Annotated in this window: 55 protein-coding genes and 2 pseudogenes (2 of these 57 cut by a window edge); 25 read left to right on the top strand and 32 right to left on the bottom strand. The window is 66.8% G+C overall.

All coding sequences use genetic code 11. From position 1 onward, the window contains the following. Positions 1–696, bottom strand: partial view of an SDR family NAD(P)-dependent oxidoreductase gene (locus ACVWZN_RS06850; protein WP_456953159.1) — the 5' portion only. It extends 42 nt beyond the left edge of the window; the window shows 696 of its 738 coding nt (coding positions 1–696); the start codon lies at positions 694–696; its stop codon lies off the left edge, out of view. Between the two features lie 8 nt (positions 697–704). After that, the gene (gene grxD / locus ACVWZN_RS06855) at positions 705–1,025 is read right to left on the bottom strand and encodes a Grx4 family monothiol glutaredoxin (protein WP_456953160.1); all 321 of its coding nucleotides are present in this window, start codon (positions 1,023–1,025) and stop codon (positions 705–707) included. Between the two features lie 101 nt (positions 1,026–1,126). On the opposite strand from grxD, the gene ACVWZN_RS06860 reads away from it, so the two are divergent. Together ACVWZN_RS06860 and ACVWZN_RS06865 are read left to right on the top strand one after the other, a co-directional pair. After that, positions 1,127–1,705, top strand: a complete 579-nt coding sequence (locus ACVWZN_RS06860) for a Fe-Mn family superoxide dismutase (protein WP_027083441.1) — start codon at positions 1,127–1,129, stop codon at positions 1,703–1,705. A gap of 95 nt (positions 1,706–1,800) precedes the next feature. After that, a complete protein-coding gene (locus ACVWZN_RS06865) occupies positions 1,801–2,316 on the top strand; it encodes a hypothetical protein (RefSeq protein WP_456953161.1) in 516 nt (171 codons plus the stop codon). Between the two features lie 9 nt (positions 2,317–2,325). On the opposite strand, the gene ACVWZN_RS06870 is transcribed toward ACVWZN_RS06865, so the two are convergent. Beyond that, positions 2,326–3,471 carry a 5-(carboxyamino)imidazole ribonucleotide synthase gene (locus ACVWZN_RS06870; RefSeq protein WP_456953162.1) on the bottom strand — a complete coding sequence of 382 codons (1,146 nt, stop codon included), beginning with the start codon at positions 3,469–3,471 and terminating at the stop codon, positions 2,326–2,328. Then, the gene (gene purE / locus ACVWZN_RS06875; protein WP_456953163.1) at positions 3,468–3,974 is read right to left on the bottom strand and encodes a 5-(carboxyamino)imidazole ribonucleotide mutase; all 507 of its coding nucleotides are present in this window, start codon (positions 3,972–3,974) and stop codon (positions 3,468–3,470) included. The genes ACVWZN_RS06870 and purE overlap by 4 nt, the downstream gene beginning before the upstream one ends. A 55-nt stretch (positions 3,975–4,029) precedes the next feature. On the opposite strand from purE, the gene ACVWZN_RS06880 reads away from it, so the two are divergent. Both ACVWZN_RS06880 and nadC read left to right on the top strand, forming a co-directional pair. Next, positions 4,030–4,296, top strand: a complete 267-nt coding sequence (locus ACVWZN_RS06880; protein WP_456953164.1) for a Trm112 family protein — start codon at positions 4,030–4,032, stop codon at positions 4,294–4,296. Beyond that, positions 4,293–5,159, top strand: coding sequence for a carboxylating nicotinate-nucleotide diphosphorylase (nadC, locus tag ACVWZN_RS06885; RefSeq protein WP_456953165.1), 867 nt, complete (start codon positions 4,293–4,295; stop codon positions 5,157–5,159). The genes ACVWZN_RS06880 and nadC overlap by 4 nt, the downstream gene beginning before the upstream one ends. Here the strand turns inward: nadC and ACVWZN_RS06890 are convergent. Beyond that, positions 5,156–5,920: an FHA domain-containing protein gene (locus ACVWZN_RS06890; RefSeq protein ID WP_456953166.1), complete on the bottom strand. Its 765-nt coding sequence runs from the start codon at positions 5,918–5,920 to the stop codon at positions 5,156–5,158. The genes nadC and ACVWZN_RS06890 overlap by 4 nt on opposite strands. Before the next feature lie 67 nt (positions 5,921–5,987). On the opposite strand from ACVWZN_RS06890, the gene ACVWZN_RS06895 reads away from it, so the two are divergent. Beyond that, complete coding sequence (locus ACVWZN_RS06895) at positions 5,988–6,329, top strand: DUF3301 domain-containing protein (RefSeq protein WP_036142092.1); 342 nt, start codon at positions 5,988–5,990, stop codon at positions 6,327–6,329. A 9-nt stretch (positions 6,330–6,338) separates the two neighbouring features. Here ACVWZN_RS06895 and ACVWZN_RS06900 read toward each other — a convergent pair whose 3' ends face one another. The 6 genes from ACVWZN_RS06900 to ACVWZN_RS06925 all read right to left on the bottom strand — a co-directional run bounded on the left by ACVWZN_RS06900 (position 6,339) and on the right by ACVWZN_RS06925 (position 11,516). Next, positions 6,339–6,833: a ClpXP protease specificity-enhancing factor gene (locus tag ACVWZN_RS06900; RefSeq protein WP_456953167.1), complete on the bottom strand. Its 495-nt coding sequence runs from the start codon at positions 6,831–6,833 to the stop codon at positions 6,339–6,341. 105 nt (positions 6,834–6,938) lie between these two features. After that, positions 6,939–7,574, bottom strand: coding sequence for a glutathione S-transferase N-terminal domain-containing protein (locus tag ACVWZN_RS06905; protein ID WP_027083433.1), 636 nt, complete (start codon positions 7,572–7,574; stop codon positions 6,939–6,941). A gap of 121 nt (positions 7,575–7,695) precedes the next feature. Beyond that, entirely contained in the window at positions 7,696–8,382 is a 687-nt protein-coding gene (locus ACVWZN_RS06910; protein WP_456954730.1) for a cytochrome c1, read from the bottom strand. A gap of 100 nt (positions 8,383–8,482) precedes the next feature. Then, a complete protein-coding gene (locus ACVWZN_RS06915) occupies positions 8,483–9,721 on the bottom strand; it encodes a cytochrome b (RefSeq protein WP_027083431.1) in 1,239 nt (412 codons plus the stop codon). A 52-nt stretch (positions 9,722–9,773) separates the two neighbouring features. Next, positions 9,774–10,406: a ubiquinol-cytochrome c reductase iron-sulfur subunit gene (gene petA / locus ACVWZN_RS06920; RefSeq protein ID WP_456953168.1), complete on the bottom strand. Its 633-nt coding sequence runs from the start codon at positions 10,404–10,406 to the stop codon at positions 9,774–9,776. 210 nt (positions 10,407–10,616) lie between these two features. Then, on the bottom strand, positions 10,617–11,516 hold the full coding sequence (locus ACVWZN_RS06925; protein ID WP_456953169.1) for a lytic transglycosylase domain-containing protein: 900 nt from the start codon (positions 11,514–11,516) through the stop codon (positions 10,617–10,619). A 146-nt stretch (positions 11,517–11,662) separates the two neighbouring features. Here ACVWZN_RS06925 and miaB point away from each other — a divergent pair, with 146 nt between their 5' ends. After that, entirely contained in the window at positions 11,663–13,063 is a 1,401-nt protein-coding gene (miaB, locus tag ACVWZN_RS06930; RefSeq protein ID WP_456953170.1) for a tRNA (N6-isopentenyl adenosine(37)-C2)-methylthiotransferase MiaB, read from the top strand. 9 nt (positions 13,064–13,072) lie between these two features. Here the strand turns inward: miaB and ACVWZN_RS06935 are convergent, their stop codons facing one another. From ACVWZN_RS06935 to ACVWZN_RS06945, 3 genes are read right to left on the bottom strand one after another with little or no spacing between them, the layout of a single operon-like run. Then, a complete protein-coding gene (locus ACVWZN_RS06935) occupies positions 13,073–13,945 on the bottom strand; it encodes an MBL fold metallo-hydrolase (protein WP_456953171.1) in 873 nt (290 codons plus the stop codon). Next, the gene (locus tag ACVWZN_RS06940; RefSeq protein WP_456953172.1) at positions 13,942–14,964 is read right to left on the bottom strand and encodes an NAD-dependent epimerase/dehydratase family protein; all 1,023 of its coding nucleotides are present in this window, start codon (positions 14,962–14,964) and stop codon (positions 13,942–13,944) included. The genes ACVWZN_RS06935 and ACVWZN_RS06940 overlap by 4 nt, the downstream gene beginning before the upstream one ends. After that, positions 14,964–16,007: a 3-oxoacyl-[acyl-carrier-protein] synthase III C-terminal domain-containing protein gene (locus ACVWZN_RS06945; RefSeq protein ID WP_456953173.1), complete on the bottom strand. Its 1,044-nt coding sequence runs from the start codon at positions 16,005–16,007 to the stop codon at positions 14,964–14,966. Before ACVWZN_RS06945 ends, ACVWZN_RS06940 begins: the two co-directional genes overlap by 1 nt. A 60-nt stretch (positions 16,008–16,067) precedes the next feature. On the opposite strand from ACVWZN_RS06945, the gene ACVWZN_RS06950 reads away from it, so the two are divergent. From ACVWZN_RS06950 to ACVWZN_RS06995, 10 genes and pseudogenes are all read left to right on the top strand, one after another. Then, positions 16,068–16,754 carry a phosphatase PAP2 family protein gene (locus ACVWZN_RS06950; protein WP_456953174.1) on the top strand — a complete coding sequence of 229 codons (687 nt, stop codon included), beginning with the start codon at positions 16,068–16,070 and terminating at the stop codon, positions 16,752–16,754. 132 nt (positions 16,755–16,886) lie between these two features. Then, positions 16,887–17,873, top strand: a complete 987-nt coding sequence (locus ACVWZN_RS06955; RefSeq protein ID WP_456953175.1) for a PhoH family protein — start codon at positions 16,887–16,889, stop codon at positions 17,871–17,873. A gap of 15 nt (positions 17,874–17,888) precedes the next feature. Beyond that, complete coding sequence (gene ybeY, locus ACVWZN_RS06960) at positions 17,889–18,353, top strand: rRNA maturation RNase YbeY (RefSeq protein WP_456953176.1); 465 nt, start codon at positions 17,889–17,891, stop codon at positions 18,351–18,353. A gap of 111 nt (positions 18,354–18,464) precedes the next feature. After that, complete coding sequence (locus ACVWZN_RS06965) at positions 18,465–19,331, top strand: transporter associated domain-containing protein (RefSeq protein WP_027083421.1); 867 nt, start codon at positions 18,465–18,467, stop codon at positions 19,329–19,331. Positions 19,332–19,428: 97 nt separating this feature from the next. Continuing rightward, positions 19,429–19,713 (top strand): annotated as a pseudogene (locus ACVWZN_RS06970) (lipoprotein N-acyltransferase Lnb domain-containing protein); the annotation flags it as partial. Positions 19,714–19,774: 61 nt separating this feature from the next. Further along, positions 19,775–20,530 carry a hypothetical protein gene (locus ACVWZN_RS06975; RefSeq protein ID WP_456953177.1) on the top strand — a complete coding sequence of 252 codons (756 nt, stop codon included), beginning with the start codon at positions 19,775–19,777 and terminating at the stop codon, positions 20,528–20,530. After that, on the top strand, positions 20,527–21,519 hold the full coding sequence (gene corA, locus ACVWZN_RS06980; protein ID WP_027083420.1) for a magnesium/cobalt transporter CorA: 993 nt from the start codon (positions 20,527–20,529) through the stop codon (positions 21,517–21,519). Before ACVWZN_RS06975 ends, corA begins: the two co-directional genes overlap by 4 nt. 100 nt (positions 21,520–21,619) lie before the next feature. Then, positions 21,620–23,665: a carbon starvation CstA family protein gene (locus tag ACVWZN_RS06985; protein WP_456953178.1), complete on the top strand. Its 2,046-nt coding sequence runs from the start codon at positions 21,620–21,622 to the stop codon at positions 23,663–23,665. Further along, the gene (locus tag ACVWZN_RS06990; protein ID WP_456953179.1) at positions 23,649–23,864 is read left to right on the top strand and encodes a YbdD/YjiX family protein; all 216 of its coding nucleotides are present in this window, start codon (positions 23,649–23,651) and stop codon (positions 23,862–23,864) included. The genes ACVWZN_RS06985 and ACVWZN_RS06990 overlap by 17 nt, the downstream gene beginning before the upstream one ends. After that, positions 23,855–24,295 carry a DUF4431 domain-containing protein gene (locus tag ACVWZN_RS06995; protein ID WP_456953180.1) on the top strand — a complete coding sequence of 147 codons (441 nt, stop codon included), beginning with the start codon at positions 23,855–23,857 and terminating at the stop codon, positions 24,293–24,295. The genes ACVWZN_RS06990 and ACVWZN_RS06995 overlap by 10 nt, the downstream gene beginning before the upstream one ends. A gap of 4 nt (positions 24,296–24,299) precedes the next feature. Here the strand turns inward: ACVWZN_RS06995 and ACVWZN_RS07000 are convergent, their stop codons facing one another. The 3 genes from ACVWZN_RS07000 to ACVWZN_RS07010 all read right to left on the bottom strand — a co-directional run bounded on the left by ACVWZN_RS07000 (position 24,300) and on the right by ACVWZN_RS07010 (position 28,180). After that, positions 24,300–25,244 carry an NAD(P)H-hydrate dehydratase gene (locus tag ACVWZN_RS07000; RefSeq protein ID WP_456953181.1) on the bottom strand — a complete coding sequence of 315 codons (945 nt, stop codon included), beginning with the start codon at positions 25,242–25,244 and terminating at the stop codon, positions 24,300–24,302. Then, positions 25,241–26,005 (bottom strand): histidine phosphatase family protein, encoded by a 765-nt coding sequence (locus ACVWZN_RS07005; protein WP_456953182.1) that lies wholly within the window; start codon positions 26,003–26,005, stop codon positions 25,241–25,243. Before ACVWZN_RS07005 ends, ACVWZN_RS07000 begins: the two co-directional genes overlap by 4 nt. Positions 26,006–26,113: 108 nt before the next feature. Next, positions 26,114–28,180 carry a prolyl oligopeptidase family serine peptidase gene (locus ACVWZN_RS07010; RefSeq protein WP_456953183.1) on the bottom strand — a complete coding sequence of 689 codons (2,067 nt, stop codon included), beginning with the start codon at positions 28,178–28,180 and terminating at the stop codon, positions 26,114–26,116. Positions 28,181–28,448: 268 nt separating this feature from the next. On the opposite strand from ACVWZN_RS07010, the gene ACVWZN_RS07015 reads away from it, so the two are divergent. Then, entirely contained in the window at positions 28,449–30,272 is a 1,824-nt protein-coding gene (locus ACVWZN_RS07015) for a peptide MFS transporter (protein ID WP_456953184.1), read from the top strand. A 77-nt stretch (positions 30,273–30,349) separates the two neighbouring features. Here the strand turns inward: ACVWZN_RS07015 and ACVWZN_RS07020 are convergent, their stop codons facing one another. From ACVWZN_RS07020 to ssb, 6 genes are read right to left on the bottom strand one after another with little or no spacing between them, the layout of a single operon-like run. Continuing rightward, complete coding sequence (locus tag ACVWZN_RS07020; RefSeq protein ID WP_456953185.1) at positions 30,350–32,338, bottom strand: alpha/beta hydrolase family protein; 1,989 nt, start codon at positions 32,336–32,338, stop codon at positions 30,350–30,352. 57 nt (positions 32,339–32,395) lie between these two features. Next, positions 32,396–33,307 (bottom strand): dTDP-4-dehydrorhamnose reductase, encoded by a 912-nt coding sequence (gene rfbD / locus ACVWZN_RS07025; protein ID WP_456953186.1) that lies wholly within the window; start codon positions 33,305–33,307, stop codon positions 32,396–32,398. Then, positions 33,304–33,861 carry a dTDP-4-dehydrorhamnose 3,5-epimerase gene (gene rfbC, locus ACVWZN_RS07030; RefSeq protein WP_456953187.1) on the bottom strand — a complete coding sequence of 186 codons (558 nt, stop codon included), beginning with the start codon at positions 33,859–33,861 and terminating at the stop codon, positions 33,304–33,306. Before rfbC ends, rfbD begins: the two co-directional genes overlap by 4 nt. Beyond that, complete coding sequence (gene rfbA, locus ACVWZN_RS07035) at positions 33,858–34,751, bottom strand: glucose-1-phosphate thymidylyltransferase RfbA (protein WP_456953188.1); 894 nt, start codon at positions 34,749–34,751, stop codon at positions 33,858–33,860. The genes rfbC and rfbA overlap by 4 nt, the downstream gene beginning before the upstream one ends. Beyond that, the gene (gene rfbB / locus ACVWZN_RS07040; RefSeq protein WP_456953189.1) at positions 34,748–35,800 is read right to left on the bottom strand and encodes a dTDP-glucose 4,6-dehydratase; all 1,053 of its coding nucleotides are present in this window, start codon (positions 35,798–35,800) and stop codon (positions 34,748–34,750) included. The genes rfbA and rfbB overlap by 4 nt, the downstream gene beginning before the upstream one ends. A gap of 40 nt (positions 35,801–35,840) precedes the next feature. Beyond that, positions 35,841–36,338 carry a single-stranded DNA-binding protein gene (ssb, locus tag ACVWZN_RS07045; RefSeq protein ID WP_456953190.1) on the bottom strand — a complete coding sequence of 166 codons (498 nt, stop codon included), beginning with the start codon at positions 36,336–36,338 and terminating at the stop codon, positions 35,841–35,843. A gap of 161 nt (positions 36,339–36,499) precedes the next feature. On the opposite strand from ssb, the pseudogene ACVWZN_RS07050 reads away from it, so the two are divergent. Then, a pseudogene (locus ACVWZN_RS07050) lies at positions 36,500–37,487 on the top strand (polyprenyl synthetase family protein). Here ACVWZN_RS07050 and ACVWZN_RS07055 read toward each other — a convergent pair. From ACVWZN_RS07055 to ACVWZN_RS07070, 4 genes are read right to left on the bottom strand one after another with little or no spacing between them, the layout of a single operon-like run. Then, a complete protein-coding gene (locus ACVWZN_RS07055) occupies positions 37,471–38,298 on the bottom strand; it encodes a dienelactone hydrolase family protein (RefSeq protein ID WP_456953191.1) in 828 nt (275 codons plus the stop codon). The pseudogene ACVWZN_RS07050 and the gene ACVWZN_RS07055 overlap by 17 nt on opposite strands. A 54-nt stretch (positions 38,299–38,352) precedes the next feature. Beyond that, positions 38,353–39,771 (bottom strand): UDP-N-acetylmuramoyl-L-alanine--D-glutamate ligase, encoded by a 1,419-nt coding sequence (gene murD / locus ACVWZN_RS07060; protein ID WP_456953192.1) that lies wholly within the window; start codon positions 39,769–39,771, stop codon positions 38,353–38,355. Further along, positions 39,752–41,110 carry a UDP-N-acetyl-alpha-D-muramoyl-L-alanyl-L-glutamate epimerase gene (gene murL / locus ACVWZN_RS07065; protein WP_456953193.1) on the bottom strand — a complete coding sequence of 453 codons (1,359 nt, stop codon included), beginning with the start codon at positions 41,108–41,110 and terminating at the stop codon, positions 39,752–39,754. Before murL ends, murD begins: the two co-directional genes overlap by 20 nt. Further along, positions 41,103–43,697 (bottom strand): bifunctional aspartate kinase/diaminopimelate decarboxylase, encoded by a 2,595-nt coding sequence (locus tag ACVWZN_RS07070; protein WP_456953194.1) that lies wholly within the window; start codon positions 43,695–43,697, stop codon positions 41,103–41,105. The genes murL and ACVWZN_RS07070 overlap by 8 nt, the downstream gene beginning before the upstream one ends. Before the next feature lie 166 nt (positions 43,698–43,863). Here ACVWZN_RS07070 and ACVWZN_RS07075 point away from each other — a divergent pair, with 166 nt between their 5' ends. Together ACVWZN_RS07075 and ACVWZN_RS07080 are read left to right on the top strand one after the other, a co-directional pair. Then, positions 43,864–44,724 carry a PhzF family phenazine biosynthesis protein gene (locus ACVWZN_RS07075; protein WP_456953195.1) on the top strand — a complete coding sequence of 287 codons (861 nt, stop codon included), beginning with the start codon at positions 43,864–43,866 and terminating at the stop codon, positions 44,722–44,724. Positions 44,725–44,741: 17 nt separating this feature from the next. Next, complete coding sequence (locus tag ACVWZN_RS07080; protein WP_456953196.1) at positions 44,742–45,617, top strand: PhzF family phenazine biosynthesis protein; 876 nt, start codon at positions 44,742–44,744, stop codon at positions 45,615–45,617. Positions 45,618–45,620: 3 nt separating this feature from the next. Here the strand turns inward: ACVWZN_RS07080 and ACVWZN_RS07085 are convergent, their stop codons facing one another. After that, positions 45,621–45,917, bottom strand: a complete 297-nt coding sequence (locus ACVWZN_RS07085) for a hypothetical protein (protein ID WP_456953197.1) — start codon at positions 45,915–45,917, stop codon at positions 45,621–45,623. Positions 45,918–45,920: 3 nt separating this feature from the next. Next, a complete protein-coding gene (locus tag ACVWZN_RS07090; protein WP_456953198.1) occupies positions 45,921–46,349 on the bottom strand; it encodes an OsmC family protein in 429 nt (142 codons plus the stop codon). A 292-nt stretch (positions 46,350–46,641) separates the two neighbouring features. On the opposite strand from ACVWZN_RS07090, the gene fusA reads away from it, so the two are divergent. After that, a complete protein-coding gene (gene fusA, locus ACVWZN_RS07095) occupies positions 46,642–48,684 on the top strand; it encodes an elongation factor G (protein ID WP_456953199.1) in 2,043 nt (680 codons plus the stop codon). Positions 48,685–48,747: 63 nt separating this feature from the next. On the opposite strand, the gene ACVWZN_RS07100 is transcribed toward fusA, so the two are convergent. Further along, positions 48,748–49,458 (bottom strand): glycine zipper 2TM domain-containing protein, encoded by a 711-nt coding sequence (locus ACVWZN_RS07100; protein ID WP_456953200.1) that lies wholly within the window; start codon positions 49,456–49,458, stop codon positions 48,748–48,750. A gap of 117 nt (positions 49,459–49,575) precedes the next feature. Beyond that, on the bottom strand, positions 49,576–50,043 hold the full coding sequence (locus tag ACVWZN_RS07105; RefSeq protein ID WP_456953201.1) for a CHRD domain-containing protein: 468 nt from the start codon (positions 50,041–50,043) through the stop codon (positions 49,576–49,578). Positions 50,044–50,140: 97 nt separating this feature from the next. Here ACVWZN_RS07105 and ACVWZN_RS07110 point away from each other — a divergent pair, with 97 nt between their 5' ends. The 4 genes from ACVWZN_RS07110 to ACVWZN_RS07125 all read left to right on the top strand — a co-directional run bounded on the left by ACVWZN_RS07110 (position 50,141) and on the right by ACVWZN_RS07125 (position 52,478). Next, positions 50,141–50,674 (top strand): hypothetical protein, encoded by a 534-nt coding sequence (locus tag ACVWZN_RS07110; protein ID WP_456953202.1) that lies wholly within the window; start codon positions 50,141–50,143, stop codon positions 50,672–50,674. Between the two features lie 61 nt (positions 50,675–50,735). Beyond that, complete coding sequence (locus ACVWZN_RS07115; protein ID WP_456953203.1) at positions 50,736–51,299, top strand: DUF1439 domain-containing protein; 564 nt, start codon at positions 50,736–50,738, stop codon at positions 51,297–51,299. 265 nt (positions 51,300–51,564) lie between these two features. Beyond that, positions 51,565–52,026, top strand: a complete 462-nt coding sequence (locus ACVWZN_RS07120) for a hypothetical protein (protein WP_456953204.1) — start codon at positions 51,565–51,567, stop codon at positions 52,024–52,026. Positions 52,027–52,034: 8 nt separating this feature from the next. Next, positions 52,035–52,478: a putative toxin-antitoxin system toxin component, PIN family gene (locus ACVWZN_RS07125; RefSeq protein ID WP_456953205.1), complete on the top strand. Its 444-nt coding sequence runs from the start codon at positions 52,035–52,037 to the stop codon at positions 52,476–52,478. Here the strand turns inward: ACVWZN_RS07125 and ACVWZN_RS07130 are convergent. Continuing rightward, on the bottom strand, positions 52,460–54,725 hold the 3' portion of the coding sequence (locus tag ACVWZN_RS07130) for a DUF5916 domain-containing protein (protein ID WP_456953206.1). The gene runs 8 nt beyond the window's last position; 2,266 of the gene's 2,274 nt are visible here — the last part of the coding sequence; its start codon lies off the right edge, out of view; the stop codon is at positions 52,460–52,462. The two genes, ACVWZN_RS07125 and ACVWZN_RS07130, sit on opposite strands and share 19 nt — an antisense overlap.

Here is a 54,725-nt window from a genome sequence, read left to right on the forward strand (position 1 = left end):
TCCGCGATGGCTGCGCCCGGTAGCCGACAGCAGTTCGACCGCCGCCGGCGCATACGCCGACGGGTCGACCGCCTGGCGATCGGTTTCTTCCACCCATGCCCGCGCGCGTAACGTCGTGCGCATCGGGCCGGGCATGAGTCCCGAGACCCGCACGGTGCTGTTCGCCAGCTCCGCATCGAGGATCTGCACGACGCCCTGCAGTCCGAACTGCGACACGCCGTAGCCGCCCCAGTACGCCGCGCCGACACGCTCCGGCGAGTCGAGCGTAAACACGACCGATGCGTCGTCCGCCTTCGCCAGCAGCGGAAGCAGCGCCTGCGTCAGCCACCACGGCGCGGTCAGCCCGACATGCAGCGAGCGCGCGAAATCAGCGGGATCGGCGTGGACGACCGGCGTCAGGCCACGGAACTCGGCGGCGCAGTGGACGATGCCATCGAGGCGACCGACGCCCAACTCGAGCGACTCCGCCAGCTGCGCGTAGTCGTCGGGCGATGCACCCTCGAGATCCAGCGGATAGATCGCCGGCTCGATGCCCATTGCAGCAATCCGGTCATAAAGCCGGTTGAGACGCGGCACCTTGTGACCGAGCAGCACCACCGTCGCACCCGCCTGCGCGCATGCGACCGCGACGGCGCTGCCGAAGCCGCCGTGCGCACCGGTGACGAGGACGACGCGCCCGTCGAGCGCGCGGGACACCGACTCGCTCACGAAGCCTGAGTCTCGCTGACGATGCGCGCGAGCTCGCCGGATTCCAGAAGCTCCAGCGTGATGTCACAGCCGCCGATCAGCTCGCCATTGATGAAGAGCTGCGGGAACGTCGGCCAGTTCGAAAGGCGCGGCAGGTTCGCGCGCACTTCCGGGTCTTCGAGCACGTTGATCGTGTGCAGTTCCGTCGCGCCGGCGTTGCGCAGCGCCTGCACCGTCTGGCTCGAAAAGCCGCACATGGGAAATTGCGGCGTGCCCTTCATGAAAAGGACGACGGGGTGGCGGTCGATCTCGGCCTGGATGCGCTCCATGATGTTCATGGGCTTTCTCCTGTGCATTGCACCGCCGCGACGGATCGCGACGGCATCGTGGGGATAGAATGGGAAATTGTACGCCTCCCGTCCCCACAAGGAGTTGCCGAATGGCCATTGAACTGCCTCCCCTGCCCTACGACCGCGCCGCGCTCGAGCCGCACATGTCGGCCGAAACGCTCGACTTCCATTACGGCAAGCACCACAAGGCGTACGTCGACAACGCCAACAAGATGATCGAGGGCACCGAGTTCGCGGACATGCCGCTGGTCGACATCATCCGCCGTGCGCAGGGCGCGTTGTTCAACAACGTCGCGCAGGTGTGGAACCACACGTTCTTCTGGAACTGCATGAAGCCCAACGGCGGCGGCGAGCCGACCGGCAAGCTGGCCGATGCCATCAACCTTGCGTTCGGCGACTTCGCGACGTTCAAGGAAGAATTCGCCAAGACCTGCGTCGGCACGTTCGGTTCGGGCTGGGGCTGGCTCGTGCAGCGTCCGGATGGTTCGCTCGCGCTGGTGAGCACGTCGAACGCGAACACGCCGATCACCGGCGAAGACACGCCGCTGCTGACGTGCGACGTGTGGGAACACGCGTACTACATCGACTACCGCAACGCGCGTCCGAAGTTCGTCGAGGCGTTCTGGAACCTCGTCAACTGGGACTTCGTGGCGTCGAACATGAAGTGATTCGCGCATAGCGGATCAACGAACGGCCGGGGCGACCCGGCCGTTCGCATTTCTGCGGTCTGCGCTAGGCTTGGCGTCTCCAGGGGGAGATACCAATGACCGCGACACCCGCTATGCCGGGGTACGTGCCGTACCTCATCGCCGCCACCGTCGGCTTCAGCATCTATCGCCGCATCCGCAGCCATTTCGGACGCCAGCCATGGCGACCGAAGCGCACGATTGCACGCGTCGTCCTGCTTTCGATATTCCTCGCAGCGCTCGCCCTGCTCGCCGCGTTTCGGCCGGCGGAAGACTGGGGCATCGCGGTAGGCGCGGCCGTCGGTGGCGTGCTTGGCGTCGTTGCGCTGCGTCTGATGCGAATCGACATGCAGGGCGGACAACCCGGCTACACGCCGAATCCGTGGATCGGCGCCGCGCTGTCCGGTCTGTTGGTCGGACGCATGGCCTGGCGTTTCGCGTCGGGTGGTTTCACGACGCCGCAAACGTCCAGCCCGTTGACGCTCGCGATCGCCGCGACCGTGCTGACGTTCTACGTGGTGCAGGGCATCGGGCTAATGCAGCGCATGAAGCGCGTCGTCGCGATGCCGGAAACGGTCGCGAGCGCCGGCTGAGCGATCGGCTCAGCCGTTCGAAAGCCGCTCGATCACGGGCGCGACCTGCGCGTTGCGTCCCGACCTCTCGCCGACGCGTGCAAGCGCCTCGGCGAGTTCGCTCGGAGCATCCGCACGCAGCGTTGCATGCCCGACCTTGCGACCTTCGCGTGGCTCCTTGCCGTAGTCGTGCCAGTGACCGCCGGCTTCTTCGAGAACCGGCGCCGCGTCCGGCATCTCGCCGACCCAGTTGAGCATGCAGGCGACGCCGACCATGCGCGTGTCGCCGAGCGGCAGACCCAGCACCGCACGCAGATGATTTTGGAACTGCGACGTCTCGCTGCCCTCGATCGTCCAGTGCCCCGAGTTGTGCACGCGCGGCGCGAGTTCGTTGGCGAGCAGCACGCCACCCTGAGCGAACAGTTCGAGCGCGAACACGCCAACGTAATCGAGCGCTTCGGCGAGGCGACGCGCGTGATCGCAGGCGAGTGCCTGTGTTGCGTCATCCGCGGTTGCAGGCGCAAGGCTTGCCGACAGCACGCCGTCGACGTGCCAGTTCTCCGTGAGTGGCCACGCGCGAAACTCGCCATCGCGACCGCGCACGGCGACCACAGACAGCTCGCGCTCGAAATGCACGAAGCCTTCGAGGATCAGTCCGACCTTCGACGCCTGCGCGCCAAGCGCTGCCCATGCCGCATCGACATCATCCGCGCTGCGAATGCGGAACTGTCCCTTCCCGTCGTAACCAAGACGACGCGTCTTGAGGATGCACGGCGTGCCGATGTCGGCGATCGCAGCGCGAAGTTCGTCCAGCGTATCGACCGGTGCGAACGGTGGCACCGGAATGCCGAGTTCGCTGAACAAGGTCTTTTCGGCGAGCCGGTCCTGCGCGATAGACAGCGCGCGCGGGTTCGGGAATACGTCGACGCGACCGGTCAGCCAACGCGCGGACTCAGCCGGCACGTTCTCGAAGTCGAACGTCGCGACATCCACGCGCGACGCGAACTCGGCGAGCGCCGCCTCGTCGCGATAGTCACCGACCACCATCGGCGCGAACTGCCCGGCGCAGGCGTCGGCGACGTTGTCCATCACCAGGAAACGCAGGCCGAGCGGCGCGCCCGCGAGCGCGAGCATGCGCGCCAGCTGGCCACCGCCGAGAATGCCGACGGTCGTCATTTGCGCGGGTCGTCGTGCTGCATGACGTCGGCCGTCTGCTTCGCACGGAATGCATTGAGCTTCGCCGCGATGTCCGGCATGTCGGAGGCGAGCATCGCCGCAGCGAACAACGCTGCATTCGACGCGCCCGCATTGCCGATCGCAAACGTCGCAACGGGAATACCCGCCGGCATCTGCACGATCGACAGCAGCGAATCCATGCCGTTCAGCGCCTTCGACTGCACCGGCACACCGAGCACGGGCACGGCCGTCTTCGACGCGAGCATGCCCGGCAGATGCGCCGCACCGCCGGCGCCCGCGATGATCGCGCGCAGGCCGCGGTCGCGCGCGGTCGCGGCGTAGTCGAAAAGCACGTCCGGCGTGCGGTGGGCGGAGACGACGCGCACTTCGTGCGGCACGCCCAGCTCCTCGAGCTTCGCGGCCGCGTGCTGCATCGTTTCCCAGTCCGAACGCGACCCCATCACGATGCCGACCACGGCGGCGGGCGGTTGCACGGCGGCCATACGTCCCCTTCCAGGCAAAGACGTATTCTAAACGGCCCACCCGCGATTCCCTGCCATGGACCGCAAGCTGCTCGACCTTCTGGCCTGCCCGACCACCCGACAGCCGCTGCGCCCGGCCGATGCCCGCGTGCTGCACGACCTCAACGCCGCGATCGCCGGCGGCGGCGTGAAGCGCGGCGACGGCAACCCGCAGGCCACGTCCGTCGATGCGGCGCTCGTCACCGCGGACGGCCGCCTCGCCTATCGCATCGACGACGGCATCCCGGTGCTGCTTGCCGAAGAATCGCTCGACCTCACGACCTGCGGCATCACCACCGCATGATCGGCGTGGAAGCGCCGCCGGCCGCGGCGATCGAGGCCGACGTCCGCCGCGCGCTCGACGAAGACGTCGGCAGTGGCGACGTCACGTCTGCACTGTTGCCTGACGTCGCTGATACCGCCTACCTGCTGTGCAAGGAAGTGGCGGTCGTGTGCGGGCGTCCGTGGTTCGATGCCTGCCATCGTACGATCGACCCGGACGTCGTCATCGCGTGGCACGTTGCCGAAGGCGACCGCGTGCGCGCGGGCACGCTGCTCGCGACCTTGCAGGGCCGTGCACGCGCACTGGTCACGGCCGAGCGCGCGTCGCTGAACTTCATGCAGACGCTGTCGGCGACCGCGACCGTGACCGCCGCGCATGTTGATGCAGTCGCCGGCACGCGCGCGAAGATTCTCGATACGCGCAAGACGATTCCGGGGCTGCGGCTCGCGCAGAAATACGCCGTACGCGTCGGCGGCGGCACCAATCACCGCCTGGGTCTGTACGACGCGGTGATGCTCAAGGAAAACCACATCCGCGCCGCGGGTTCGATCGCCGACGCGGTGCGCAATGCACGCGAACACTCGCCGTCGCTGCCGGTGATCGTCGAAGTGGAAACGCTCGACCAGCTGCGCGAAGCACTCGAGACAGGTTGCGCCCGCATTCTCATCGACGACTTCGATGCGGACATGCGCCGCGAAGCCGTGCGCATCGCGAACGGTCGGATTCCGCTGGAAGTCTCAGGCGGCGTCGACCTCGCCGGCCTGCGCGCGATCGCCGAGGACGGCGTCGACTGCATTTCCATCGGCGGACTGACCAAGCACGTCCGCGCGATCGATCTGTCGCTCAAGCTCGGCCGCAAGCCGGCCGGAGCGGAACGCGGTTAAAGCGCAACGACGATCGCCGCGGCGAGCAGCGCCATACCGATCGCGAGACCCCACATCAGGCGCGGGTCCATGCGCGCCGACGGCTCTTCCTCGTGCGTTTCGTTCTCCGACGGCACCGTCGACAGCACGCGGAAGCGCAGCGTGTCGAAACCGATCTCGTCACCGACCTTCGCTTCGCCGCTGAGGATGCGCTTGCCGTTGAGGAACGTGCCATTCGTGGACCCGAGGTCCTCTATCTGCACACTGTCATCGGTCGGAACCAGGCGCGCATGGGCGCGCGAGATCCCGTTCTCATCGAACCGCAGGGTCGATTCCGGGGCGCGGCCGACGGTATTCGTCGCTGCCAACGCGAAGCTGCGGCCGAACAAATGGCCGGACATGCCGCGCAGCACGAACTTCGGTAGCGCGGCGCGCACCGTCGTCGCGAACAGATCGTCATTGGCGGAAGGCGCGCTTGCGCCCGGACGCGCAGCGGCGACGTTTTCCATGCCGGTCAGGCGGGCTTCGAAACGGTCAAACGACACGCGATCGCCATCGCGCAGCGCGATCAGCCCGCGCACCGGCGAGCCATTGACGGTAACCGGCGCATCGACCGGAACGTCGAGCATCACGCCGTTGGCGGTGACATGCAGCTGGCAGTGCCGCGGCTGGACGCCGGGGCGGTCGAGCACGATGTTGGCGTCGGGCGCGGAACCCACGCTGTTGACGCCTGGTTGCAGGATGACCTGCGGGTGTTCGCCACCCGGAAATACGAGTTTCATGCCGTGATCGCCCCCTCGATCCTTGGCGGCTCTTGCTCAGATCCGCTGCCGCCGCCACAGTAACAAAATGCCTTCAATGATCGTGATGATGCTCTTCACGGCCGCTGCGTTCGCGTTCTGGAACGCCGGGCGCGCCGCAGCCGAGCGTGCACGCGACCTCGGTCGCGATGCCTGCCGCGCTGCGCGCGTGCAATGGCTCGACGATTCCGTGCATGTCATCGGCATCCGTCCGCGTCGCCTTGAGAGCGGAAAGCTCGGATGGGAACGCACGTTCCGTTTCGACTATTCGCTCGACGGCGCCGACCGCCATCAGGGGCGGCTCGTGCTGCGGGGCGATCGGCTCGTCAGCTTCGCCGGCCCGCCGACGCCGGAACCGCTCGCGTTCCCGCCGCGTACGCCGACGAACTGATCGATCGCCTTACTTGACGATTCGCAGATGCCCGCGACGTGGCGGCGTCGGCGGTTCGTGGTCGCCATCGTCACCCTGATCGCTCGGGCTTTCATCGCCGCTATCGGGCACGAGTTCCAGCGTTGGACCGCTCTCGCCGAGCGTGCCGGCGGGAAGGCCGGTCGCGCCGTTTTCATCCGATTCCGGCGGGAGCGCCATGCCCTGCCCGTTCTCGCGCGCATAGATCGCAAGCACCGCACCGACGGGCACCGACACCGAGTGACTCACGCCGCCGAAGCGCGCACTGAAACGGATGAGGTCGTTGGTCATCTCGAGACCGGCCACGGCACGCTGCGCGACGTTGAGCACGATGCGCCCGTCGTTGATCGCGTGTTTCGGCACGTGGACATCTGGACGAGTCGCGTCGACCAGCAGATGCGGGGTCAGGCCGTTGTCGCCAATCCACTCGTACAGCGCACGCAGCAGGTACGGACGATGGCTCGTCATCTCGAATTCGTCGCTCATCGGGGAAGTGTAAGCGACGGCGTGAGGCGCTTGGCCGTGACGCAGTGCCCGCCACAACGACGAAGCCCGCCGGTTGGCGGGCTTCGTTCGCAGCGATAGGTGGCGTCAGGCCGGCATGTCGCGGAGCTTGCGCTCCTGTTCCGTCAGGCTCCGGGTGAACCCGGGGTTTCGGAAGATGCGGTTGCCGTAATCCTCGATGACCTTGCCGTCCTTCGGCAGCGGCACGCCCAGCGCCGGCAGGCGCCAGATGATCGGCGCCATCGCGCAGTCGGCGAGGCTCATCTCGGGATTGAGGAAGAACTTGCTCGCCTTGAACAGCGGCACTGACGCGGTGAGCAGTTCCTTCAGGCGCTTGCGGCCGGCTTCCTGCTGGGCCTTGTTGCCGAGCTGGATGGCCTGCACCTGCGGCACCCAGTCGTGCTCGAGACGCAGCATCGCGAGGCGCAGCCGTGCACGCGACAACGGATCGACCGGCATCAGCGGCGGGTGCGGATAGCGCTCGTCGAGGTATTCGCTGACAACGCTGGCCGCATAGAGCACGAGATCGCGCTCGACCAGCGTCGGAACGGACTGGTACGGGTTGAGGTCGACCAGATCCTCGGGAGGATTCTGCGGATCGACCGGGATCAGGTCGTACGTCACGCCCTTGGCCGCGAGCACAAGGCGCACGCGATGGCAGAGGACGCAGTCGGTGGAGGAAAACAGGGTCAGGGTATTACGCATACGTGGACTCGCCGCCATCGTCGACCTCGATCGACCGGAAACCGCCGGCCGTACGGCGCCGCCCACCCCGTGCGGGCGGTCGCCAACGGTCCCGAGTCACGGCGATGCAGTGTCCTTGTCCCCGACACCGCGGCCGCGATCAGTGCTCGACGTCGCGCCAGTATTCCTTCTTCAGGAGCCAGGCGAGGAACGTCAGCAATGCCAGGAACAGCACCACCCAGACGCCAAGAGACTGGCGCTTGATGGCCGCGGGTTCGCCGGCGTACTCGAGAAAAGTTGTTATGTCGCGCGCGGCGCGGTCGAAGCCCTGAGCGTCGAGCGTACCCGGCTCGGTCACCTTCAGGCCGAGCACCGGGCGCTCACCCGTCGCGTCAGGCTTGCCGAGGTTCGCGTGCTGCAGGCCCTGCAGCTGCCAAAGCGGGTTCGGCATCGACACGTTCGGGAAGACCGTGTTGTTCCAGCCGACCGGGCGCGACTCGTCCAGATAGAAGGACTTGAGGTACGTGTAGACCCAGTTCGAGCCACGCACGCGCGCGATCAACGAAAGATCCGGCGGCTGCTTGCCGAACCAGTCCTTCGACTCGGGCGGCATCGCGACGTCGATCTGCTCGCCGAACTTCGCGCCGGTGAAGTTGAGGTTCTGCTGCACCTCGGCTTCGGTCAGACCGAGGTCTTCGGCCATGCGCGAGTAGCGCAGGTACTTCAGCGAGTGGCAGCCCGAGCAGTAGTTCATGAACAGCTGGGCGCCACGCTGCAGCGAGGCCTGGTCGGTGATATCGGTGCCGGCCGACTGGAGGTTGCCCTCTTCTTCGGCGAACAGCGGCATCGACACCGCGAGGCCGAGCACGAGCGTCGCAAGCGATCGCAGAACTCGCATCTTCTTGGATCCGGCAGGCTGGTGGGAGGCGGACGGGCGAAGGGACGGATTAGTCATGCGTCGTCACCCGATCCGGCACCGGCTTCGTCTTGTCGATGCGGGTCCAGATCGGCATCGTGATGAAAAACATGAAGTAGAAGAACGTCAGCACGCGGCCCACGTAGGTCTCGTTGATGTCCGTGCCGGGGCCCGAACCGATCTTGCCCAGCCACAGGAAGCTGAAGGCGAACAGGCCGAGCATGACCCGGGCCAACACGCCGCGATAGCGGATCGACTTGACGCGGCTCTTGTCGAGCCACGGCACGAGGAACAGCATCACGATCGCGCCGAACATCACCATCACGCCGGCCAGCTTGTTCGGCACCACGCGGAGCATCGCGTAGTACGGCGTGAAGTACCACGTGGGCTTGATGTGGCTCGGCGTCACGAGGCGATTCGCCTCGGTGAAGTTGTCGTGCTCGAGGAACAGCCCGCCCACGGTCGGCTCGAAGAAGATGATGAACGCAGCGATCATCAGGAAGAACCCGACGCCGACCATGTCCTTGACCGTGTAATACGGGTGGAACGGGATGCCATCGGTGGGCGCGGTCGGCGACCAGCGATTGCCCTTCGGGCCGTACTTGATCTCCACGCCGTCCGGATTGTTCGAGCCGACTTCATGCAGCGCGCCCAGGTGCAGCGCGACGAGCAGGAGCAGCACCAGCGGAAGCGCGATCACGTGCAGCGCGAAGAAGCGGTTGAGCGTGGCGTCGGACGGCAGGTAGTCGCCCATGATCCATTCGGTCAAGCCGTTGCCGATGACCGGAATCGCGCCGAACAGCGAAATGATGACCTTCGCGCCCCAGAACGACATCTGGCCCCACGGCAGCACGTAGCCCATGAAGGCTTCTGCCATGAGCACGAGGTAGATCACCATGCCGAGCACCCAGACCAGCTCGCGCGGCTTCTTGTACGAGCCGTACATGAGGCCGCGGAACATGTGCAGGTAGACGACGATGAAGAACAGCGAGGCGCCGGTGCTGTGCATGTACCGGATCAGCCAGCCCCACTCGACGTCCCGCATGATGTACTCGACCGACGCGAACGCCTGCGCGGCGTCGGTCTTGAAGTGCATCGTCAGGAAGATGCCGGTGACGATCTGGTTGACCAGCACCAGCAGCGCCAGCGAACCGAAGTAGTACCAGACGTTGAAGTTCTTCGGAGCGAAGTACTCCGACATGTGCTTCTTGTACGCCTCGCTCGCGCCCGGGGCGCGATCGTGGAACCAGTTGACGAGGCCGTTGATCATGCCGGTCGCCGGGTCGTTAGGCGCCTGCTTGGTGTCGTTCTTCGTCGCCATGTCAGGCGGCTCCCTTCGGATCGACGCCGATCACGATGCTGTTGTCGTTCGCGAAATAGTGCGGCGGCACGGCGAGGTTCTTCGGCGCCGGAACGCCCTGGAACACGCGGCCCGACATATCGAAACGCGACTTGTGGCACGGGCAGAAGTAGCCGCCCTTCCATTCCGGATCGAACGGCTCGGGGCGGATCTCGGCCTTCATCTCGGGCGAGCAGCCCAGATGCGTGCAGAGGCCGACGAGCACTGAAATCTCCGGCTTGATCGAGCGGTAGTGCACGTCGCCCTTCAGCACGTACTTCGGCTGCTGGTCGACGTCTTCGGACTTCGGATCGCGCAAGCGGTTGTCGAGCGTCGGCAGCGCCTTGAGGATGTCCTGCGAGCGACGGACGATCCAGATCGGCTGGCCGCGCCACTCGACGATCATGCGCTGGCCGAGCGGCAGGCCGCTGATGTCGGCCGTGATCGGCGCACCGGCGAGCTTCGCCCGCGCGCTCGGATTCCACGACTTGATGAACGGCACTGCGGCAAAGCCCGCACCCACCGCGCCGACGACTGCGGTCGTCGCGGTAAGGAACCGGCGACGGCCGAGGTTGACCGGCTCGTGCATGGGCTCGTTGACCCCTTCGTTGGCCATCCGGCACTCCGAAAACTGATTCGACGTGGGTCGTGCGCGAGGGAACGCGCGACGACTGATAAAGACGCGGAAGTGTAACGGAACGGTGAACGGGCCGACAATCGGCTAGACGCGCTCCGACGATGACGGCGGGCGCAAATCGCGCTGCCCAGAACGCGAAAAGGCCAACCGGTCGCCCGGCTGGCCTTTCGATTTAGTCCGACCGGCGACTCAGCGCAGGATCGGCGAGCTGCGGTAGCGATCGGCCAGCAGGGCCACGCGCTGCACGTAGCGCTGGGTCTCGCTGTAGGGCGGCACGCCGCCGTACTTGTCGACCGCGCCCTCGCCCGCGTTGTAGCCGGCGGCGGCAAGGCGGACGTCGCCATTGAAGCGCTTGAGCAGGAACGCGAGGTACTGCACGCCGCCGCGGATGTTCTGGCCCGGATCGAAGGCGTTGCCGACGCCGAAGCGGCGGGCGGTCGCCGGCATCAGCTGCATCAGGCCCTGGGCACCGACGCGGGACAGCGCGTTCGGGTTGAACGCCGACTCCGCATGGATGATCGCGCGGACGACCGACTCCTCGACCCCGTACTGCTGGGCTGCCGAGGCGATCTCGTCGCGGTAGGCGTCGGGCTTCAGGCGCAGCGTGGAGAAGTTGACGCCCGGAGCCGCGGCGCACGCGAAGCACGTCTCCATATAGCTGTAGCTGATCGTGCGCACGGCGCCTGCATTGGCGACACCGACCGGGCGACGGCTGGAGTAATGACGTACGCCGTCCTGCATGTACGAATAGATCTGGCCCTGCACCAGGCGCGACGGCGGAGCGGCTGGCGCCGGAGCGCTCGAGACCGGCACCGTCAGCGTGGCAGGCGTCGACACCGCGGGCAGCGAGCCCGACGCGGGCGAACCGGCGACGAGATTGACCGGCGTCACCGCACCCTGCGCAGGCGCATAGGAACGCGCGGCGCGGCGGTTCGTGTAACGGCTCACGACCTCGCACTGCGCGCCCGAAAGCCGCTTGCTCGAGTAGCTGCGGATGCCGTTGGCGTCGCAGCGATAGACCGTACCGGCGATCGCGGGAGCGACGCCAGCGAGGCCGGCAATGAACAGAAGTGCAGTGAGCTTCTTCATGGGGTCATCATTCCCCGTTCGCAGAACTTTCACAAGCCCTTGATCGGACTCGAATTGTTGATCTGCGGATGCGGTCACCCGGCGTGTTGCGCCGCGGTAAACTGGAGCGGCCGGCCCGGAATAACCGCCGCCCTTCCCGGAATCCCATGACTGACCTGACGCCCCCCGTCGCCGACCCGGCGACGCTTCCTGCGGCTGCACCGCGCGGCAAGCTTTTCATCGAAACCCATGGTTGCCAGATGAACGAGTACGATTCGGCGAAGATGGCCGACGTTCTCGCGGCATCCGAAGGGCTCGAACTCACGATGGACCCGGCCGAGGCCGACGTCATCCTGGTCAACACCTGCTCGATCCGCGAGAAAGCGCAGGAAAAGGTGTTCAGCCAGCTCGGCCGTTGGCGTGCGCTCAAGCAGGGCGGCAAGCCGGTCCTGATCGGCGTCGGCGGCTGCGTGGCCAGCCAGGAGGGCGACGCCATCGTCAAACGCGCGCCGTACGTGGACCTGGTGTTCGGCCCGCAGACCCTGCATCGCCTGCCCCAGCTGATCGAGGCGCGCCGCGAGTCCGGCAAGCCGCAGGTCGACATCAGCTTCCCCGAGATCGAAAAGTTCGACCGCCTGCCCGAGCCGCGCGCGCACGGGCCGAGCGCGTTCGTCTCGATCATGGAGGGCTGCTCGAAATACTGCTCGTTCTGCGTGGTGCCCTACACGCGCGGTGAGGAGGTCAGCCGGCCGTTCGAGGACGTGCTGGTCGAGGTCGCCAAGCTCGCCTCGCAGGGCGTGCGCGAGATCAACCTGCTCGGCCAGAACGTCAACGCGTATCGCGGGCCGTATGGCGACGGGCAGATCGCGGATCTCGGCCTGCTGATCCGCACGATCGCCGAGATCGACGGCGTCGATCGCATCCGCTTCACCACCTCGCATCCCCTCGAGTTTTCCGACTCGCTGGTCGAGGCGTACCGCGACGTACCGCAGCTCGCGAACTACCTGCACCTGCCCGTGCAATCGGGTTCGGACCGCATCCTCGCGGCGATGAAGCGCGGTTACACGTCACTGGAGTTCAAGCAGAAGATCCGCAAGCTGCGCGCGGTGCGGCCGGACATCTCGATCTCGTCGGACTTCATCGTCGGCTTCCCGGGCGAGACCGATGCGGATTTCGAGAAGACGATGAAGCTGATCGAGGACGTCGGCTTCGATCAGTCGTTCTCTTTCATCTATTCGCGTCGCCCGGGCACGCCCGCGGCGAACCTCGAGGACGACGTGTCGAGCGAGGTCAAGCACGCGCGGCTGTCGCGTCTGCAGGCGACGATCAATGCGAATTCGAAGCGTATTTCGGAGTCGATGGTCGGCAGCGTGCAGCGCATCCTCGTCGAAGGCCCGTCGCGTAAGGATCCGAACGAGCTGACCGGCAAGACGGAGAACATGCGCTCGGTGAATTTCGCCGCGCCGCCGCGCCTGGTCGGTCAGTTCGTCGACGTCGTGATCACCGAGGCGTTCAGCAATTCGCTGCGCGGACGCGTGGTGACGCAGGACGAAGCGGTTCCGGCGTAAGCGACGACGTCACTCCGGCGCGCGCATCAGTGCGTCGGGGTGATCGTTGGCCCAACGTTCCAGCGTGCGGGCGCAGTGCGAGGCGATGATCCATGCGTCCGGCTGTTCGTCGCGGAAGCGGCTCAGGCGCGAGATCGTCGCGGCGTAGTGGGCAGAATGGTCCATCGCGAGGCGACGTGCGAGCCACGATAGCGGCGTCGACGTGTCGAGCTGTGCGTATTGCCAGAATGCGTCGGCGACGAGCAGGACGCGAGTCTCGTGGTGATGCGTCGCCAGACCGATCTGGCCGCGTGCGTGGCCGGGCAGATCGACGAGCATGATGGTGCCGTCGTCGAACAGATCGACGCCGGCACCTAGAGCAGCGAGATCGCCGTCGAGCGGGAGGAGCTCGTTAGCGCGGATGAGCTGCAGTCGCGACTCGAAATCGTCCGGCAACAGTTCGCGCCATACCTGCGCGTGTAGCCGTGCGAGCGCACCGCGCTGCATCGTCTGCCACGCATCCGCATGCGCAACGAAGCGCGCGGACGGAAACGCGCGTACGCCGCCGACATGGTCGGGATGAAAATGGCTGATGACGACGTAGCGCACGTCTTCGGGTGCGATGCCTCGCTGACGCAATAACGCCACGGCGTCGCCTTCAGCCGGGCAGCACACACCGAGCACGTTTCGATAGACGCGCCGCAGGCCGCGCTGCATCGCGCTGCGCGCAGGCTCGCCGTAGCCGCAGTCGAACAGCACCGGGCCGTGGACGGGGTGTTCGATCAGCGCCCAGCCTGCGGGGAATGCATGGCGACCATCACTACGCTCAGGCAATGCGGCCAATCGCGGATCGACGTGGCTGTGTCCGGATACGCCGAGCGCGACGCGTGTGGCGATATTCATGCGCGTCGATCCGCAGCAAGTGCATCGAAGGTGCGCGCGAGTGCGTCGTCGATGCCAACGCGCGGGGCGTAGCCGAGTTCGCTGCGGGCGCGGGAGATGTCGAGCGTCATGTCGACACTCAGAAGATCGACGCCGTAGCGCAGCAGGGCCGGCTCGCGTTGCGGCATGGCGATTCGATGCATGGTTTCGAGCACGCCGGCGAGCACGCGCAGCGGCGAGGCAGCAATGCGTCGTGTAGGCACAGGTTCGCCGAGCGCAACAGCCAGCCGATCGATCACATCCCAGATGCGCACGGGTTCGCCATTGCTGATGTTGTAGGCGCGGCCGTGGAGCGCTGCGGGTGCGTAGAGCGCGAGCAACGTGGCGTCGACGGCGTTGTCGATGTAGGTGAGATCGACAGTGCACCCGCCGTCGCCAATTCGTGGCAGACGGCAACGACGCAAAGCTTCTGCAATGCGCGGCAGCAGCGACGTGTCGCCGGGGCCGAAGATCGCGCGCGGTCGGAGGATCAGTGCCGACACACCGCTGCCGTCGGTGAGTTCACGCACGCGCTGCTCGGCGATCCGCTTCGTCGCTGCGTAGTTGTTGACTGCGCGCGTCGGCAGCGGATCGTCCTCGCGAATGCCGAGATGCGGACGTCCGTCGTGATAGATGCCGGGGGTGGAGATTTGGACAAGTCGGCGCACGCCGGCGTCGACACACGCGCGCGCGACGTTCCTGGTCGCATCGACATTCGCCGCGACAAACGTGGCGCGCGGCCCCCAGGGACTCGACAGCGCGGCGGCGTGCACGACGGCGTCGGCGCCTTCCATCGCGCGGCGCACAGCCGTCGCATCGCATAGATCGACGCGCAGGAAATCAATACCGTCTGCAGTGAGCCTCGCGCCGCGCGCAGTGTCGCGTCCAAGCGCGAGTACCTCGACATCCGGTCGCGTCGCGCGCAACCGCCGCGCCACAGCGCCACCGAGAAATCCCGTCGCGCCGGTCACGACAACACGCTGCGCCCGCATCGCGCTCATCAATACGTCAGCACGATTCCGGCGGCGGACAGCCCAGCGCCGGTGCCGATCAGCATGCCGCGTTCGCCGCGCTGGATGCGGCCGTCCCCGATGCCTCGTGCGAGCGCCATCGGAATCGATGCAGCGATGCAGTTGCCTGTCTCTTCGAGGATGTCGATGACCGCCGCGTCGCCGAAACCCATCATTGCGACGTAATCCATGCCCGCGCGGCTGGTCTGGTGCGGCACGACCCATCGCAGTTCGCGTCGTGCATCGCGATCCAGTTCGAGACGCTCCAGCAGCTCCGGCGCGAGGCGCGCGGCACGACGCAGCGTCGCCCTGCCCTGCATCTGGAACAGGGCGTCGAGCGGATCGGCGTCGGCCGCGTTCGGGTGGCGATACGTGCCGCAGCCGCGCACGGTGGTGAGCTCGTGGTCCGCGCCGTGCGTGATCCAGTCGATTCGATGCACGCGGCCGCTGTCGTGCGCGCCACTACGTTCGAGCACGCATGCTGCCGCGCCGTCGCCGAACAGCGTGCAGGCTTCGGGCGCGGAAAAATCCAGCGCGACCGATGCGATTTCGCTGCTCACGATCAGCGCGCGGTCGATGCGTCCGCTGTGGATGCGCTCGGCGGCGACTTCAAACGCCGCGAGGAAACTCAGGCAGGTCGCGTGGACTGAAAAACTCGGAATGCCGGACCGACCGAGGCCCATCGCGTGTTGCAGCAACGGGCCGCCGTCGGGAATCGCGCGCTCGACCGAACCCGACGCGCCCAGGATCAGATCGAGCGACTCCGGCGCGACGCCCGCCGCCGCGCATGCACGCAGCGCAGCCTGTGCCCCCATCCAGCTCGCGCGCTCGTCAGGCGCAGCCCAGTGGCGCGCGGCGACGCCGCTGTTCTCGCGCGCCCATCCCGCGGGCAGGCCGACGCGCGCTTCGATCTCGGCGCTCTCGACGCGTCGCCGCGGCAGGTACGTGCCCATGCCAGCGATGCGCACGCGCCAGTCGAGCTCGGGCGACGCGCGCCGTCCGGCGATGGCGATCTCGGGCAACGGCTGGCTCATGGTCGAGGCCGGTTGAAGTCGCGGCCAGTATGCGCGCGACGCTGCTGGCAGACTGGGCCGGTGCACGCGTTCCCCGAAGCTCCGTCATTCATCCCGTTCAGGCGTCGCGCCGGCATCGTCGCGGTCGCCGTGGCGTTGAACAGCGCGCTTTATCTCGCGATCAACAATCGGCAGCCGGTCGATGCGCATGTCGTCACTGCGTCCGCGCTGGACGCCGCGCTCGGCCTGCACGCCTGGACGATCTGGCCGTACTGGCTGCTCCTGCTGCTCGCGCCAGCGATGGCGCTCGCGATTCGCGGTCGATACCTGTTCGCGGCGACGATGCGTGCCTACGTCGTCGCTCTCGTGCTCAACGTGGTGCTGTGGCTTGCGGTTCCGACGCGATTGCCGCGGATGCCGCTGCCTGACGGGCTCGACGCCGCGACGGCACGCGCATGGCGATTGCTGCTCGCCGTCGACGCGCCGGGCAACTGTTTTCCGTCGGGCCACGTGACCTTGCCGCTGGTGATCGCGGCAGGTTTCTCGCTGCAATACCCGCGCTTTGCGCCAGCGACGTGGCTCGCGATCGTCGCGCTGCTGCCTTCGGTGGTGACCACGGGGCAGCATGTCGCGATGGACATCGCCGGCGGCGCGGCGACGGCATTGATCGGACTCGTGGTGACGCGACATCCGTTCTTGTGGCGTGCGCGTCGCGATGTCGCGGCTACGACAAACGCGGTTCGCGCGTCGCACTTGCCGCGTCGCTGACTGTCGCCCGCGGTGTGCGCGTAACGCCGCGCGACCCGCCGTGGCGACGCGTAGCCGACCGCCTGCCCCAAGATCACGCGCCGCTTTCGCCCGTCCGTGCATCGTTCGCCCGACTCCACGAGCCCTTTCCGCATGGCTGACCTGATCCATCGCGACTTCGTCCTCGACCCGCCCGATCCCGAGCGCCTCGCCAACCTGTCCGGCCCGTTCGACGCGCACATGCGCCTGGTCGAACTGCGGCTGGGCGTACAGGTCGCCAACCGCGGCAACGTGTTCCGCGTGACCGGCACGCCGGCCGCGGCGCAGCAGGCGGACCGCCTCATCCACGAGTTGTGGGACGACACGCAGAGCGAAACGCTGAGCGAGCACGCCATTCACCTGCGTCTGTCGGATGCCGGCATGCAGCAGCGCATGGCGGACGATGTGGAGCCGCAGGAAGTCGTCATTCGAGTGAAGCGCGGCAACCTGCGTGCGCGCGGCGAGAACCAGGCGCGCTACCTGCACGCCATCGCGATGAACGACATCAACTTCGGCATCGGCCCGGCCGGTACCGGCAAGACGTTCCTCGCCGTTGCGAGCGCCGTTGAAGCGCTCAACTCGACGCGCGTGCAGCGCATCATCCTCGTGCGGCCTGCCGTGGAAGCAGGCGAGAAACTCGGCTTCCTGCCGGGCGATCTGACGCAGAAGGTCGACCCGTACCTACGCCCGCTGTACGACGCGCTGTACGAGATGCTCGGCGTCGAGAAGGTGGCCAAGCTGCTCGAGCGCAACGTCATCGAGATCGCGCCGCTGGCCTACATGCGCGGCCGAACGCTCAACGATGCGTACGTGATCCTCGACGAAGCGCAGAACACCACCGTCGAGCAGATGAAGATGTTCCTGACGCGCATCGGCTTCGGCAGCACCGCGGTGGTGACAGGCGACATGACGCAGATCGATCTGCCCAAGCACCAGAAGTCCGGGCTCAAAGACGCGATCGAAGTGCTGCGTGGCGTCGAAGGCATCAGCTTCACCTTCTTCGAGGCGCGCGACGTGGTGCGTCATCCGCTGGTGGCCCGCATCGTGACCGCCTACGATGCGCGCGACGCGGCAGCCGACGCGGCCGCCGGCCGGAGCTGACGCGCGGAGAACGCGATGTCGGTGCAACCGGAAGTCAGCGTCAGCTACGCGACGGCGCGCAAGGGCGTGCCGTCGTCGGCGAGCTTCGCGAAGTGGGTGGCGGCGGCACTGCACGATCGCGACGCGCCCGCATCGGTCGACATCCGCATCGTCGCGCCCGACGAGGGCCGCGAGCTCAACCGCACCTACCGCGGCAAGGACTACGCGACCAACGTGCTGAGCTTCCCGGCCGAGCGCCCGGAAGGCCTGCCGGACGATATCGAGCTGCCCGACCTCGGCGACCTCGTGATCTGCGCCGACGTGGTCGCCCGTGAGGCCGCCGAACAGGGCAAGAAGCCCGCCGACCACTACGCCCACCTCACCGTCCACGGCGTGCTGCACCTGCTCGGCTGGGATCACGTCGAAGACGACCAGGCCGAGGCCATGGAGTCCCGCGAGAGCACGATCCTCGCCGGGCTGGGCATCGCCGACCCGTACTGACGGCCGCGCAGCCGGTTGAAACCGCCGCGTCTCCACCCCATCTCCACGGACCGGCTGCAGCAAGCCGCTAGACTGGCGCCGCCGCCCCGAGCGGCGCACTGATGCGAAGACATGTCCGAGGACGACAGTAGTACCCACCACCACGAACGCGGCGGCGACCGCCGCTCCTGGTTCGAACGGATCAGTTCCGTTCTGTCCGGCGAGCCCTCCAACCGCGAGGATCTCGTCGAACTGCTGCGCGATGCGCAGAACGATGGCCTGATCGAGGCCGACACGCTGCGCATGATGGAAGGCGCGATCGCGGTGTCCGACATGACCGTCGGCGACGTGATGATCCCGCGCTCGCAGATGGTCTCGCTGCCCGCCGACACGCGCTTCCTCGACCTCATGCACATGGTGGTCGAGTCCGGCCATTCGCGTTTCCCGGTGCATGGCGAGGATCGCGACGAGGTGCTCGGCGTGCTGCTGGCCAAGGACCTGCTGCGCGGCGTGGTGGCCGACCATGGCCCGGCGACGATCCACGAACTTCTGCGCCCCGCGCTGCTGATTCCCGAATCCAAGCCGCTGGACGTGCTGCTGCGCGAGTTCCGCCAGTCACGCAACCACATGGCCATCGTCATCGACGAGCACGGCGGCGTCGCCGGCCTGATCACCATCGAGGACGTGCTGGAGCAGATCGTCGGCGAGATCGACGACGAGCACGACGAAGCCGCCGATCCGAACGCGCTGATCGCCGCGCAGACCGACGGCCAGTTCGTGGTCGATGCCCTCACGCCGATCGCCGATTTCAACGAGCGGTTCGGTGCGGATTTCGACGACGACGAATACGACACCATCGGCGGCCTGGTGACCGCCGCGATCGGCCACCTGCCGGAAGCCGGCGAGGAACTCACGCTCGACCGCTTCGTGTTTCGCGTGGCCGGCGCCGACGCCCGCCGCGTGCACGCCTTCCACGTGGGCGTGCATGGCGAGGCCTGATCGCAGCGCCAGCGGAATCGTCCGCGCGCTGCTCATGTTGTTGATGCTGCTGGCGCCGTTCGTGGCGTCCGCCGCGCCGCGCATCGGCGTGGCGACCATGCAGCCGGGCGAAGTGTTCTGGGAGCGTTTCGGCCACGACGCGATCGTCGTGGTCGATTCCGCCACCGGCGCCGCAACCTCGTACAACTTCGGCTTCTTCGACCCGTCCGAGCCCGGCTTCGTCGGCAACTTCGTGCACGGGAAGATGCGTTACCAGCTCGCCGCCCTGCCCTTCGAGCGGGACATGGTCATGTATCGCGACGAAGGCCGCGGCGTCTCGATCCAGTGGCTGCGACTGACCGATGCGCAGGCAACCCAACTTGCCGACGCGCTCGCGACCAACGCGTTGCCCGAGAACGCGACGTACGACTACGACTACTTCCGCGACAACTGCGCCACGGCGGGTGCGCGACGCGATCGACCGCGTGCTCGGCGGCGAGCTGCATCGCCAGCTGTCGGGGCGCTCGCACGGCACCACGTATCGCAGCGAGGCCACGCGCCTGGCGTCGCCTGCCACGTGGATGTGGACCGGTTTCGACGTCGGCCTCGGGCCGCGATCGGACCGCCCACTATCGCTGTGGGAAGAAGCTTTCGTCCCGATGCGCCTCGCCGCGTCGCTGCGCGAGGTCGAGATCGATGGCCATCCACTGGTCGACGGCGAAACGCGCGTGCTGCCGCATCGCATCGCCCCGGAACCCGCCGACGTGGCGCGCTCGCCGTGGCCGTGGCTGGCGGTCGGATTGATCCTCGGCGCACTGCTGGGCACCGCCGGCCCGCATCGTCCGCGCCCGGTCGCCGCGTTTGCACTGGTGTTCTGGACGCTCGCCGGCGTGGTCGGCGCGCTGATGCTGTTCCTGTGGCTCGGAACCGTGCACGAGTTCGCTTGGGCTAACCGCAACCTGCTGCTGCTGAATCCGCTCGCATGGCTCGGCCTGCCGGGTGCGTGGCGCGTGCTGCGCGGCCGCGCGTCGGGCGCGCTGCTGCAGCGCGTGCTGCCGGTGCTCGCGGGCCTTGCGGTGCTGGCGATGTTCTCGCTGTGGCTGGAGTCGGGCGCGCAGGACAACGCACGCTGGATCGCCCTGCTGATGCCGATCCACGTCGGTCTCTGGGCCGGCCTTCGCAACACGCGCCACCCGCCGGCCGCTAGCATCGGCGCATGATCGAAGCCGCCTACGCCCAGTGCGTCATCAACTGCGCCGCCTACACGCGCGAGGGCGAGCGTCGCGACATCGGCATCGAGCAGATCAGCGACGTGCTGGCCGTCGACGACGGCAGCTGGGTCTGGGTCGGCCTGTACGAGCCGGCCGCCAGTGTTCTGGAGAAACTGCAGGAGGAGTTCGGCCTGCATCCGCTGGCGGTGGAGGATGCGCAGAACGCGCACCAGCGCCCGAAATTCGAGACCTACGGCGATTCGATGTTCATCGCCGTGCACACGGCGCAGACCACCGACGGCGCGATCCGCTTCGGCGAGACGCACATCTTCGTCGGCCCGCGCTACATCGTGACGGTGCGCCACGGCGCGTCGTCCAGCTACGCCACGGCGCGTGCACGCATGGAGCGGGAACGCGCGCTGCTGGTGCATGGGCCCGGCGCAGCGCTGTACGCCGTGCTCGACCTGATCGTCGACAACTTCATGCCGATCGTCGATGAATACGGCCGGCTGCTGGGCGAGCTCGAGAAAGACATCTTCGCCGAGGATTTCCGCAAGGAAACCGTGCAGCGCCTGTACTGGCTCAAGCGCGACCTCACCGAGCTGCGCATGGCGGCCGAACCGCTGCAGGACATCGTCAGCCATCTGACGCGCGAGCCCGGCGGCCTGGTCGACGAGACGATCCAGCCCTACCTGCGCGACGTGCTGGACCACGCGATCCGCATCCAGTCGTCCACCGAAACGCTGCGCGAGATGTTGACGGCCGCGGTTGGCGTGAACCTGTCGCTGGTGACGGTGCAGCAGGGCGAAATCGTGAAGCGGCTCGGTGCCTGGGCGTCGCTGCTGGCGGCGCCGACGCTGGTCGCGAGCTGGTACGGCATGAACTTCGAGCACATGCCGGAGCTGCACGGGCGCTGGAGTTACTACGTGCTGATCGGGTTCATGGCGCTGGTGGTGCTCGCGCTGTACGGCAAGTTCAAGAAGGCGCGCTGGCTGTAGCCGACCGCCGCGTCGCGCGTTTCGCGCACTCGATTACCGCATCGCACATTGACCCGCGCGCCGCCGCGCGAGACGCTCGCCGCCTCTCTGGAGGTGCGCGATGCGGGGACTGGCGGGACTTTTCTGGGCGGCACTCGGCCTGCTCGCGGTGGCGGCACTTTCGGTGCTCGCGCTGCATCGCGGCGAGACGGTGAGCGCGATCTGGCTGGTCGCGGCATCGGCCAGCATCTTTTTCATCGCCTACCGGTTCTATGCGCGCTACGTCGCGAAGGCGATCGGCGTCGATCCGTCGCGGCTGACACCGGCGCATCGCCGCAACGACGGCCTCGACTACGTGCCGACCGAGCGCAGCGTGCTGTTCGGCCACCACTTCGCGGCGATCGCGGGTGCGGGCCCCCTCGTCGGCCCGGTGCTCGCAGCGCAGATGGGCTACCTGCCGGGCACGCTGTGGATCCTGTTCGGCGTGGTGTTCGCCGGCGCGGTGCAGGACATGCTGGTGCTGTTCTTTTCGACGCGCCGCGACGGCCGTTCGCTGGGCGAAATGATCCGCAGCGAGATGGGCAACGCCGCTGGCGCGATCTCGATGCTCGGCATCGCCGCGATCATGTTGATCCTGCTCGCCGTGCTGGCCTTGGTCGTCGTCAAGGCGCTCGCGCAGAGCCCGTGGGGCACGTTCACGGTCGCGACGACGATCCCGATCGCGTTGCTGATGGGCGTCTACCTGCGCTGGGTGCGGCCGGGCCGGATCCTCGAGGTGTCGATCATCGGGCTAGTGCTGTTGCTCGCGTCCATCGCGATCGGCGGACGCGTCGCCGCCGATCCGCAGTGGAGCGCGCTGTTCCGCCTGCAGGGCACGACGCTCGCCTGGCTGCTTATCGGCTACGGCTTCATCGCATCGGTGTTGCCGGTGTGGCTGCTGCTCGCGCCGCGCGACTACCTGTCGACCTTCCTCAAGATCGGCACGATCGTCGGCCTCGCGCTCGCGATCCTGTTCGCGATGCCCGACCTGCACATGCCGGCGGTGACGCGTTTCGTCGACGGCACCGGCCCCGTGTTCACCGGCACGCTGTTTCCGTTCCTGTTCATCACGATTGCCTGCGGCTCGGTGTCGGGCTTCCACGCGCTGATCAGCTCGGGCACCACGCCGAAGATGCTCGGCAACGAACGCGACATCCCGCTGATCGGCTACGGCGCGATGCTGATGGAAGCGTTCGTCGCGGTGATGGCGCTGGTCGCCGCCTGCGTGCTGCAGCCGGGCCTGTACTTCGCGATGAATGCGCCCGCCGCTGCACTCGGTACGACGCTGGATTCCGCGTCGACCGCGATCAATGCATGGGGTTTCGCGATCACACCCGATGCGCTCGCCGCCGCGGCGAAATCCATCGGAGAGGAAACCGTGCTGTCGCGTACCGGTGGCGCGCCGACGCTCGCGGTCGGCATGGCGCAGATCCTCGCGCAGCTGGGCGGCGGCGAACGCATGATGGCGTTCTGGTACCACTACGCGATCCTGTTCGAGGCGCTGTTCATCCTGACAACGATCGACGCCGGCACGCGTGTCGCGCGCTTCATGTTCCAGGAGATCGCGGGCCTCGCGTACGCGCCGCTGCGCAACACCGAGAGCTGGGTCGGCAATCTGCTGTGCACCGCGCTCGCGGTCGCGGGCTGGGGCTGGTTCCTCTACCAGGGCGTGGTCGATCCGCTCGGCGGCATCAACACGCTGTGGCCGCTGTTCGGCATCGCCAACCAGATGCTGGCCGGCATCGCACTGGTGTTCTGCTGCGTGGTGATGGTGCGCATGAAGCGCGAAAGATTCCTGTGGATTCCGGGCATCGCGACGCTGTGGCTGCTCGTGTGCACGCTAACTGCGGGTGGCGAAAAGCTGCTGCATCCGGATCCGAAGATCGGCTTTATGGCGGCGGCGCGGAAGTTCTCCGACGCCGCGGCGCGCGGCGAAATCATCGCGCCGGCGAAATCGCTCGCCGACATGCACCGTGTCGCGTTCAACAACATGCTCGACGCCGGCCTATGCGTGCTGTTCGTCGGCGTGCTGCTGTCGACCACGTTCTTCGGCGTGCGCGCGATGCTGGCTGCGCGTCGGGACATACGCCCGACCGCGCGGGAGACGGACTATGTCGCGGTCGGTTAACGCTGCGCGCAGTGCATTGTCGCGCGCGTGGCGCCATCTCGCGCAGACGGCGCGTCTGGTGATCGGCATTCCCGACTACGACGTGTACGTGCAGCACATGCGGCGTTCGCACCCCGATATCGCGCCGATGGACGAGGCGACGTTCTTTCGGGAGCGTCTGCAGGCGCGTTATGGGCGAGGGAGATCGAGATGCTGTTGAAGAACGCAGCCGCGCTGATGCTGGCGCTTGCACCGGTTGCGGTGCGGGCGGAATGTCTGCCCTACGGCCCCACGGTGGTCAAACTGTCGGGCACGTTGTCCACGCGCACGTTCTACGGTCCGCCGAACTACGGCGAAGATCCGCTCACCGATTCCAGGGAGCGGCAGGTCCTATTGCGTCTCGACGCGCCGATCTGCACGACGACAAGCCCGGACGGCGACGATGTGGCTGAAAAAGATCAGCGCGAAGTCACCCTCACCTTCGCCGACCTCGACCTGCGCCCGTACATCGGCAAGCACGTGCGGATCGAGGGCACGCTGTTCCATGCGATCACTGCGCATCACCACACGTCTGTGCTGATCGACATCAACGCGCTGCCGACTCCGACGACAAAGCCGCCGGCCAGCACACGGCACAGCACACACAAGTAGCGAGTCAGCGCGTCGGTTTGCGTCGCGACGGCTGCACCGACCTCGCCTGCATCACTTGCGGAATCGCATCGAGCAGTTCGCGCGCAAGGAAACCCATCGGCCCGCCCTGCTCTCGCGCGAGCACGTCACCCGCGGCCGCATGCAGATACACGCCCCACGCCGTCGCATGGAACGGATCGACGCCACGTGCCGCCAACCCGCCGATGATCCCCGACAGCGTGTCGCCCGATCCGGACGTCGCAAGCCCGACGTTTCCGTAGCGGTTCGACACGATCGCATCGCCGCGGCCGTCATCCAGCGCGACACCATCGATCACGTAACTGGTAGCGCCCTTCATCACGCAGACGGCGCGGAAGCGTTTCGCCATCTCGACGCCAAGCTTCAGCGGATCCGCTTCCACGACCTCGCGCTCGCAGCCCAGCAGACGCGCCGCTTCGCCCGCATGCGGTGTGAGGATGCGCAACGCGCGACTGTCCGTAATCGCATCGGCACCACGATCGAACGCGCACAGCGCCGCGGCGTCGATCACCACAGGCACTTCGGGAAGCGCAGCAAGCCATGCAGCGAGCATGCGCGACGTCGCATCGGCTTCCAGCAATCCCGGCCCGACGACGATCGCATCCGCATGCTGCGACATCTCCTCGATGCGGCCACGTGCCGCAGTCGCCAATGCGCCGGACTTCGTCTCCGGTAGCGCCACGACGCGCGCCTCGGGCACCGCTGCAGCGACAAGCGGGGCCGCACTCGCACACGTCGCGACCTGCAACTTCCCCGCACCCGCGCGCAACGCCGCAACCGCCGACAACAGCGCCGCGCCGGGCATCTCGCCCGCGCCTGCAATGACGAGGATGCGGCCGCGCGCATCCTTGTCCCCCTCATGCGACGGCTGTGGCAGCGGATGCCGTTTCAACCACGCCGGCGCGATCGCGGTGACGCGCGGCGACGTCACTTCGGCCCCGCCGGAACGTCGGGCTCGGTGGTCACGTGCTCGCCCGCCTCGACGATCGGCGCGACGAAGTTGTAACGCTCCAGCACGAGCTTGCCGGACTTGCTGCGCACGGGATCGAACTCGTAACCGGTGATCGAGCAGTTCGCGACATCCTTCTGCCGATCGATCTCCAGCACCTGCGCTTCAGTCATTCGTTCGAGCAGGTAGCGGAAGCACAACACGGTGACCTGATGCGCGACGATCAGCACGCGGTCGCAGCGGTACTCCCTCGTGATCGTGTCCACGACGCTGCGTAGCCGCAGGATCACGTCGCACCAGCTCTCGCCGCCCGGTGGGCGGTGATAGAACTTGCCGATCATTTCGAGCGCGTGTGCTTGGTCGGGATAGCGATCGCGAACACCGAGTCGCGTGAGTCCGTCGAAGATGCCGAACTCGCGCTCGCGCAGTCGTTCGTCCAAACGGATGCGATCGCAGTCGATGTCGCACTGCTCCAGCACGCGCGCCAGCGTCTGCCGCGTGCGCACATACGGCGAGCACAGGAACACATCGGGACGTTCGTGTTCGGGCAACGCAGCGAACCATCGCCCGAGCGCATCGGCCTGTCGTTCGCCGAGCGGCGACAGCGGAACATCGGCATCGCGCGTGCCGTAGTCGTACGTCAGTGCGTCGGTCGCACGCGCACGATCACGCGCGACGTTTCCCGCCGACTCGCCGTGCCGGACGATCCACAGGCGGTCGGGCCACTTCTGCGTGTCGTTCATGCACGCAGCCTGCGCGACACCGCGGCTACGGGCCGTCAACGCGTCGCCCGCAATAAAAACGCCCGGCACCTTGCGAAGCCGGGCGTCGTGGTCAGCGGTTGGACCCGCTTACTGGCCGATGTGCTGACGCAGCCAGCCGTTCACCGTCTCGTGCCACTTCACGCTGTTCTGCGGCTTGAGCACCCAGTGGTTCTCGTCGGGGAAATACAGGAACTTCGACTCGATGCCCTTCTGCTGCAGCGCGCTGAACGCCGCGATGCCCTGCTCCACCGGGATGCGGAAGTCCTGCTGGCTGTGCACGACGAGCATCGGCACGCGCCAGTTCTTGACGTAGTTCACCGGGTTGTACTTCTCGTACAGATCCGGGTGTTCCCACGGCGTGCCGCCGTTTTCCCAGCGGCTGAACCACAGCTCCTCGGTGCTGTAACCCATCATGCGGTTGTCGAATACGCCGTCGTGGTCGACCAGGCACTTCCACGGCTGGTTCCAGTTGCCGGCGATCCAATAGACCATGTAGCCGCCGTAGCTCGCGCCGAGCGCGCAGGCCTTGTTGCCGTCGAGGAAGCTGTACTGCTTCTGCGCGGCGGCCCAACCCTTCTGCAGGTCTTCGAGCGGGCGATCGCCCCAGTGCTGGCTGATCGCGTCGGTGAATGCCTGGCCGTAACCGGTCGAGCCGTGGAAGTCGATCATGACCACCGCGTAGCCCTGACCCGCATACGTCTGCGGATTCCAGCGATAGCTCCAGCCGTTGCCGAAGCTGCCCTGGGGGCCACCGTGGATCAGGAATGCGACGGGATACGTCTTGCCTTCCTGGTAGTTCCACGGCTTCACGACATAGCCGTGCACCGTGTCGTTGTTCCAGCCCTTGAAACTGAACTGCTCGAAGTCGCCGAAGCGCACGTCGCCGAGCATGTCGCCGGCGGACGGACCAAGCGCGTGCACGCCCGCACCGTTGAGGCCACCCGCGAACAGCTGATCGCCCGACTTCATCGAGTTGCGGGTGAATGCGAGTACGTCGTTCTCGACGTCGAACGAAGACACCGTGCCGTCGCCGACGAGCTTGGTGACGCCGCCCGATGCGATGTCGACCGCCCACAGCGGATGCTCGCCCATGTCCTCGGCGGTGGTGTAGATCGTCTTGCCATCGCTGGACAGCGTGATGCCGTCGGCGGATCGGTCCCACTTCGGGTCGATCTCGCGCGTCGCGCCGGACGCGAGGTCCATCGCCATCAGCGCGAAGCGGTCCGCCTCGAAGCCCGGGCGCTTCATCGCGCGGTAGTACAGCGTCTTGCCGTCGGGGCTGAATACGCCGCCCGTGTCCCAGGCCTTGTTGTCGGCAGTGAGATTGCGCGTCTCGCCCACGCCGTCGGCGGGTGCGAGGTAGAGATCGAAGTTGGTGGACGTCGGTTCGTCGCGGTCGGAATTGCGCGCGCTGAATACGACGGACTTGCCGTCCGGCGACCAGCCGAATTCGGTCGAATCACCGAATGGACGCGACGGCACGTCGGCGACCACGTTTCCGCTGACGAGCTTCGCGGTCGCGGCGGTCTTGCCGGCGCCCGGCAGGTCGACCACGAACAGGCGATTGAGCTTGCCTTCGTTCCACGCGTCCCAGTGGCGGATGAACATGTGGTCGAACTCCACGCCGCTGGTCTTCGGCGTGTCGGTCTTCGGCGCGTGCTTGGCGTTGCAGGCGAGATCGGCCGCGCAGTCGGCGAACGATTCCATCGACACCGCGACCCGATCGCCCTGCGGCGACAGCGCGAACGCGTTGACGTCCATCGGGAGCGCGGTGACCTGCACCGGCGTGCCGCCACCGACGGGCACGTAGTACAGCTGCGACGAGCCGCCCTTCGAGCTCAGGAAGTACACGCGCTTGCCGTCCTTGGAGACGTCCGGCGAGTTCACGTTCCAGCCTTCCGGCGTGATGCGCTTGGACGACTTCGGCGACGAGCCCCCCGTGCCCTGCGTCCACAGTGCGCTCGACGCCTTGTTGGCGTCGAAGTCGACGACGCGTCGCGCGTAGACGAGTGTCTTGCCGTCCGGGGTCAGCGCTGGGGACGAAAAGCGGTCGAGCGTGGCCAGTTCCTTGGGTTGCAGGCCATGTGGCGCGGCGCCCGCGGCGAAGGGCAGCACGGCGGCGACCATCAGGGGCAACAGGGCGGGACGAGGCATCGGAACTCCACGATCGGACAAGGTCGCCGATGGTAGGCGTACGGCCGGTGGTGGCAAAGCGAACGCGTGGTGCGTGCGTACCGTTCGGCTGCGTATCCCTCGCGACGTCAGCGTGGTGGCGCGTACAGGCTTCGCGCGAGGTCGCGGCGTCGTGCACTGCAACACGCCGGCGCGACGCGAGCAGGCCGCTGAACGATGCACGCGCCCTGCCCGGCCACGCGCAGGGCCGTGGCTATACTCGGGCACCTTTTGCACGCCGGAGTGGTGCGTGACGCAAGCCTCGAATGTCGCCGCGCTCGCCGCGGATCCCCGTCGCGACCTGTTCGGCCATCCCAAGGGCGTCTACGTCTGCTTCTTCACCGAGATGTGGGAGCGCTTTTCGTTCTACGGAATGAAGGCGCTGCTCCTGCTGTTCCTGCTCAAGCACCACCTGTTCAAGGACGCCGCCGGCTACGACGTGCTCGGCGCGTACGGCGGCCTCGTCTACTGCATCCCGGTGTTCGGCGGCATGCTCGCCGACCGCTATCTCGGTACGCGCAAGGCCGTGATCTTCGGCGGCATCCTGCTGGTGCTCGGCCATCTCGGCATGACGATCGAAGGCCACGATGCGCACGTCATCGCCGGCAGCGTCGTGCGCGACGAATCCGCACTGCGCGCGTTCTATCTCTCGCTCGCGCTGATCATCATGGGCGTCGGCTTCCTCAAGCCGAACATCTCGACGATCGTGGGACGCCTGTACGCGGAAGACGATCCGCGTCGCGACTCGGGCTTCTCGCTGTTCTATGCGGGCATCAACCTCGGTGCGTTGTTCGCGTCGATCGTCTGCGGTTATCTCGGTCAGACGCTCGGCTGGAAATACGGCTTCGGCGCCGCCGGCATCGGCATGGCGCTCGGCCTCGGACAGTTCCTATGGGGCCAGAAATATCTCGAAGGCCATGCGGAACCTCCGCGGCCGGAGCTACTTCGCGAACGCGTGTTCGGGTTGCCCCGTGAGCTGGCGATTTACGTCGGTGCGATCCTCGGCCTCGTTCCTGTTGCAGGCCTGATGTACGCCGTCGCGAATGGCGTGTTCCGCCTGCCCGGCGGCATCTCGCTCGCGCTCGGCCTGATGATCCTCGTGATGGTCGGCGTGCTGGTGTGGTTCTTCTGGTTCACCGCGACTCGATGCACACCAGTGCAGCGCCAGCAGATGTACGCACTGATCCTGCTGATCGCGATGTGCCTGGTGTTCTTCACCCTGTACGAGCAGACCTATGGCTCGTGGGTGACGTTCACCGACCGAATGCTGACGAAGGACATCGTCCCATCGCTCGTGCAGCAACTGCCAGACGTGCAGGCCGCAGGTGCGCCCGCGGTGACGTTCGCGCAGTTCATGCGCTCGGTGCCGTGGTCGATCATCTCGCTGCTGCTCGCGCCGCTCGCGTTCGTGGTCTCCGCATCGCTGTCGGACCGCAACCCGCAGTCGACGGCGCCGCGTGCGCTGTTCGGCCTGTCGGTGCTCGCGATGCTGGTGTTCCTCGTCCGCGACGCGCTCGTGCTGCCGCAGACCGCCGGCTCACTGACCTACCTCGGCGCGATGTTCATCGTGCTGCTTGCGCCGACATTCGGTGCGCTATGGGCGTACCTCGGGCGTCGCGGGATGGATCCGTCGAAGCCGACCAAGTCCGCACTCGGCCTGCTGTTCGGCGGCCTCAGCTTCATCCCGCTCGCATGGGCCGCGCAGCACGCCGGCGCAACGGGTGCGATGGCGAGTGTGTGGTGGCTGGTGCTCGCCTACTTCGTGCTCGAAGTCGGCGAGATGTGCCTCGCACCGGTCGGCCTGTCCGCGGTGACGCAGCTGTCCGTGCGCAGCGTCGTCAGCCTGATGATGGGCACATGGTTCCTCGCCACCGCGTTCTCCGAAACGCTGGCCGCCCTGTTCGGCAAGCTGGCGTCGCTCGACATCGCGGAAGGCGCGACGATCAACATGGTCGAAGCCGGCGCGAAGTACGCGCACCTGTTCTGGATGATGATGTGGATCGGCCTCGGCTGCGCGATCGCAGCGTTCGCCCTGTCGCCACTGCTGCGCAAGTGGATGCACGGCGTGCATTGACGTTTCGCCGCTTCGTCGACGCAAAAAGAAGGGCGCCCTCGGGCGCCCTTCTCGTTCGCGCAAATCACGTCTCGTTGTTACTTCGCAGTCGCCGCACTACCCGCCGACGTCGTCGCGACCTCACCACCGATGTTCTTCGCGAGGAACGCCAGCAGCCGCGTGTAGAACTCGCGCTGGTGCTCGAGCTTGTAGAAGCCGTGGCCTTCGGTGTCGTAGTAGAGCGTCTCCACCGGAACGCCCGCCTGACGCAACGCCTGCTCCATCATCTTGCTGTGCTGGATCGGGGCGCGCTGATCCTCCCCGCCCGCCGCGAGGAAAACCGGCACCTTGATCTGCCGCGCGACCTTCGTCGGCGACGACGAATCGGGCAACTCGTCCTTCGCGCCGATCCATTGTTCGATGAAGTTGCGGCCACTGCGCGTGTCGTTGCTGTCGCCATTCGTGTACAGGGTCGGCAGGTCATAGACACCGACGTAACCTGCCGCGCAACGATAGAGACCCGGTTCCTTAGCGACGCCCATCAATGAGGCATAGCCGCCGTAGCTCGCGCCGTACAGACAGATCCTCGATGCATCGGCCACGCCCTGTCCGATCGCCCAGCGCGTCGCATCGGTGAGGTCGTCCTGCATTGCCTTGCCCCACTGGCGGCCGCCGGCCTCGCGGAAACCACGTCCGTAACCGCCTGAACCGCGGAAGTTGACCTGCAACACGGCGTATCCCGCGCTCGCCAGCAGGTCGCGCTCCCAGTCGTAATCCCACGTGTCCGAAATCCCGAACGGGCCGCCGTGCGGGAGCACCACCATGGGAACGCGACGTCCGGCGGCGCCGGAGGGACGGGTCAGATAGCCGTGGATTTCCAGCCCGTCACGCGCCTTGAACACAATGGGTTCGGCCGCGTGGACGGTCGCCGGATCCATCCAGTCGCGGCGGCTGAGCAGCAGTTGCGCCTTCTTCGCCACCGTATCGAACAGGTAGTAGTCGCCGGGGTTCTGATCGCTTGACACGCGCACGAGCGCCGTCGCGCCATCGGTTGTTTCAGACGTGATGAAGACACGATTGCCGGGGAACGCCGCCTCCAGACTTTTCTGCAGCCGTGCATCGGCGCTCGACGGATCGAAGAACTGCGTGCGCCCCTTTCCGTCGTTGAAGATAACGCCCACCGGCTGCTCGGTCCCGTGGCGGTAGATGACGCCCGACGGATCCGCCGCTTTGTCCCCGAACAGGTCCTTACGCGACCGCGCTTTCACGTCGAACGCTACGAGGCGCGCGGGATGCGTCTTGTCGTCCACCTCGAGGTAGGCCGTCTGGTTGTCTTCGGAAAACCCGATCGCGTGCTCACGATGCCCGGTTACCGACTCATCATTGATGAGTTCCCACGCAGCACCGTCCCCGGTGCGGTAGTAGAGCTTGCCGACAAGAGTCGTTTCCTCGCCATCGGCGAAGCGAACTACACCCTCATTGTCCGTCGCGAAACTCGCATTTCGAACGGGCGCAGTGGCCAGACGCTGACGCTGTCCGGTGTACACGTCGATGCGCTCGGCCCGACTGTAAGGGTCGGCCGCGAACGGGATCACATGCACGACCGCAAACTTGTCGCTACCGCGCAGCCTATCGATTGGAAACGCGGCCACATCTTCGGCCTGCTTCTTCTTGATGTGCGTACCCATCTCGCCGCGTGCGCGGAAGCCGACGAGCAGCTCCATGTGCGAGCCGTCGGCGTTCATCCCGTAAAGCTCACCAGTTGCCGAAGGGCGATCAAGAGCGCCAAACTTTTCGGCTGCTGAGATGAGCAGACGCTCATCGTTGACCCAGTCGAAGTCCGCAATGGCAGTGTTACGTCCAAGGTCGAAGCTGCCGGTGAGCTTGTTGTCACTACGCCGGAGCACGACAAGCGCCGTTCGATCCTCCATCGGAACCGTCGCTGCGAAGTAGTCACCCTTCGGCGAGATCTTGATGGCTTCGAACTTGTCGCGGCGGATGAATGAGTCGACGTCCACGGCATGCGCTTGGCCGGCCCACGCGAACGCCATCGCAACAGCGACGGTCACGGTTTTCAACGATTTCATGCGGCCCCCTTCGGCTGATGCGGCAGGCCACCCCCGGGCCCGCTCCCAGCGCCATTATCAGGGGTTCGCGCCGCTCCGTCCTGACATCGCATCCAGGGTGCGCGCCAGCTCATCTCGCCAGTCAGGCGGGACGATCTCCATCGCGGCGAGCTTCTGCGTCGACAGCACGGAATACGCCGGGCGCTTCGCCGGAGTTGGAAACTCAGACGTGGAGATACCGATAACAGCCGGACGACGCGCGAGCATCCCGCGTTCCAAGGCACCATCAACGATCGCGGATGCGAACCCATGCCAGCTCGTCGAGCCGGCGCATACCACATTCAACAGCCCCGTCGGACGGCGATCGCGCGCAAGCAGCTCAAGAGTCGTGTGGGCGATGAAATCGGCGGTCGTCGGCGCACCGACCTGATCATTTACCACCCGCAGCTCCGGGCGTTCCGCCGCAAGGCGCAGCATCGTGCGAAGAAAATTGTGGCCGTGCGGCGAATAGACCCAAGCCGTACGGATGACCAGCGAACTCGCCGCGTTGCCCAATACCGCGCGCTCGCCCTCAAGCTTGCTCTGTCCATATACGCCGAGAGGCGCTACGACGTCGATCTCGCGATACGGTTCGCTGCCGCTGCCATCGAAAACGTAATCAGTCGAATAGTGCACGAGGAACGCGCCGACCTCGTGACAGGCGTTCGCCATCGCGAGCGGTGCCTGTGCGTTCACTGCAAACGCGGCATCGCGCTCTGTTTCGGCGCGGTCAACTGCCGTGAACGCCGACGCATTGATCACGACCTCAGGTCGCAGTTCGCAAATCAGCGAAGCCACCGCCACGGAGTCAGTGACATCGAGCGCGTGCGTTCGCACATCCCCGACGGTGTCGCCACTTCGCGAAGACGCGACCCAAGACCCATCGCGCGGCGCATAACTCAGCAGCGCCTGGCCGACTTGGCCATTCGCGCCAATGACGAGCGTCGTCATGCGTCGAATGCCGGCAGCCGGCTAGGGGAAATAGCGCCCAGCAGCGGCGCGTCTGCGTCTTTCATTGACAGCGACGGACTCGACACCGGCCAGTCGATGGAAAGCATCGGGTCATCCCAGCGGATCGACGCGTCGGCGGCCGGATCGTAAGTCGCTGTACATAGATACGAGAACAACGCGGTTTCGCTCGTAACGACGAACCCGTGCGCGAAACCTTCCGGTATCCAGAAATGGCGCTTGTTTTCTGCATTGAGGACGACCGCCGCCCACTTTCCGAACGTGGGCGATCCACGCCGGATATCCACCGCGACGTCCCATACCTCGCCCTGAAGAACGGTTACGTACTTGCCCTGCGGATTCGGCCACTGGTAGTGCAGGCCGCGCAGCACGCCGCGGCTGGACGACGACACGTTGCCCTGCACGAACGTCGGGGCGAGCCCGTGGGTTCCAAGACGGTCCAGATTGAACGACTCGTAGAAGAAGCCGCGGTCATCGCCAAAAACTTTTGGCTCAAGGACCACACAGCCCGGCAGATCAGTTTCAATCAGCTTCACGGCACCAGCCCTCGATCGATAAGGCCAAGCAGATAAGCTCCGTAACCGTTTTTGCGGAGTGGCTGTGCAAGGCGAATCAAGTCATCGTTGCTGATCCAGCCGTGACTCCACGCGATCTCCTCGGGGCAACACACGCGTAAGCCCTGTCGCGCCTCGATCGTCTCTATGTAGTTCGATGCCTCGAGAAGCGACTGGTGCGTACCGGTATCCAGCCATGCATACCCGCGACCCAACCGTTGCAAGTGCAATGCACCCCGATCGAGATAAACCCGATTCAGGTCAGTGATTTCGAGCTCGCCGCGCGGCGAAGGTTTCAGCTTGGAGGCCAACTCACTCGCGCGACCGTCGTAGAAATAAAGGCCGGTCACTGCGTAGTTCGAGCGCGGCTGCGACGGCTTTTCTTCGATACCGACGACACGACCGTCCGCGTCGAACTCCGCAACACCGTAGCGCTCCGGATCATTGACCCAATATCCGAAGACGGTGGCGCCGTCGGTTCGCGTGTCGGCTTCATGCAGCATGGCGGTCAAGCCAGGGCCATGGAAGATGTTGTCGCCGAGCACGAGGCAGCTCGGTGCGCCGGCCAGGAATTCCTCACCGATCAGAAACGCCTGTGCGAGGCCATCCGGGTTCGGCTGCACCGCGTACTCGATCCGCATGCCCCACTGCGAGCCGTCACCCAGCAGCGTCTTGAACAACGCCTGCTCGTGCGGAGTGTTGATCACCAGCACATCGCGAATTCCCGCGAGCATCAGCACGCTCAGCGGGTAATAGATCATCGGCTTGTCGTAGACGGGCAGCAGCTGCTTGCTGATCGCCTGCGTGATCGGATACAGGCGCGTGCCCGAACCGCCCGCGAGGATGATGCCCTTGCGACCGGTCGTGCTCATGCTTGCCCGATCCGTTCGAGTCGGTAGCTGCCGTCCAGCACGCGATCGACCCACGGCTGGTGTTCGAGATACCAGTCGACAGTTCGTTCGATGCCCTCTTCGAAGGTAACGGTCGGCGACCAGCCGAGTTCGCTCTCGATCTTCGATGCATCGATCGCGTACCGGCGATCGTGGCCGGGACGGTCGGTGACGAACGTGATCAGGGATTCCCGCGCACGGCCGTCGGCCAGCGGGCGCTTCGCGTCCAGCAGCCGGCAGATGGTGCGCACGACCTCGATGTTCTCGCGCTCGGCATTACCGCCGACGTTGTACGTCTCGCCGACGCGACCCGCCTCCAGCACGCGACTGATCGCCGAGCAGTGATCGCCGACGAACAGCCAGTCGCGGACGTTGCGACCGTCGCCGTACACCGGCAGCGGCTCGCCGCGCAAGGCGCGCGCGATGATCAGCGGGATGAGCTTTTCCGGGAACTGGAACGGCCCGTAGTTGTTCGAGCAGTTCGTCGTCAGTACCGGCAGGCCGTACGTGTGGTGGAACGCACGCACGAGATGATCGGACGCCGCCTTCGACGCCGAGTACGGCGAGTTCGGCGCGTAGGGCGTCGTCTCGGTGAACTTGCCCGTTTCGCCGAGCGAGCCGTAGACCTCGTCGGTCGACACATGCAGGAAGCGGAATGCATCGCGACGCGACGCATCGAGCGACTTCCAGTAATCGCGGGTTTGTTCGAGCAGGCTCAGCGTCCCGACCACGTTGGTGTGGACGAACGCCGCCGGGCCATCGATCGATCGATCGACGTGGCTCTCCGCAGCGAAGTTCACCACTGCATCGGGCTGGTGCTCGGCGAGCAGGCGCTCGACCAACTCGGCGTCGCCGATATCGCCCTGCACGAACACGTGGCTTGGGTTGCCATCTAGCGACGAAAGCGTGTCGAGATTGCCGGCGTAGGTCAGCGCGTCGAGATTGACTATGCGGACGCCGCGCTGGACGGCGTCCAGCACGAAGTTACCGCCAATGAAGCCGGCACCGCCGGTCACAAGCCAAGTGGTCAAACGGAATGCTCCTGGTGGAGGTCAGGACGGCGGGCGACGATCAGAACGGAATGTCGTCGTCCGCGAAGTCGCTGCCGAAATCGTTGTTGCGCGCAGCCGGTGCTTCGCGACGTGGAGCCGGGGCCGACTGCGGGGCGCGCTGCGGGCGATCGCCCCCACGGAAGTCGCCGCGTCCACCGCCGCCTGCACCGGCACCGCCACCTTCACTACCACCGCCCAGCATCTGCATTTCGTCGGCGACGATGTCGGTCGTGTAGTGCTTGATGCCGTCCTTCTCGTACGAGCCGTACTCGATGCGGCCTTCGATGTAGACCTGACGCCCCTTCTTCAGGTACTCGCCGGCGATCTCACCGAGCTTGCCGAACAGCTTGACGCGGTGCCACTCGGTCTTTTCCTGCTGGTTGCCCTCGCGGTCCTTGCGCACGCTGGTCGTGGCGAGGCTGATCGAGGTGATCGCCATGCCGCCCTGCGTGTACTTGACCTCGGGATCGTTGCCGAGATTGCCGACGAGAATGACCTTGTTGACGCCGCGTGCCATATGTCCTGTCCTTTCCGGGTCGTGGTGACGACCGGCATTGAAGTATACCCGCCGGCCGGTGTCGGTCGGCCGACACCCCGATGACGCGTCGGAAATCTCCGGGCGACGACGGCGGCCGCCTATAATCGCCGGCCGCTTTCCCACCGAGCGAGACGCGTCGAATGCCGTCCCCGTCCCTGTCCGACATCCAGGCGCTCGCCAAGGCCCCGATGGCCGCGGTCGACCACCTGATCCGGGACCGCCTCGCCTCGGACGTGGTGCTGATCAACCAGGTCGCCGAATACATCATCGGCGCGGGCGGCAAGCGCCTGCGGCCGATGCTGCTTCTGCTCGCGACGGGTGCCGCCGGCGGCGAGCGCGCGATCGACGCCAACGCGCACCAGCTCGCCGCGGTGGTCGAGTTCATCCACACCGCTACGCTGCTGCACGACGACGTCGTCGACGAGTCCGACATGCGCCGCGGCCGCCGCACGGCAAACGCGGTTTGGGGCAATGCCGCGAGCGTTCTGGTCGGCGACTTTCTGTATTCGCGCAGCTTCCAGCTGATGGTCGAACTGCAGCGGATGGAGGTCATGCAGATCCTTGCAGACACCACCAATCGCATCGCCGAGGGCGAGGTGTTGCAGCTGCTGCACATCCGCAATCCGGACACCGATGAAGCCGCGTACCTGCGCGTGATCGAGCGCAAGACCGCGGTGCTGTTCGCCGCGGCAACGCGGCTTGGCGGCCTGCTCGCGGACTCATCGAAGGAGCAATGCGACGCGCTCGAAGCCTTTGGCCTCGACCTCGGCTACGCGTTCCAGATTGCCGACGACGTGCTGGACTACGCGGCCGATGCTGACGTGCTGGGCAAGAACCTGGGTGACGATCTCGCCGAAGGCAAGGCGACGCTGCCGCTGATCCACGCGATCAAGCACAGCAACGCGACGACCCTCCGAGCGTCTCCGCGACATCGTGTCGAACGGCGACGTCGATGCGCTCGACGAAGTCATCGCGGCGATCCGCGCGACGGGCGGGCTCGACTACAGCCGCGATCGCGCGAATGAATATGCCGCGAGAGCCGAAGCCGCCCTCGGCGCCCTGCCCGCGAACGCGTACACCGACGCGCTGCGCGGGCTCGCGCGCTACGCCGTCAGCCGCGAGGCTTGACGGCGGACGCCGCGGCGAATCGTTCGCGGAAGAAGTCGGCCATCATTCGGTACGCGCGTGGCGCCTGCTTCGCGTCGTAGCGGCAATTGCTGTTGGGGTCGTTGCCGGCATCCGGCTCCGCGAAGCAATGCACCGCCCCGCCGAAGTCGACGAACTGCCAGTCGGCACCCGCGTTGGTCATTTCCGACTGGAACGTCGCGACCAGGTCGCGCGGCGCGCCCTTGTCCGCTGCGCCGTTGAGCACAAGCAGCGGTGTCTTTGCGACTCCGGGCGCGGCCGGCATGGTGGCGTCGAGGCCCGCGTGCAGCGTGACCGCGCCGTCGAGCGCAACGCCTGCGCGAACGAGTTCCAGCACCGACGTGCCGCCGAAACAAAATCCGAACGCGCCGATGTGGCGTGCATCCAGCGGCGCGCTGCCGGCCTGCGCACGCAGCACGTCGACGGCCTTCTGCATGCGCGCGCGCAGCTTGGGGCGATCGCCTTTCAGCGCGCCTGCCGCGGCGCCCGCCGCCTTCTGATCCTTCGGACGCACGTCGCGCCCGTAGACGTCCGCGACCAGCACGACGTAGTCGCGGCCGGCGACCTTCTTGGCCTTCTCTACGGCCGACGCGTTGATGCCCATCCAGTTCGGCACCATCACCAGGCCCGGACGGCTCTTGCCGCCCGCGTCGTCATAGACGAGCACGCCTTGGAACTTGTCGGTGCCCACGGTCCAGTCGACGTTGCGGGTGCGCATCGCGGCGTGCGCCTGCACAGCGGCGAGCAGTAGGACTGCGGTCGAAGCGATTCGGAATCGGCGGAAGGTGGTCATCGGAGAGCCTCCGGGTCGGGAGGCGCGAGGTTAACGCGTCCGCGTGACGATGCGTCAGGCGATCCCGAGCCCCGGAATCGCGCTGATCGTGTCGGGGTCGAAGGCCGCCTTGCGTGCGAAATCGCGGCCGCGATCCACGTAGTCGCGCCAGACGCCGAAGCTCGGCGCGCCCGGGGACAGAAGGATGACCGGCGACGTCGCACCCGCCAGTTCGAGTGCCTGACGAGCCTGCGCCATCGCATCAGACAGATCGCTGGCGGCGCGCAGATCGAAACCAATTTGCTCCGCGATTGGCTCGAGCAACATATGGATGCGCGGACCGTTCGCCCCCGACGTCACGATCGCCTTCGGCGCACGTGTCCGCATCGACGCCGCGAAGTCCGACCAGTCGAGCCCGCGGTCGTGACCGCCGACCAGTACGGCAACGTCACGATCCGCGAAGCATTCGAGCGCCGCCAGCGTCGCGTGCGGTGTCGTGCTGATCGAATCGTTGACGTAGGTGATGCCGTCACGCTCGCCGAGCGTCTGCAGGCGGTTCGGCAGCGGGCGGAAATCGAATGCAGTTTTCGCGAGCGGCGCCGCATCGATGCCTAGCGCCTCGATCGCCGTCAGCACGGCCGCGAGGTTGCCGCGGTTGTGGCGTCCCGGCAGCGGAAGGCCGCGGGTGTCCATCACCGCTTCGTCGCCGCGATAAAGCATGTCGTCGCGCAGGTGCCAGCCGCGCTCGTCGCCGAACCAGCGGACGTCGATGTCGGACGGAAGCTTCAGCTTCGAAAGGATCGGGTCTGCCGCATTGAGCACCGCGATGCGCGGCCGGGCGTCGGTCACCAATCGCAGCTTGTCGGCGATGTAGCGCTCGTGCGAGCCGTGCCAGTCGAGGTGTTCGGGGAACAGGTTGAGGACCAGCGCCACTTCCGGTCGTGCGCCGCTCGCCGCGACGTCACCTGTCTGGTAACTCGACAGCTCGATCGCCCAGAAGTCCGGTGCCGGCTCGGGGTCGAGCACTTCGAGCAACGGCAGCCCGATGTTGCCGACGAGCGCGGTGCGACGGCCCGCGCTGCGCAGCAGATGCGCGAGCAGCGACGTCGTGGTGCTTTTGCCCTTGGTGCCGGTCACGCAGACGGTATTCGCGACGATGTCGTCGTCGCCCGCGTTTTCGCCGAACCACAGTGACGTGCCGCCGATCAGTGATGCGCCGGCTTCGCGTGCGGCGGTAGCAGCCTCGCCATACGGACTGATGCCGGGTGATTTGACGACGATGTCGAACGCGGCGAGTGAAGCGCCGTCGACCTGCGTCGCTATCGCGAGATTCGCGTCCTGCAGCGACCCAGCATCGATGGCCTCATCCGCGGAACAGAACAGCGTCAGCGGGAGCGACGACAATCGCGAACGAATTGCGCGATACGCGGCGCGGCCTTCGCGGCCCCATCCCCAGAGCGCAACGCGGCGCCCGTCAAGCTGCGAAATGCGCACGCAGGCGGGCCCAGAGCGCGTCGCGAATGCCGTGTTCGCCGTCGATGGTCAGCAGCGATTCGACGGCCGGCACGCCATCGAGTTGCGGCAGGATCTCGCGCGCGAAACGTTCGACGATCGCGTCCTCGCGCCATTCTGGACGCTGTGCGAGCGCAGCCATCGCGGCGCGCGATTCCTGCCCTTCGCCCACGCATTCGAACGGCTTGTGGTCGCGGTATTCGAGCAGCGCGTCGAAGCCGCCGGTCTGCGAAGGTTCGTCCAGCAAGTTGCGCCCGAAGATGCCAACCAGGCGCGGCTTGCTCATGAACGGCGCCAGCGCGAGGAATACGAAATGGCACTTCGGGCAGATGCCACACCAGCGTTGCGCGGGGCGTTCGCCGAGGATGTGAAAATTGCGGTTGCAGCTGGAGAAATGCTGGTCGTAGCGATCGCTCCTGGCGAACTGACGCGCGACCGCGAGTTCACTCAGCGGGCGCAGCAGCGAGTAGTAGCGAAGATCGGCCGCGATGTGCGAACGCAGGTGCGCGGCGAAATCGCGTTCGAACTGCCAACCCTTCGACCACTGGTGATTCACCTCGCCCGTGCCTTCGATCATCGAACCGTAGCTGGCCGAGCGTTCGTTGGAGAACACAACCTGGTCGACGCCGAGCACGAGCGCGGCGAGCGCAAGGATGGCCGAGTTCACCGCAGTCACCGGGATATGCCCGTTCCACGCGCCAGTGCGGTTGTACTCGAACAATTGCGGCGCGAGCTGGCGCCCGATGTTGAGCGTCGGCAGACCGGTGCGCTCGGCGCACGCGGCGATGAGCTGCGAGCCGCCGATCCACGTCACCGTCTGCGCGACGCCCGCCATGCGCAGCGACTCGATGCTGACGAGCGAGTCCTTGCCGCCGCCGATCGCGGTCAGCGCGTGTTCGCGCAGGGCGAGTGTCGGCGCATTGGCCGACGACGTTGCACTCACGGGAAAACGGATCGTGCCGCGCAGCGTTAACCCGTTGCGATACGCGAACTCGCCGAGTCCATTCTCGTAGACCTCGGTCAGCAGCGCGGCGGTGGCGGCATCGATGTCGTAGCTGTCGATGCGAATCTCTTTCGGCACCGACGCCTTGTAGTAGCTGACGCCGGCGACCAGGTGCAGCAGTTGCACCGCGCGCTGCACGGCGTCGCCGCGCGCAGCATCCAGCGTGAACGGCGCGCCCGGAATCGTGACAGTTTCGACGAGTTCCGGACCGTCATCGAAGGCATACACCAGCGACGCCACGCCCGTCGACGCGTCGAAGTCGCAGCGGACAAAGCGGAACGCCTGGATCACGTCGCGCGAGAAGCGCCAATCAGTCATCGAGAATGTCCTCGGCCGGCAGCGGCCGCAGGTTGTAGGTGTTCGCCATCGCCATGCCGTAGGCGCCGGCGTCGGCGATCAGCACGACGTCGCCCTCGCCCGTCGCGGCCGGCATGCGTCGACCGCGGCCGAGCACGTCGCCGCTTTCGCAGATCGGGCCCACGACGTCGAACGTGTCGAGCGACGTATCGTCGATGCGCGTAAGGTTGTGGATGCCGTGGTAGGCGTCGTACATCGCGGGGCGTGCCAGCGCGTTCATGCCGGCGTCGAGACCGATGCGGCGGATGCCGTCCTTCTCGATCACCTGCGTCACGTGCAGCAGCAGTGCGCCGGCTTCGGCGACGAGGAAGCGGCCCGGCTCGATCGCGAGGCGATAACGCGGATACGCAGCCTTGATGTCGCGCACGCCCTGGCGCCATGTGTCGAGATCGAACGGCCGCGCATCCGGCGTGTACGGAACGGGGAAGCCACCGCCAATGTCGATGGTGTCGACCGTCTCGCTCGAATCCGCCAGCGCGGCGAGCGTGCCGTAGACCTCGCGCCAATGCGCCGGATCGTCGATGCCGCTGCCGAGGTGCGCATGAAGCCCGGTGACGCGAAGGCCGAGCTTGCGCGCCTCGCTCATGAACGCATCGAAGCGCGCGATCGGCAGTCCGAACTTCGCTTCCGCGCCGCCAGTACGCACCTTTTCGTGATGTCCATCGCCGTGGCCGAGGTCGAGTCGCAGCCATGCATTGCGACCGCGCACCACCTCTGGCCAGCGCTGCAGCATCTCGACGTTGTCGAGCGTGACGTTGATGCCGGTGGCGAACGCCGCTTCGTATTCGCGACGTGGCGCGAAGCTGGGCGTGAACAGGATGCGCGATGGATCGACCGCCGGCAGCGTCGCACGTACGTGGTCGACCTCGGCCATCGATACGCATTCGAAGCCGAAGCCCACCGCTTCGAGCGCGCGCAGGATTTCGGGGTGCGCATTCGCCTTCAGCGCGTAGAAGCCGCAGTCGACCGGCCCACCGTCGAGCAACGAACGCGCACGTTCGCGCACGGTCGGCAGGTGGTAGACGTAGCGCGGCGTCTCGCCGTCGGCGCGTGCGAGCAGTGCATCGCGACGCGTGATCCACCACGGCGTCGCGCGTTGCGGTCGACCGTGCACCACATCGCGCCACGCTGGACCGAACACGCTCTCGTCCAGCACCGGCATCGCGCCGCCGCGCACGAGTTCGGCATGCAGCGTCGGCAGCAGGCCCTCGGCGTCGGCTTCGTCTACGACGAACGTCAGGTTGAGATCGTTCGACGACTGCGAAATGAGATGCACGCGCTCGCGGCCGAACGTCGCCCATACATCCGACAGCTTGTGCAGCAGCGAGCGCATGCCGCGGCCGACCAGCGTGATCGCCGCGCACGGCGCGATCACCTTGACGCGGCAGACCTCGGCGAGGTCTTCGCTCAACGCGCTCAGCACGTTGGTGGTGACGAGGTTCTCGCTGGGATCGAGCGACACGGTGACGTTGGTTTCGGACGAACCGATCAGGTCGATCGACAGACCGTGCTTCTTGAAGCGCTCGAACACGTCGGCCAGGAAGCCGACCTGCTGCCACATGCCGACCGATTCCATCGACACCAGCACGATGCCGTTGCGTCGGCTGATCGCCTTGACACCCGGCACCGTCGCGGCGGTCGCGTCGATGCGCGTGCCCGGCAGATCGGGGCGCTCGGTGTCGAGGATCGCCATCGGCACGTTGGCGTCGCGGCACGGGCCGATCGAGCGCGGGTGCAGCACCTTCGCGCCGGTGGTCGCGATTTCCTGCGCTTCCGCGTAGTCAAGGCGGGCAAGCAGGCGCGCATCAGGCACTTCACGCGGGTTCGCGCTGAACATGCCGGGCACGTCGGTCCAGATTTCGACGCGAGCGGCGCCGAGCAGCGCACCGAAGTAGGCGGCGGATGTGTCGGAACCCCCACGACCGAGGATCGCGGTGCCGCCGTCGGCGTGACGCGCGATGAAGCCCTGCGTCAGCACGATGGACGTCGGCTGCGTGGTGAAACGATCGGCAAGGTCGCGATCGGTGCGGTGATGGCAATTCACCGACAGTCGACCGGCCCAATCACTCTGGTTCGGCAACGCGACACCGTTGAGCCATTCACGCGCATCGCACCAGCCGATATCAAGACCCTGCGACTTCAGGTACGCGACGCCGAGCGTCGACGACAGCAGTTCGCCCTGCCCCAGCACTTCGGCCTGCCAGTCGAGCCGGCGTTCGCTTGCGCGTGCGTCCACCGCGAGTGCCTGCAACGCAGCGAGACGCTCGCCGAGCACGGCGTCCGCATCCAGCCCGAGTTCCGCGCAGAACTCGCGATGACGCGTGACCAGCGCGGCGACCTTCGCATCCGTCGCCTCGCCGGCGCCCGCATTCGCGATCGCCTGCAACTCGTTGGTGACGCCCGACAGCGCGGACACCACCACCAGCACGCGTGCGTTCTCGTCCTGCGCACGTTTGGCCGCGAGTCGTCCGATGGTGTCCCAACGGGTCCGGCGCGACACGGATGTGCCACCGAACTTGAGTACGACCCAGCGCGTCGAAGCGGTCACGAGGTTTCCTGGAGGAGCCGTGCGGCACAGGCCGCGGGGCGAGGATGGGAGCACGCACCGCCGTCCGGGGCGAATGACGCGTACTCATGAGAACGCGCGATTTTATGCGATGACGGGCGCCGCGCGGCCCGCCACAATGCGGTCCCCACGTCCGCCGTCGAAAACCATGACGCAGCGCCGCTTCCTCCAGCTCGATGTCTTCGCCGACCGCCCGGGCGCGGGCAATCCCCTCGCCGTCGTGATCGATGCCGAGGGCCTCGATACCGCCGCGATGCAGGCATTCGCCAACTGGACCAATCTGTCCGAGACGATCTTCCTGCTTCCGCCCGGGGATGGTGCGGACTATCGGGTCCGCATTTTCACGCCGCGGCAGGAGTTGCCGTTCGCAGGGCATCCGAGCGTTGGTGCGGCTTGGGCGGCGGTCGAAAGCGAACTTGTGGCGCCCGGCGCGACGTCGCTGGTGCAGGACTGCGCGGCGGGTCGGCTGCCGGTCGAGGTGTCGGCGGATCGTGCGATCCGCGTGCGTGCGCCCAAGGCGCGACGGGTTGCGGCGCCGGCGAATTCGGAGGCTCGCCTCACCGCCGCGCTGCATGGTGTCGAACGCGGCACGCTGCCGGCGGCGCTCTGGAACAACGGGCCGAGCTGGTGGCTGGTCGAGCTTCGTGACGAATCCGCCGTGCGCGGTCTCGTTCCCGACCTCGCCGCAATCACCGTGCTCACGGCGGACGCCGCGGTCGGCCTCGCCGTCTTCGCGAAGGCGAACGCAGGTTCGGACTACGACGTCGTCGTTCGTGCGTTCTGCCCGGCCGACGGCATTCCCGAAGATCCGGTCACCGGCAGCGCGAACGCGGCGATAGGCGAAGCACTTTCCGAAGCCGGACGCATCGCACGCGGCGGCCGCTACGTCGCCAGCCAGGGCCGCGAAGTCGGCCGCGATGGTCGCGTCGACGTACAGGTGGACTACGACGGCGAAGTCTGGATCGGCGGTCGCGTGCAGGCCGTGGTGCGCGGCACCGTCACGTGGTGAGCGGTATTCCGGGCGCCATGAAAAAACACTACGTGCAGCTCGACGTGTTCGCCGATCGCCCAGGCGCCGGTAATCCGCTCGCGGTCATTCCCGATGCGGACGGGCTCGACGACGACACCATGCAGGCCATCGCGCGCTGGACGCGCCTGCCGGAAACGACGTTCGTCTTCCCGCCGACGTCGCCCGAGGCGAGCTATCGCATCCGCATCTTCAGCCCGCGACGCGAGGTGCCGTTCGCAGGACATCCGAGCGTCGGTACCGCAAGTGTGGTGCTGGATTCGGGACTCGCGACGCCGCGCGATGGCCTGCTCGTGCAGGAAGGCATTGCGGGATTGCTGCCGTTGCGTGTGGACGGCGAAGGTGCAGCGCGCACGATCGCGGTGCGTACACCGCGTGCGCGGCTTGTCGAGCAAGTGCAGGCGAACGATGCACGCATCGTCCGCGCGATCGCGGGCATGCGTCTGGGCGCATTGCCGCCGGCGCTGATGGATGGCGGTCGACGCTGGTGGCTGGTCGAACTCGAAAGCGAAGCCGCGTTGCGCAAGCTCGAGCCCGCATGGGGCGCGATCTCGCAACTCGCCACGCGCACCGAAAGCATGGGCGTCTGCGCGTTCGCGCGTTCCCACAACGGCGCGGACTACGACCTCGTCGTGCGCGCCTTCGTCGGTGCGACCGCGCAGTTCGAAGATGCCGCGTCGGGTGCAGCGAACGCGACGCTCGCCGCGTGGCTCGCGCAGAACGATCGCCTGCCCGGACGCGACGGTCGCTACGTCGTGAGCCAGGGCCGCGAGGTCGGTTTCGACGCGCGGCTGCAGTTGCACGTGGACGACGCAGGCGACGTCTGGTCCGGCGGGCATGTGCGCACCGTGGTGACCGGCAAGATCGACTGGTGAGGCTCAGCGCGGCGCGGCGCGCTCCCCGATCCACAACGCTTCCCACCACGCGCGGCTGATGCGCGACAGCCGACTCGCGCCATCGAGATAGTCGCTGGCGCGGTAGGCCTCGAGCGCGGCATCGAGTTCGGGCAGCGACGCACGCACGGCAGGCGCGTTGTACCCGTCATCGCCCGCGCGGATCGCATCGCACATGCGCGCCAGCTCCGTCTTCAGCTCACCCGTGTAGGTCAGCGCAGCGCATTCCACCAGCCATGCGAGATGGTCGATCGCCACCAGCATCGGGCGCGCCTGCGGCATGCGTCAGGACTGCACGTCCAGCGAGATCGGTACGGACGCCAGCGCCTTCGAGATCGGGCAGTTCGCCTTCGCGTCCTCGGCGTTACGACGGAACTCGTCGGGCGACAGGCCCGGCGCCTCGCCACGTACGGTGAGCTTGATCTGCGAGATGTGCGGCCCGCCGTCCATCGACAGTTCAACGTCCGCTCGCGCGTCGATGAAGCTCGGCGGATGACCCGCTTCGGTCAGCTTGGCCGACAGCGCCATCGCGAAGCAGCCGGCGTGCGCGGCCGCGATGAGTTCTTCCGGATTCGCGCCCTTCTCGTCGCCGAAGCGCGTGTTGAAGCCGTAGCGGGTGTCGCTGAAGACGCCACTCTGCGGCGTGTTCAAGCGGCCGATGCCGGACTTGAGATCGCCTTCCCAGCGAGCGTTAGCGTGACGGGTGATGGCCATCGGTTCGACTCCTGAACAGGGAACGCGCACGGTACGTGGCTCGCGCTAAGTCGTCGTGAGCGGCCGTAGCGCGTGCTGTTGCAGCGCAACGCGACGGCCCGGGATCGTCGCGCTATCGTGGACCCAGCCCCGCCATGACGGCCCGCCCAGCATCGCTGTGGCGTGCTGCGCGGACAGCCATGACGGCGCATCGCCGGACCGCCCCGCGGCCCGCGTTGCGGCCGGGCATGACGCCGACATCGACGCCCTCGCCCGGACGGCCGCTCCCCTCCCCCCACAGGAGCTTCCGGTCATGGCTTACAGCACAGAACAGATCCGCAACGTGGCCCTCGCAGGCCACCCCGGCGCCGGCAAGACCACGCTTTTCGAAGCCCTGCTGCATGCCGGCGGCGCGATCCAGGCGGCAGGCAGCATCGAGCGCGGCAGCACCGTGTCGGACTTCGACCCGGTCGAAAAACAGCGCGGCCATTCGCTCGACGTCGGCATCGCAAGCACCGACCACGCTGGGATCCACGTCAATCTCATCGACACGCCGGGGTACCCCGACTTCCGCGGACCCGCCCTTTCCGCGCTCGCGGCGGTCGAAACCGTCGCGATCGTGGTGGCATGCGATGCGGGCGTCGAATACGGCGCCCGTCGCATGATGGAGTACGCGAAAACACGCGGGCTTTGCCGCGCGATCGTGGTCAACAAGATCGACCACGGCAGCGACTGCGGCGCAGTGCTCGACGCGCTGCGCGAAACCTTCGGCAATGAATGCCTGCCGCTGAACCTGCCTGCGAACGGCGGAACGTCGGTCGTCGATTGCTTCGGCGCATCGACCGGCGAAAGCGATCTCGGGCCGGTCGCCGACTGGCACCAGAAGATCATCGACCAGGTGGTCGAGATCAACGAGACGGTGATGGAGCATTACCTCGATCTCGGGGAGGACGGGCTCTCGGGCGACGAACTGCACGATGCGTTCGAGCAATGCCTGCGCGACGGCCACCTCGTGCCGGTGGTGTTCTGCTCGGCGCGCAGCGGCGTCGGCGTGCGTGAACTGCTCGACGTCGCTGAACGGTTGTTCCCGCATCCGGGTGAAGCGAATCCGCCGGCATTCGTCAAAGGCAGCGGCGACGACGCGCAGGCGATCGAAGCGCAGCCCGACGCGAGTGCGCACGTCATCGCCGACGTCTTCAAGATCGTCAACGATCCATTCGTCGGCAAGCTCGGCGTGTTCCGCGTCTACCAGGGCACGGTGAAGAAGGACACGCAGCTGTTCGTCGACGACGGCAAGAAACCGTTCCGCGTCGGCCACCTGTTCAAGCTGCGCGGCAAGGAACACATCGAAGTCGACCAGGCGATTCCGGGCGACATCGCGGCGGTCGCGAAGGTCGAAGAACTGCATTTCGACGCCGTGCTGCACGACAGCCACGATGAGGACCAGATCCACCTCGCGCCGCTGGCGTTTCCGAAGCCGATGTTCGGCCTCGCCGTCGAGGCATCGAGCAAAGGCCACGAACAGAAGCTCGCGACCGCGCTGCACAAACTTGCCGAGGAAGATCCCTGCTTCCAGGTCGAGCACACGGCGGAAACGAACGAGACCATCGTGCGCGGTCTTTCGGACCTGCACCTTCGGGTGAACATCGATCGTTTGAAGGAGCGCTACGGCGTCGAGGTGGCATCGCGGCCGCCGCGCATCGCGTATCGCGAAACCGTGTCGGCGAAAGCCGAAGGTCATCATCGCCACAAGAAGCAGACCGGCGGCGCGGGCCAGTTCGGCGAAGTCTTCCTGCGCATCGAGCCGCTCGATCGCGGCCGTGGCTTCGAGTTCGCGGACGAGGTGAAAGGCGGCACGATCCCGGGCCAATTCATACCGGCGGTCGAAAAAGGCGTGCGTCAGGCATTGGCGGCCGGAGCGCTCGCCGGCTATCCGCTGCAGGACGTGCGCGTCGTCGTGTACGACGGCAAGCACCACGCGGTCGACAGCAAGGAAGTCGCGTTCGTCACCGCGGGCAAGCGCGCGTTCGTCGACGCGGTGCTCAAGGCGCGGCCGCAGGTGCTGGAACCGATCGTCGACCTGGAGGTCGTGGCGCCGGAAGCGAACATGGGCGACGTCAGCGGCAATCTCGCCGGCAAGCGTGCGCGGATCCTCGGCACCGATAGCACGCGCGGGGAAGTGATCGTCAAGGCACAGGTGCCGCTTTCGGAACTCGAAGGTTTCGCGGCGGAGTTGAAGTCGATCACCGCGGGCCGCGGGCGTTACTCGATGGACTTCAGCCACTACGAGCCGGTGCCGTCGAACGTGCAGCAGAAGCTCGCGGAGAGCTACCGGCCGAAGATCGAGGAAGACTGAGCGCACCGCAACGAAAAGGGCCGGCAATTAGCCGGCCCTTCGATACATCACGACGTCCAACGATTACTCGGGGCGCACGTCGACGCGGACGCGGATGCGGCTGCCCGGGTCGTACGCGGTGCGCGTCGTGTACTGACGTCCGCCGTATTCGTACGTGACGTCGTAACCCTGCACGTTGCGACCGCTTTCGTACGCACCCGCCTGCATCGGGTCGCAGGTCACCACGCGGCCAACGCGCGGCGGTTGCTGCACGCGATGCGAGTTGTCGTAGATCTGCTTGCCGGCCATGCCGCCGACCATCGAGCCGATCGCGGAGGTCGCATAACGCGCGCTGCCGCCGCCGACCTGGCTGCCGACCACCGCACCGACGATGCCACCGATCACCGTCGCAGCGGTGCTGCCGCCCTGCGTGGGCTGGCGAACCGGACGGCCGTAGCGATCGGTGTACTGGCCGTTGTACGCATCGTTGTAGCCGCCGTCCGCATAGCCGTCGCCGTTGCGATCGTAGCCGCCGTTGTACGGATCATTGCCATAGCCGTCGGCGTAGGTGCGGCTTTCAGTGCAGCGCTGGCCGCCGGTGCTCGCCGCGTAGCTGCCGCGCGAGTCGTAGATCGGGTTCGTGCGGATGACCCGGGCGTAGTCGTAGTAGCCGCCCTGGGACGCGGGAACGCTCGACGGATACGACGACGGATAAGAGGAGTACTGCTGCGCCGACGCCGCGCCCGCGGTGGCGGTCAAGGCAAGCGCGAGGACGGTGGCGGTGACGTGCTTCATCAAGGAGCTCCCACGCCGGGATGGCGCAGTCGCATCCTCGGGTCGGGGCTCTCAACGCATCCTGAACTGGGCGGGCCGAGCGTTAACCGCTCAGCGCGCGTTTACGCGGCGTCGACATCAGGGCCCGCTGGTGGCCGAGCCCAACGTCCGTGGCTGCACCGACAACTCGGCGCGCATGAAGCCATCAGGATGCTCGTTCGTGCGCAACACGAGGTAGCCCGCACCGTCGCGAATCTGCTGCGCGATTGCGGGCGTCACCGACGCCGTGCCGCCGATGATGCGTGCCTCGTCGCCGTCCGCCGTGACATCCAGCCGCGCGACCTGCCCCGTGCTTTCGCCTGACGTGCCGGTGTGCAACGTCACCGACGTCGCGCGCTCGGTGAGCCCGGAGACGACCATGTCGACGCGCACGTTGTTGTTGTCGTCGATCGTGGCGCGCGCTTCGCCGCTCGGCGGGCGGACGTCCGCTTCCGGCGCACGCACGGGTGCGAAACGCCCCTGCAGGTGCGCAGGCTGCGCGAATGCAGCCAGCGGGACGATCGAGAAAAGAGTGGAGAGGGCGAGGACGGCGATTGACTGGCGCATGGCGGCGGTTCCGGGTCGGACGCTTCCGGATAGGGCGTCGCGCGCCATGGGGATGTGAAAGTCCGCATGATGGACGCCGGCCTTGAGGAGGTTTCCGATGAAGCGTTGGTGGCTGGTTCCGATAGCGGTGGTCGCGGCCCTGATCGCCATCCGCGCCTGCGGACGATCGACTCGCGTGGAGCCCGCGCATGGCGTGTCGTCGGCGTCGCTCGAGCCGTCAAGGCGTTCGCAGTCTGGCACGCCTCTCGCGGTGCAAGGGCCAAGCAGCGCAGCCGTCGATATCGAGCAGCTCATCGCCGCGGGCAACGTGGTGCATGGCTATCTGCAGTCGCTGGCGCAGGACAGGGTCGCCGACGCCGACGCCGCCTGGCGCGCGGGACGACACCCCGGGCGCAACGACGAAGGCGGGCTGCGCAGCGTGCTGCCTGCACGCGAGACACAGATCCGCACGCTCGAGCCCGTGCCGCTCGACGGCGTGACCTTGCATCGCATCCGGGTGCCCGTCCGACTGCGGCTGTCCGGCGCTGACGGCGTGCTGCATGTGTTCGAAGGCGATTACACGGTCGAGCGCGCGTCCGACGCCGCGCCCTGGCAGATCGCCGCCGCCGAGGTGCATGCGCGCCTCGACTGACACCGACCCGGCGTTCACCCACCACGTCGGAAGGTTCATCGGTCCTCCGTGGAGTCCGCCGATGCGCCGTGCCCTTCCCGCCCTCGCCTTCGCTGCGTCCGCCGCGCTGTTCCTGACCACGGCGTGCTCGACGGTGGGCGCGCTGATCGGTTCGGAGACGCTGAAGTTCTCGCAGCAGGAGATCCAGCAGAAGCTGGTGCGTAAATTCCCGCGCGACTACGACAAGCTCGGGGGGCTGGTCACGCTGACGCTGATGAATCCACGGCTGTCGATTCCGCCGGGCGATCGCCGCCTGCGTGTCGATTTCGACGTCGCGGCGGGCGCGCTGGGTCATTCAAGCCGCACGCCCAACGGTTCGTTCACGCTGACGAGTTCGCTGCGCTACGATCCGGCGACGCGCGGCCTGCATCTGTTCGAGCCGCGCATCGAGAGCGTCGATGTCGCCTCGCTCGGTGGTCGCATGGGCGACACGCTGCGCGGCGCGCTCAACGACTGGCTGTCGGACTGGGCGCAGAAGGAACCCGTCTACCAGTTCGACGATTCGCTGATCGGCCGCCTTGGTGCGCGCCGCGTCGAAGGGACGAAGATCCAAGATGGGCAGGTGGTGGTCCAACTCGGCGAGTGATCGCCCGACGATGCGCATCGCATGCGCATTGCTTCTTTCCGTGACGCTGGCGGCGTGCGGGCACGATGCCGCATCGAGCAATGGCACGACGGTCCCGGCGGCCACGGACGACGACACTCCGTCGGGCACGCTTCCGACGCCGGAAGCCTCACCTGGCAGCGCGGTCACGGGAATGCCAACGCAACCACCTCCGCCGCCGAGCGCGGAGGCCGTGGCCGCAGCTGCTTCCGCGGCAGCAAGTCCGCCCGCTGCCCCCGCGGATGCGGTGACCGACACCGACGCGCTTCCTGCACCGGTCGACGCCACTGCAGCCACCGACACCAGCACGCCACCGGTAGCGACGCCTGCTCCCGACTCGACCGCGCCGTCGCCCGCGCCAGCGCCAGCGCCAGCGCCGGTCAGCAGCGTCGACGCGAACGCGGCCGCAGCCGTCATCAACCAGTACATGGCCGCGCTGGGAGCCAATGCGCCCGCGCGCGCACAAGGCCTGTGGTCGACCACACCGAATGATTCTGCGGTGCTGCAGCTCGCACGCGGCACGACGTTCAACGTCGGTGTCGGCGCGCCGGCGGCGGATGCCGGCGGACACGTCACGGTGCCGGTCGACGTGCGCGGCAAAGCGGACGACGGCAGCGATCGCCACGTGCAGGTCACCTACACGCTGCAGCGCACGCAGGGCGGCCCGTGGCGGATCCTCGCCGCAAACGTGCACGACGCGGCACCCTGATCGACACGATGCCGAAAACGCCGACGTTCGTGCTCGACACGAACGCATGGCTCGACCTGCTCGTGTTCCGTGACCCCGCGCTGTCCGGCTTGGCGGATGGCGTTAGCTGCGGACGATTACGTGTGGTCGCGGATGACCGCGCATTCGCGGAACTCGACCGCGTGCTTCGCTACGACGCAGTTCGTCTCGACGAAGGCGATGCGCAGCAGCACATGTCTACGGCACGCCGCCTGGCCACGCGCATCGACACGCCGTCGCTCGCGCTGCCGAAGTGCCGCGACCCCGACGACCAGATGTTTCTGGAAATCGCCGTAGCCGCGCATGCCGATGCGCTGCTGACGCGAGATGCCGAACTCCTGCGCATGGCGAGGCGCATGTCGCGCGATCACGGCCTGTTGATCATCACGCCCGCCGCGTGGCGCGACATCGTCGATCAGATGTCGAAGCGGTAGGCGAGCTTCACCAGCAACTGCTCGCTGTCGCGCAGGTCCAACGCATCCTGCAGACGTCCTGCGGCGTCGACGTCGCCCATGGTCGGCTCGTCGAACAGGCTGCCACCGCGTACGTAGGCGATGTACAGGTTCGACAGCGGCGCGAGCTCGTAGCGATAGCGCACCTGGAAACCGAGGTTGCTGAGGCCGAACGGCTGGTGCCGGGTCGTAACTCGCAACGGCGTGCCGTCGCTGGCGAGTTCGTAGGTCTGCGGCGCGCGTGCATCCAGGCCGATCGCCTCGAGTCGAACGCGCAATTCCTGGCGGTTGTCGACGAGCCACGTGACGCCGGCCGACAGGAATATCTGATCGACGCGGTACGTCGACAGCGAGGGCACACCCGTCGCGTCGGGACGCCATAGCAGCATGCCGGGATCGTGGCTGAGCTGCATCGCGAGTCCGATGTTCGCGTTGTCGCTCAGGTAGTACGTCGGCTCGACATCGACCGACATCGACCCGTGGTCCCAACCGCCGATGCTCTGACCGTAGTAGTTCGCGTTCCAGTAAAAACCCCACGGCCCGCGACGCGGAATGCCGCGCTCGTAAAACCCGTAAAGCTTCGAAGGCATGCGCACGATGCCGTGGCCGCGCGTCACCAGATCGTCGTAGCCCGGCGTGTAACCGGCGACTTCGAAGTACTCGTTGCCGCCGTCGCGCATGTCGCTGCTGCGCGCGAACGACCAGGCGTCGGCGATCTTGACGCCGTGATCGTTGGCCCGATGCGACACCGCACCGCGCCACAGATGGCTGGCGTAGTTCGACTCCTTCGGGATATCGGTGAAGCGCCGCGATATCTCGTAGCGCCCGTAGTTGAAATTGTTGCGCTCGAGGTAACCGAAGTCGTTGAGCTGCAGGTGATCGCCGAGATGCAGCAGGTAGAGCTGCTGGCGCCAGCCCGCGCCGAGGTCCTGGTCGAACTTCATCTGCGCGCCGGTGTCGCGGATCGACTGCCCGGCCTGGTCGATGTCCGAGCCCACGACGGTCGTGCGCACCGACAGCGAATCCGACGGCGTCCAGCGATGGTCGAACTCGCCGACGTTGGCGGTGCGATCGAGGTAAGGGCGGTCGACGCGCGTGACCATCGCGCCGAAGCCCTGCGTCTGCAGGTCTTTCGTTGCGCGCACCGCGTAGAAGTCACGACCGACCTCATCCGCCTCTGTCGCCGCGAACACGCCGTAGTTGAAGCCCGCCACGCTGCCGTTGACCTTGACCGCCGCAGTCACGTCGCCAGCGCCGAGGCCGTCGTCGCGCGTGCCGCCGACGCGACGCGTGTACAGCAGCCGGTTCGAGGTATTGAGCGAACCGAACGGGACGTCGAAGAAGCTCTGGTTCTCGGTGAAGAACGGTCGCTTGTCGCTGAAGAAGGTTTCGATCGCGCTGAAATTGACGACGAGCTGATCGCTTTCGACTTGTCCAAAATCCGGATTCAGCGTGGCCGACAGCTGGAACTTGCCGCTGGGTTTCCAGAAGACGTCCGCGCCTGTGTCGAAATCCGCCTTGTGCGCGACGTTGTCGTACACGCCGACCACGTACGGGGTGATCGCGAGCAACGACTCGCTGTACTTCGGCACGTCGACCTTCTCGAACACCGACAGGAAGCGCGGCTCGGTGAAGCTCACCGCGGGCCACGTCACGCGTTCGCCGGTGGAGCCGATCACACGGTCGAGCACGATGCCGAGCTTGCGCGTGTCGCCCTGCGCATCGCGCATCGGTGCGGTGTACCACGGGATCAGCATCTCGGCCGACCAGCCTTCCGCGTCCTCGCTGACGGCGTGCTTCCAGTTGCCGTCCCAGTCGGTGCTGAACTGGTTTTCGCTGGTGATCACCGCATCGATGATGCTGTCCGACAGAAGAATCGTGAAGTTGTAGCCCGCGCGACCGTCGCCATCGAAATCGACGTACAGGTTCACGCGATCGAACGGCCCACCCTTGTCACGCTGTGCTCGGTCGCGACGACGCGGCACGTTAGCGGGCTGGGTGTTGTGGAACGCGATCGCGAGGCCTTCTGGCGTCGCCTTGAACCAGGCTTCAGTCGGCAGCGATGCGGGCTCGCGCGAGAGAGGCTGCGTCTGGCGGAAGTCGGTGATGTGGCGCGCGTCGGCCCACTCGGCCGGATCGATGTGGCCGTCGACCTTCACCGCATCCGCGGCAAGCGCGATGGACGGCAGCGAAGCAAGGACAGCGAGCGCGAGCGTGGCGCGAGGCAAA

The sequence above is a fragment of the Lysobacter sp. HA35 genome (genome assembly GCF_054061195.1).

What these genes read in the sequence shown, in the direction of transcription:
- ACVWZN_RS07010 (WP_456953183.1), bottom strand. Translation starts at nt 28,180, where the DNA reads ATGCCTCGTCCCGCCCTGTTGCCCCTGATGGTCGCCGCCGTGCTGCCC.
- ACVWZN_RS07055 (WP_456953191.1), bottom strand. Translation starts at nt 38,298, where the DNA reads ATGACCACCTTCCGCCGATTCCGAATCGCTTCGACCGCAGTCCTACTG.
- petA (WP_456953168.1), bottom strand. Translation starts at nt 10,406, where the DNA reads ATGGCCAACGAAGGGGTCAACGAGCCCATGCACGAGCCGGTCAACCTC.
- ACVWZN_RS07125 (WP_456953205.1), top strand. Translation starts at nt 52,035, where the DNA reads ATGCCGAAAACGCCGACGTTCGTGCTCGACACGAACGCATGGCTCGAC.
- ACVWZN_RS06985 (WP_456953178.1), top strand. Translation starts at nt 21,620, where the DNA reads ATGCGGGGACTGGCGGGACTTTTCTGGGCGGCACTCGGCCTGCTCGCG.
- ACVWZN_RS07115 (WP_456953203.1), top strand. Translation starts at nt 50,736, where the DNA reads ATGCGCCGTGCCCTTCCCGCCCTCGCCTTCGCTGCGTCCGCCGCGCTG.
- ACVWZN_RS06900 (WP_456953167.1), bottom strand. Translation starts at nt 6,833, where the DNA reads ATGAGCGACGAATTCGAGATGACGAGCCATCGTCCGTACCTGCTGCGT.
- ACVWZN_RS06890 (WP_456953166.1), bottom strand. Translation starts at nt 5,920, where the DNA reads ATGAAACTCGTATTTCCGGGTGGCGAACACCCGCAGGTCATCCTGCAA.
- ACVWZN_RS07085 (WP_456953197.1), bottom strand. Translation starts at nt 45,917, where the DNA reads ATGCCGCAGGCGCGCCCGATGCTGGTGGCGATCGACCATCTCGCATGG.
- ACVWZN_RS06935 (WP_456953171.1), bottom strand. Translation starts at nt 13,945, where the DNA reads ATGAATATCGCCACACGCGTCGCGCTCGGCGTATCCGGACACAGCCAC.
- ACVWZN_RS06925 (WP_456953169.1), bottom strand. Translation starts at nt 11,516, where the DNA reads ATGAAGAAGCTCACTGCACTTCTGTTCATTGCCGGCCTCGCTGGCGTC.
- nadC (WP_456953165.1), top strand. Translation starts at nt 4,293, where the DNA reads ATGATCGGCGTGGAAGCGCCGCCGGCCGCGGCGATCGAGGCCGACGTC.
- ACVWZN_RS06915 (WP_027083431.1), bottom strand. Translation starts at nt 9,721, where the DNA reads ATGATCAACGGCCTCGTCAACTGGTTCCACGATCGCGCCCCGGGCGCG.
- purE (WP_456953163.1), bottom strand. Translation starts at nt 3,974, where the DNA reads ATGGCCGCCGTGCAACCGCCCGCCGCCGTGGTCGGCATCGTGATGGGG.
- ACVWZN_RS06945 (WP_456953173.1), bottom strand. Translation starts at nt 16,007, where the DNA reads ATGAGCCAGCCGTTGCCCGAGATCGCCATCGCCGGACGGCGCGCGTCG.
- ACVWZN_RS06910 (WP_456954730.1), bottom strand. Translation starts at nt 8,382, where the DNA reads ATGCCGCTGTTCGCCGAAGAAGAGGGCAACCTCCAGTCGGCCGGCACC.
- grxD (WP_456953160.1), bottom strand. Translation starts at nt 1,025, where the DNA reads ATGAACATCATGGAGCGCATCCAGGCCGAGATCGACCGCCACCCCGTC.
- murL (WP_456953193.1), bottom strand. Translation starts at nt 41,110, where the DNA reads ATGACTGATTGGCGCTTCTCGCGCGACGTGATCCAGGCGTTCCGCTTT.
- ACVWZN_RS07100 (WP_456953200.1), bottom strand. Translation starts at nt 49,458, where the DNA reads ATGAAGCACGTCACCGCCACCGTCCTCGCGCTTGCCTTGACCGCCACC.
- ACVWZN_RS06995 (WP_456953180.1), top strand. Translation starts at nt 23,855, where the DNA reads ATGCTGTTGAAGAACGCAGCCGCGCTGATGCTGGCGCTTGCACCGGTT.
- ACVWZN_RS07105 (WP_456953201.1), bottom strand. Translation starts at nt 50,043, where the DNA reads ATGCGCCAGTCAATCGCCGTCCTCGCCCTCTCCACTCTTTTCTCGATC.
- ACVWZN_RS06990 (WP_456953179.1), top strand. Translation starts at nt 23,649, where the DNA reads ATGTCGCGGTCGGTTAACGCTGCGCGCAGTGCATTGTCGCGCGCGTGG.
- ACVWZN_RS06865 (WP_456953161.1), top strand. Translation starts at nt 1,801, where the DNA reads ATGACCGCGACACCCGCTATGCCGGGGTACGTGCCGTACCTCATCGCC.
- ssb (WP_456953190.1), bottom strand. Translation starts at nt 36,338, where the DNA reads ATGGCACGCGGCGTCAACAAGGTCATTCTCGTCGGCAATCTCGGCAAC.
- ACVWZN_RS07090 (WP_456953198.1), bottom strand. Translation starts at nt 46,349, where the DNA reads ATGGCCATCACCCGTCACGCTAACGCTCGCTGGGAAGGCGATCTCAAG.
- ACVWZN_RS06905 (WP_027083433.1), bottom strand. Translation starts at nt 7,574, where the DNA reads ATGGCGGCGAGTCCACGTATGCGTAATACCCTGACCCTGTTTTCCTCC.
- ACVWZN_RS07020 (WP_456953185.1), bottom strand. Translation starts at nt 32,338, where the DNA reads ATGAAATCGTTGAAAACCGTGACCGTCGCTGTTGCGATGGCGTTCGCG.
- miaB (WP_456953170.1), top strand. Translation starts at nt 11,663, where the DNA reads ATGACTGACCTGACGCCCCCCGTCGCCGACCCGGCGACGCTTCCTGCG.
- ybeY (WP_456953176.1), top strand. Translation starts at nt 17,889, where the DNA reads ATGTCGGTGCAACCGGAAGTCAGCGTCAGCTACGCGACGGCGCGCAAG.
- ACVWZN_RS06870 (WP_456953162.1), bottom strand. Translation starts at nt 3,471, where the DNA reads ATGACGACCGTCGGCATTCTCGGCGGTGGCCAGCTGGCGCGCATGCTC.
- rfbA (WP_456953188.1), bottom strand. Translation starts at nt 34,751, where the DNA reads ATGAGCACGACCGGTCGCAAGGGCATCATCCTCGCGGGCGGTTCGGGC.
- ACVWZN_RS06880 (WP_456953164.1), top strand. Translation starts at nt 4,030, where the DNA reads ATGGACCGCAAGCTGCTCGACCTTCTGGCCTGCCCGACCACCCGACAG.
- ACVWZN_RS07075 (WP_456953195.1), top strand. Translation starts at nt 43,864, where the DNA reads ATGACGCAGCGCCGCTTCCTCCAGCTCGATGTCTTCGCCGACCGCCCG.
- ACVWZN_RS06940 (WP_456953172.1), bottom strand. Translation starts at nt 14,964, where the DNA reads ATGAGCGCGATGCGGGCGCAGCGTGTTGTCGTGACCGGCGCGACGGGA.
- ACVWZN_RS06965 (WP_027083421.1), top strand. Translation starts at nt 18,465, where the DNA reads ATGTCCGAGGACGACAGTAGTACCCACCACCACGAACGCGGCGGCGAC.
- ACVWZN_RS06895 (WP_036142092.1), top strand. Translation starts at nt 5,988, where the DNA reads ATGCCTTCAATGATCGTGATGATGCTCTTCACGGCCGCTGCGTTCGCG.
- ACVWZN_RS06860 (WP_027083441.1), top strand. Translation starts at nt 1,127, where the DNA reads ATGGCCATTGAACTGCCTCCCCTGCCCTACGACCGCGCCGCGCTCGAG.
- fusA (WP_456953199.1), top strand. Translation starts at nt 46,642, where the DNA reads ATGGCTTACAGCACAGAACAGATCCGCAACGTGGCCCTCGCAGGCCAC.
- ACVWZN_RS07080 (WP_456953196.1), top strand. Translation starts at nt 44,742, where the DNA reads ATGAAAAAACACTACGTGCAGCTCGACGTGTTCGCCGATCGCCCAGGC.
- ACVWZN_RS07005 (WP_456953182.1), bottom strand. Translation starts at nt 26,005, where the DNA reads ATGAACGACACGCAGAAGTGGCCCGACCGCCTGTGGATCGTCCGGCAC.
- ACVWZN_RS07110 (WP_456953202.1), top strand. Translation starts at nt 50,141, where the DNA reads ATGAAGCGTTGGTGGCTGGTTCCGATAGCGGTGGTCGCGGCCCTGATC.
- rfbD (WP_456953186.1), bottom strand. Translation starts at nt 33,307, where the DNA reads ATGACGACGCTCGTCATTGGCGCGAATGGCCAAGTCGGCCAGGCGCTG.
- corA (WP_027083420.1), top strand. Translation starts at nt 20,527, where the DNA reads ATGATCGAAGCCGCCTACGCCCAGTGCGTCATCAACTGCGCCGCCTAC.
- ACVWZN_RS06955 (WP_456953175.1), top strand. Translation starts at nt 16,887, where the DNA reads ATGGCTGACCTGATCCATCGCGACTTCGTCCTCGACCCGCCCGATCCC.